This window comes from Acinetobacter sp. ANC 7912 (genome assembly GCF_039862785.1).
GTDB lineage: Bacteria > Pseudomonadota > Gammaproteobacteria > Pseudomonadales > Moraxellaceae > Acinetobacter > Acinetobacter thermotolerans.
The window spans coordinates 1-57671 of the sequence record NZ_CP156795.1 but is presented as its reverse complement, the minus strand read 5'-3'; the positions used below and the strand labels follow the sequence as shown (position 1 = coordinate 57671).

General features: G+C 45.2%; 45 protein-coding genes, 2 tRNA genes and 3 rRNA genes (1 of these 50 running past the window's edge). 19 read left to right on the top strand and 31 right to left on the bottom strand.

From position 1 onward, the window contains the following. From ppc to ABEF84_RS00235, 4 genes are all read left to right on the top strand, one after another. Positions 1-1204 carry the 3' end of a phosphoenolpyruvate carboxylase gene (gene ppc / locus ABEF84_RS00250; protein WP_347454596.1) on the top strand. 1481 nt of this gene lie to the left of the window's left edge, so 1204 of the gene's 2685 nt are visible here — the last part of the coding sequence; the start codon falls outside the window, past its left edge; it ends in the stop codon at positions 1202-1204. A 297-nt stretch (positions 1205-1501) separates the two neighbouring features. Further along, positions 1502-2797, top strand: a complete 1296-nt coding sequence (locus ABEF84_RS00245; RefSeq protein ID WP_034585708.1) for a solute carrier family 23 protein — start codon at positions 1502-1504, stop codon at positions 2795-2797. A 130-nt stretch (positions 2798-2927) separates the two neighbouring features. After that, on the top strand, positions 2928-4079 hold the full coding sequence (locus ABEF84_RS00240; RefSeq protein WP_347452744.1) for an IS4-like element ISAbe18 family transposase: 1152 nt from the start codon (positions 2928-2930) through the stop codon (positions 4077-4079). Positions 4080-4175: 96 nt separating this feature from the next. Beyond that, positions 4176-5081: a LysR family transcriptional regulator gene (locus ABEF84_RS00235; RefSeq protein ID WP_034585753.1), complete on the top strand. Its 906-nt coding sequence runs from the start codon at positions 4176-4178 to the stop codon at positions 5079-5081. Here the strand turns inward: ABEF84_RS00235 and ABEF84_RS00230 are convergent. The 6 genes from ABEF84_RS00230 to ilvD (ABEF84_RS00205) all read right to left on the bottom strand — a co-directional run bounded on the left by ABEF84_RS00230 (position 5078) and on the right by ilvD (ABEF84_RS00205) (position 11937). Then, complete coding sequence (locus ABEF84_RS00230) at positions 5078-5815, bottom strand: sulfite exporter TauE/SafE family protein (protein ID WP_034585711.1); 738 nt, start codon at positions 5813-5815, stop codon at positions 5078-5080. The two genes, ABEF84_RS00235 and ABEF84_RS00230, sit on opposite strands and share 4 nt — an antisense overlap. Before the next feature lie 156 nt (positions 5816-5971). Beyond that, the gene (locus ABEF84_RS00225; protein WP_034585714.1) at positions 5972-6259 is read right to left on the bottom strand and encodes a chorismate mutase; all 288 of its coding nucleotides are present in this window, start codon (positions 6257-6259) and stop codon (positions 5972-5974) included. Beyond that, on the bottom strand, positions 6240-7565 hold the full coding sequence (locus ABEF84_RS00220) for a hypothetical protein (RefSeq protein WP_347473705.1): 1326 nt from the start codon (positions 7563-7565) through the stop codon (positions 6240-6242). The genes ABEF84_RS00225 and ABEF84_RS00220 overlap by 20 nt, the downstream gene beginning before the upstream one ends. A 157-nt stretch (positions 7566-7722) precedes the next feature. Further along, entirely contained in the window at positions 7723-9408 is a 1686-nt protein-coding gene (gene ilvD / locus ABEF84_RS00215) for a dihydroxy-acid dehydratase (RefSeq protein ID WP_347456677.1), read from the bottom strand. Between the two features lie 294 nt (positions 9409-9702). Further along, complete coding sequence (locus tag ABEF84_RS00210) at positions 9703-9906, bottom strand: hypothetical protein (protein ID WP_347473704.1); 204 nt, start codon at positions 9904-9906, stop codon at positions 9703-9705. 201 nt (positions 9907-10107) lie between these two features. Then, positions 10108-11937 carry a dihydroxy-acid dehydratase gene (gene ilvD, locus ABEF84_RS00205; RefSeq protein WP_081403473.1) on the bottom strand — a complete coding sequence of 610 codons (1830 nt, stop codon included), beginning with the start codon at positions 11935-11937 and terminating at the stop codon, positions 10108-10110. Positions 11938-12337: 400 nt separating this feature from the next. On the opposite strand from ilvD (ABEF84_RS00205), the gene fmt reads away from it, so the two are divergent. Together fmt and rsmB are read left to right on the top strand one after the other, a co-directional pair. Then, entirely contained in the window at positions 12338-13300 is a 963-nt protein-coding gene (gene fmt, locus ABEF84_RS00200; protein ID WP_034585728.1) for a methionyl-tRNA formyltransferase, read from the top strand. After that, the gene (gene rsmB / locus ABEF84_RS00195) at positions 13297-14601 is read left to right on the top strand and encodes a 16S rRNA (cytosine(967)-C(5))-methyltransferase RsmB (RefSeq protein ID WP_347455406.1); all 1305 of its coding nucleotides are present in this window, start codon (positions 13297-13299) and stop codon (positions 14599-14601) included. The genes fmt and rsmB overlap by 4 nt, the downstream gene beginning before the upstream one ends. 64 nt (positions 14602-14665) lie before the next feature. Here rsmB and zupT read toward each other — a convergent pair whose 3' ends face one another. The 4 genes from zupT to ABEF84_RS00175 form a co-directional block, all read right to left on the bottom strand. Next, positions 14666-15481 (bottom strand): zinc transporter ZupT, encoded by an 816-nt coding sequence (gene zupT / locus ABEF84_RS00190; RefSeq protein ID WP_347455405.1) that lies wholly within the window; start codon positions 15479-15481, stop codon positions 14666-14668. An 83-nt stretch (positions 15482-15564) separates the two neighbouring features. Next, positions 15565-15675 carry a methionine/alanine import family NSS transporter small subunit gene (locus tag ABEF84_RS00185; RefSeq protein ID WP_081403474.1) on the bottom strand — a complete coding sequence of 37 codons (111 nt, stop codon included), beginning with the start codon at positions 15673-15675 and terminating at the stop codon, positions 15565-15567. A 10-nt stretch (positions 15676-15685) separates the two neighbouring features. Beyond that, the gene (locus ABEF84_RS00180) at positions 15686-17161 is read right to left on the bottom strand and encodes a sodium-dependent transporter (protein ID WP_034585737.1); all 1476 of its coding nucleotides are present in this window, start codon (positions 17159-17161) and stop codon (positions 15686-15688) included. 477 nt (positions 17162-17638) lie between these two features. Further along, complete coding sequence (locus tag ABEF84_RS00175; protein WP_347454604.1) at positions 17639-19084, bottom strand: aldehyde dehydrogenase family protein; 1446 nt, start codon at positions 19082-19084, stop codon at positions 17639-17641. Between the two features lie 303 nt (positions 19085-19387). Here ABEF84_RS00175 and ABEF84_RS00170 point away from each other — a divergent pair, with 303 nt between their 5' ends. Beyond that, positions 19388-20080 carry a TIGR04219 family outer membrane beta-barrel protein gene (locus ABEF84_RS00170; protein ID WP_347454605.1) on the top strand — a complete coding sequence of 231 codons (693 nt, stop codon included), beginning with the start codon at positions 19388-19390 and terminating at the stop codon, positions 20078-20080. A 372-nt stretch (positions 20081-20452) separates the two neighbouring features. Next, positions 20453-21013 (top strand): type 1 glutamine amidotransferase domain-containing protein, encoded by a 561-nt coding sequence (locus ABEF84_RS00165; protein WP_034585742.1) that lies wholly within the window; start codon positions 20453-20455, stop codon positions 21011-21013. A 48-nt stretch (positions 21014-21061) separates the two neighbouring features. Here the strand turns inward: ABEF84_RS00165 and ABEF84_RS00160 are convergent, their stop codons facing one another. Continuing rightward, positions 21062-21391, bottom strand: a complete 330-nt coding sequence (locus ABEF84_RS00160) for an ankyrin repeat domain-containing protein (protein ID WP_034585744.1) — start codon at positions 21389-21391, stop codon at positions 21062-21064. Positions 21392-21884: 493 nt separating this feature from the next. Between ABEF84_RS00160 and ABEF84_RS00155 the strand changes: the two genes are divergently transcribed. Further along, positions 21885-22707, top strand: a protein-coding gene (locus tag ABEF84_RS00155; RefSeq protein WP_141667073.1) for an IS5 family transposase whose coding sequence is annotated in 2 segments (ribosomal slippage) — positions 21885-22265 and positions 22267-22707 — 822 coding nt in all. Because the reading frame shifts where the segments join, the coding sequence is not laid out codon by codon here. Here the strand turns inward: ABEF84_RS00155 and ABEF84_RS00150 are convergent. Further along, positions 22669-23160, bottom strand: coding sequence for a hypothetical protein (locus tag ABEF84_RS00150; RefSeq protein WP_347473703.1), 492 nt, complete (start codon positions 23158-23160; stop codon positions 22669-22671). The two genes, ABEF84_RS00155 and ABEF84_RS00150, sit on opposite strands and share 39 nt — an antisense overlap. A gap of 96 nt (positions 23161-23256) precedes the next feature. Next, entirely contained in the window at positions 23257-24606 is a 1350-nt protein-coding gene (locus tag ABEF84_RS00145; protein ID WP_347454609.1) for an aromatic acid/H+ symport family MFS transporter, read from the bottom strand. Between the two features lie 279 nt (positions 24607-24885). Here ABEF84_RS00145 and ABEF84_RS00140 point away from each other — a divergent pair, with 279 nt between their 5' ends. Then, complete coding sequence (locus ABEF84_RS00140) at positions 24886-25848, top strand: IS30-like element IS18 family transposase (RefSeq protein WP_075174500.1); 963 nt, start codon at positions 24886-24888, stop codon at positions 25846-25848. A 192-nt stretch (positions 25849-26040) separates the two neighbouring features. On the opposite strand, the gene ABEF84_RS00135 is transcribed toward ABEF84_RS00140, so the two are convergent. The 7 genes from ABEF84_RS00135 to ABEF84_RS00105 all read right to left on the bottom strand — a co-directional run bounded on the left by ABEF84_RS00135 (position 26041) and on the right by ABEF84_RS00105 (position 34152). Next, a complete protein-coding gene (locus ABEF84_RS00135) occupies positions 26041-27399 on the bottom strand; it encodes an MFS transporter (RefSeq protein WP_034583927.1) in 1359 nt (452 codons plus the stop codon). Positions 27400-27733: 334 nt separating this feature from the next. Continuing rightward, positions 27734-27848, bottom strand: a 5S ribosomal RNA gene (gene rrf / locus ABEF84_RS00130). A 202-nt stretch (positions 27849-28050) separates the two neighbouring features. Continuing rightward, a 23S ribosomal RNA gene (locus tag ABEF84_RS00125) occupies positions 28051-30941 on the bottom strand. A 396-nt stretch (positions 30942-31337) separates the two neighbouring features. Then, positions 31338-31413 (bottom strand) — tRNA-Ala (locus tag ABEF84_RS00120). A 57-nt stretch (positions 31414-31470) separates the two neighbouring features. Beyond that, a tRNA-Ile gene (locus ABEF84_RS00115) sits at positions 31471-31547 on the bottom strand. Positions 31548-31608: 61 nt separating this feature from the next. Continuing rightward, positions 31609-33146: ribosomal RNA gene (locus ABEF84_RS00110) — 16S ribosomal RNA — on the bottom strand. Together the 16S, 23S and 5S rRNA genes with 2 tRNA genes alongside form the textbook arrangement of a ribosomal RNA operon. Positions 33147-33579: 433 nt before the next feature. Next, the gene (locus ABEF84_RS00105) at positions 33580-34152 is read right to left on the bottom strand and encodes a peptidylprolyl isomerase (protein WP_034584904.1); all 573 of its coding nucleotides are present in this window, start codon (positions 34150-34152) and stop codon (positions 33580-33582) included. Between the two features lie 110 nt (positions 34153-34262). On the opposite strand from ABEF84_RS00105, the gene ABEF84_RS00100 reads away from it, so the two are divergent. After that, on the top strand, positions 34263-34928 hold the full coding sequence (locus ABEF84_RS00100; RefSeq protein WP_171077634.1) for an acetoacetate decarboxylase family protein: 666 nt from the start codon (positions 34263-34265) through the stop codon (positions 34926-34928). 54 nt (positions 34929-34982) lie between these two features. Here the strand turns inward: ABEF84_RS00100 and ABEF84_RS00095 are convergent, their stop codons facing one another. Continuing rightward, positions 34983-36050, bottom strand: a complete 1068-nt coding sequence (locus ABEF84_RS00095; RefSeq protein ID WP_034581799.1) for an alpha/beta hydrolase — start codon at positions 36048-36050, stop codon at positions 34983-34985. Positions 36051-36257: 207 nt separating this feature from the next. Between ABEF84_RS00095 and ABEF84_RS00090 the strand changes: the two genes are divergently transcribed. From ABEF84_RS00090 to ABEF84_RS00065, 6 genes are all read left to right on the top strand, one after another. After that, positions 36258-36767 carry a hypothetical protein gene (locus ABEF84_RS00090; RefSeq protein WP_347453343.1) on the top strand — a complete coding sequence of 170 codons (510 nt, stop codon included), beginning with the start codon at positions 36258-36260 and terminating at the stop codon, positions 36765-36767. A 1077-nt stretch (positions 36768-37844) separates the two neighbouring features. Continuing rightward, positions 37845-38408, top strand: a complete 564-nt coding sequence (gene grpE / locus ABEF84_RS00085; protein WP_034581805.1) for a nucleotide exchange factor GrpE — start codon at positions 37845-37847, stop codon at positions 38406-38408. A gap of 119 nt (positions 38409-38527) precedes the next feature. Next, positions 38528-40474, top strand: coding sequence for a molecular chaperone DnaK (gene dnaK, locus ABEF84_RS00080; protein ID WP_034581808.1), 1947 nt, complete (start codon positions 38528-38530; stop codon positions 40472-40474). Between the two features lie 166 nt (positions 40475-40640). Beyond that, entirely contained in the window at positions 40641-41036 is a 396-nt protein-coding gene (locus ABEF84_RS00075; RefSeq protein WP_227504106.1) for a hypothetical protein, read from the top strand. A 118-nt stretch (positions 41037-41154) separates the two neighbouring features. After that, the gene (locus tag ABEF84_RS00070) at positions 41155-42066 is read left to right on the top strand and encodes a matrixin family metalloprotease (protein WP_034581811.1); all 912 of its coding nucleotides are present in this window, start codon (positions 41155-41157) and stop codon (positions 42064-42066) included. Positions 42067-42173: 107 nt separating this feature from the next. Next, a complete protein-coding gene (locus ABEF84_RS00065; protein WP_171077632.1) occupies positions 42174-42551 on the top strand; it encodes a hypothetical protein in 378 nt (125 codons plus the stop codon). A 77-nt stretch (positions 42552-42628) separates the two neighbouring features. Here the strand turns inward: ABEF84_RS00065 and erpA are convergent, their stop codons facing one another. The 4 genes from erpA to ABEF84_RS00045 form a co-directional block, all read right to left on the bottom strand. After that, positions 42629-42964, bottom strand: a complete 336-nt coding sequence (gene erpA / locus ABEF84_RS00060; RefSeq protein WP_034581818.1) for an iron-sulfur cluster insertion protein ErpA — start codon at positions 42962-42964, stop codon at positions 42629-42631. Positions 42965-43080: 116 nt separating this feature from the next. Next, on the bottom strand, positions 43081-44094 hold the full coding sequence (locus ABEF84_RS00055; RefSeq protein WP_034581820.1) for a putative solute-binding protein: 1014 nt from the start codon (positions 44092-44094) through the stop codon (positions 43081-43083). A 192-nt stretch (positions 44095-44286) separates the two neighbouring features. After that, complete coding sequence (locus tag ABEF84_RS00050) at positions 44287-45297, bottom strand: putative solute-binding protein (RefSeq protein ID WP_034581823.1); 1011 nt, start codon at positions 45295-45297, stop codon at positions 44287-44289. Between the two features lie 256 nt (positions 45298-45553). Continuing rightward, positions 45554-46558: a putative solute-binding protein gene (locus tag ABEF84_RS00045; RefSeq protein ID WP_034581825.1), complete on the bottom strand. Its 1005-nt coding sequence runs from the start codon at positions 46556-46558 to the stop codon at positions 45554-45556. A 227-nt stretch (positions 46559-46785) separates the two neighbouring features. Here ABEF84_RS00045 and abc-f point away from each other — a divergent pair, with 227 nt between their 5' ends. Then, on the top strand, positions 46786-48726 hold the full coding sequence (abc-f, locus tag ABEF84_RS00040; protein ID WP_034581828.1) for a ribosomal protection-like ABC-F family protein: 1941 nt from the start codon (positions 46786-46788) through the stop codon (positions 48724-48726). Positions 48727-49009: 283 nt separating this feature from the next. After that, the gene (locus ABEF84_RS00035) at positions 49010-50173 is read left to right on the top strand and encodes a zinc-dependent alcohol dehydrogenase (protein WP_347456051.1); all 1164 of its coding nucleotides are present in this window, start codon (positions 49010-49012) and stop codon (positions 50171-50173) included. Positions 50174-50444: 271 nt separating this feature from the next. Here the strand turns inward: ABEF84_RS00035 and ABEF84_RS00030 are convergent, their stop codons facing one another. The 6 genes from ABEF84_RS00030 to dnaA all read right to left on the bottom strand — a co-directional run bounded on the left by ABEF84_RS00030 (position 50445) and on the right by dnaA (position 57671). Beyond that, complete coding sequence (locus ABEF84_RS00030) at positions 50445-50624, bottom strand: hypothetical protein (protein WP_152598503.1); 180 nt, start codon at positions 50622-50624, stop codon at positions 50445-50447. Positions 50625-50878: 254 nt separating this feature from the next. Further along, positions 50879-51226, bottom strand: coding sequence for a hypothetical protein (locus tag ABEF84_RS00025; protein ID WP_034581834.1), 348 nt, complete (start codon positions 51224-51226; stop codon positions 50879-50881). A gap of 190 nt (positions 51227-51416) precedes the next feature. Next, positions 51417-53885 carry a DNA topoisomerase (ATP-hydrolyzing) subunit B gene (gene gyrB, locus ABEF84_RS00020; RefSeq protein ID WP_034581836.1) on the bottom strand — a complete coding sequence of 823 codons (2469 nt, stop codon included), beginning with the start codon at positions 53883-53885 and terminating at the stop codon, positions 51417-51419. A gap of 43 nt (positions 53886-53928) precedes the next feature. Further along, positions 53929-55011 (bottom strand): DNA replication/repair protein RecF, encoded by a 1083-nt coding sequence (gene recF / locus ABEF84_RS00015; RefSeq protein WP_347453339.1) that lies wholly within the window; start codon positions 55009-55011, stop codon positions 53929-53931. Between the two features lie 23 nt (positions 55012-55034). Further along, entirely contained in the window at positions 55035-56183 is a 1149-nt protein-coding gene (gene dnaN, locus ABEF84_RS00010) for a DNA polymerase III subunit beta (RefSeq protein ID WP_034581839.1), read from the bottom strand. Between the two features lie 111 nt (positions 56184-56294). Beyond that, positions 56295-57671: a chromosomal replication initiator protein DnaA gene (gene dnaA, locus ABEF84_RS00005; RefSeq protein WP_034581841.1), complete on the bottom strand. Its 1377-nt coding sequence runs from the start codon at positions 57669-57671 to the stop codon at positions 56295-56297.

Sequence of the window (57671 nt, the reverse complement as noted above, 5' to 3'; positions counted from 1 at the left end):
GGCTGTGCTCCTATTACAAAAAGAAGCTGGAATCAAACATCCACTCCGTGTGGTGCCTTTATTCGAAACGCTAAAAGACCTCGATGGTGCAGCGGACACCATGTCGACCCTGTTCAATATGCACTGGTACAAGCAGCATATTCAGGGTAAACATGAAGTCATGATTGGTTATTCAGACTCGGCTAAAGATGCCGGCTTTATGTCTGCCAACTGGGCACAGTACCGTGCGCAGGAAGAGCTGACTGCCGTTGCCAAACAGCATGACGTGAAACTGACCCTATTCCACGGCCGTGGCGGTTCCATCAGCCGTGGTGGTGCACCAACGCAACAGGCACTGTTCTCACAGCCACCTGGTTCGATTTCGGGTGCGATCCGCGTGACTGAACAGGGGGAAATGATCCGCTTCAAGTTCGGTCTGGAAACCATTGCGCTACAAAACCTGGAAATCTATACCGCGGCGACTCTGGAAGCGACTCTGCTGCCACCGCCAAATCCTAAACCGGAATGGCGTGAGCTGATGCACAAAATGACCGATCTGTCGGTGAATGTGTATCGCCAGACCGTGCGTGAAAATCCACATTTTGTGAAATATTTGCGTACCGTAACCCCGGAACTGGAACTGCAAATGCTGCCACTCGGTTCACGCCCGGCGAAACGTAAAGTCAGCGGCGGGATCGAGTCACTACGTGCCATTCCTTGGGTCTTTGCCTGGACCCAAATCCGTCTGATGCTGCCAGCCTGGCTGGGTACTGGTGCAGCGCTGAATGAAGTGCTGGAACAAGGTCAGCGCCCAACCCTGGATGAAATGCTGGCGCAGTGGCCATACTTCCAGACCCTGATCGACATGCTGGAAATGGTACTGTCGAAAGCAGATGCCGATGTGGCGCTGTACTATGAATCGCATCTGACTGATGATCCGGATCTGAAATTGCTCGGTGAAGAACTGCGTCAACGTTTGAAAGACGGCGTACAGACCCTGCTCACCCTGAAAGGTGAATCAAAACTGCTGACCAGCAATGATGTCTTGGATCAATCTATGCGTGTGCGTAAGCCTTACCTGTTACCGCTGCATCTGCTCCAAGCTGAACTGATGAAACGTCGTCGTCTGTATCTGGCACAGCAAAATGCCGAAAATACCCCGGTTGACCATGCCCTGATGGTGAGTATCGCGGGGATTGCTGCCGGTTTACGTAATACAGGCTAATAATTTACAAGTCACAAAAAAGCACATCCTTCGCGATGTGCTTTTTTATTGATCAGTCAACTATTCCAAAATGCTTTACTTATATAGCCCATCAGATTTATTTATAGGTTCACACATAGACTGTTTACAGAATTAATACACTGATTTGTTTTTACTTTTAATTCAAAAAACTTTTACCGTTCAGTAAATTTAAATAAAGTCATGAAATTAGTTTGAACAAAAAATTTGTATCAGCAATTAAATCTTCTAAAAAACAAGAGTATGATGTGCACAATTTATCTTTAGAGTGCTCATTTTATGTCCAATTGGTTCCCCAAATGGCGCCCTTATGAAGGCAGTATCGATGCACGACCAGTAGGCACCGCAGAATATTTACCACCTGCACAATCATTAATCCTGGGTGTACAACACGCGTTTGCCATGTTTGGTGCAACTGTACTGGCACCGTTCCTGATGGGTTTTGACCCGAACCTGGCGATTTTAATGTCAGGGGTATGTACCATCCTGTTCTTCCTGATGACCGGTGGTCGTGTCCCAAGTTACCTGGGTTCAAGCTTTGCCTTTATTGGTGTGGTGATTGCAGCAACAGGTTATGCCGGAACCAATGGTGTGAATCCAAATATCGCAGTAGCTGCAGGCGGGATCATGGCCTGTGGCGTGATCTATGCCATTTTTGGTCTGCTGGTCATGGCGACCGGAACCCGCTGGATTGAAAAGCTGATGCCCCCAGTAGTGACGGGTGCCGTGGTCATGATCATTGGTCTGAACCTGGCACCAGTAACCGTGAAAAATGTGATGGGCAATACCTTTAATATGTGGATGTCACTGGTGACCGTACTGTGTATGGGTTCGATTGCTGTGTTCACCCGTGGCCTGCTGCAACGCCTGTTACTGCTAGTCGGCCTGCTGCTGTCCTATATCGTGTATTACATACTCAGTAATGTACTGGGCCATGGAACACCCATCAACTTTGCTCCAGTTCAGGAAGCTGCCTGGTTTGGGGTACCGCATTTCCATGCACCGGTGTTTGAAGTGAATGCCATGCTGATCATTGCCCCGATTGCGCTGATCTTGCTGGCAGAAAACCTGGGCCATATCAAAGCCGTCGGTGCGATGACCGGTGAAAACCTAGATCCACAGATTGGTAAAGCCTTCTTCGCAGATGGTGTTGCAACAACCTTGGCAGGTGGTGTCGGTGCTCCGGGCATGACCACTTATGGTGAAAACATTGGGGTTATGGCCGTGACTCGTGTCTATTCCACCATTATCTTTGCCATTGCCGGTGTATTTGCAATTTTCTTAGGATTATCTCCAAAATTTGGTGCGATTATTCATACCATTCCAACCGCGATCCTGACCGGTGCTTCGATTGTAGTCTTTGGTCTAATTACCATTGCCGGCGCAAAAATCTGGATTGAAAACAAGGTCGACTTCTCGCAAAACAAAAACCTGATGGTCGCAGCAGTAACTATTATTCTCGGAACTGGTGACTTCGCCCTGACCTTTGGTGACTTTAACCTTGGCGGGATCGGAACTGCAACGTTTGCTGCCCTGTTTCTGAACTGGTTCTTTGGACTGGTCGATAAAAAATAATTTTTAAAAATCATGAGAAAGCAGCCACCAAGGCACTGCTGTCCCATAGTTTGCTTTAAATAAAAAAACCTGAGTCCTAACAGTTAAAATATGAGTGCAAACAAACACTTTAACGACCAGGATTCAGGTTTTGTCACATCAGAATACCGTATTTCATGAGCTAATTAAACCTGTTGTGCGACAGGATTTTGAACAACTTGCTAAAGTACACCATGTTGGACAGAAATTTAGAGCGGCTTCCCGGTGGGATCAGTTTATTGCCATATTGATGTCTCAATTCTCTTGTAGGCAAAGTCTGAGAGATATTCAGTCCAATTTGGAGTGCCAACAGGAAAAGCTAAGTCATCTCGGAGCAAAGTCTATTCCCCGAAGCACGCTGGCACGAATCAATGAGCAGCAGCCTGCTGCCTTGTATCAACAGCTATTTTACAAGTTGCTTAAATACTATGAACACTCAAAAGTAGCTCATAAATTTCGCTTTAAGAATCCCTTGTATTCCTTGGATGCCAGTCATATTAACCTGTCGCTTTCCTTATGTGAATGGGCCAAAGTTCACGACTCAAAAGCCAGCATGAAACTCAGCATAGGATTGAATCACAGCAATGATATTCCTGAGTTTGTTGCAGTTGAAAATGGCAAAGAAAATGACATGGTACAAGGCCGCAAATTCCAGTTTCCTGCTGGCAGCATTGTAGTTTTTGATAAAGGCTATGTCGATTACCAATGGTATGCAAATCTGACTGCTCAAAACATTGGATTTGTCACACGTTTTAGGCCTAAATCTGTGTATCAGGTAATCCAGCAACATCCAGTGCTTGAATCCAAAGGTATTCTAAAAGATGAAACCATTCAGCTGAATAGCGCACATGCTCTAAAAAGAAAAGCCCCAGTGTTAAGAAGAATTGAATATAGAGATCAGCAAAGTGGCAAGCACTTTAGCTTTCTCAGCAATAACTTTCATTTAGCCGCCTCCACCATTGCGGCGATTTATAAAGATCGTTGGAAAGTTGAGCTGTTCTTTAAGGCGATTAAGCAGAATCTCAAATTAAAAGCGTTTCTAGGCCGCAGCAGGAACGCAATTCAGACACAAATCTGGATTGCGATGATCGCCTATTTATTGGTGAGTTTCGCTCAACATTTAGGGAAAACAGGTTGGACAGTTCAACGTTTACTCAGAATAATTCAAGTGAATTTGTTTGAAAGAAGAACTTTAAAAGCTTTATTTTCACCCGATAAAATACCCATAAAACAAGAGGAAGCTCAAATGAGCTTCCTCTTGTGAAAAATTGTGGGACAGCAATGGCCACCAAGGCTGCTTTTTTATTTGGTTGAGGAATTGGTTAAGATAGACTAATTCTTTGTAATGGGCATCCTGCCGATGCGTCTGGATTTTTTTGATTTACGCCTGTTTTTAAATATTGTCGATAGCGGCAGTCTGACCAAAGGAGCCGAAAGCTCTGCCATTTCCCTGCAGGCGGCCAGTGAGCGGATTAAAAAACTGGAACAGCACTATCAGGTCAGCCTGTTTACCCGACATGCTGGCGGAGTCAAACTGACCTTTGCCGGACAGGTCTTTGCCGAGCATGCCCAAGCGATGCTACAACAGGGACAGCAACTGGCACAGGCCATGGCTGCGTTTAGTGAAGGATCACATTCCAATATCAGCTTATGGTGCAATTCCTCCGCACAAAGCGAGTACCTGCCCCTGCTGCTGCCACAATATCTGGTGAATAATCCGAATATTCAGATCGATCTCAAAGAAGCGGAAAGCAATGACATCATTCAGGCGATCACCAGTGGCACTGCCAAACTGGGACTGATCTCGAGTTTTTTCCCTGCACCCGAACTGCAGACTCTGGAATTTTCCGATGATCCCTTGGTACTGATTTGCCCACAGCAGCATGAATTAAACCAGGAGTCAAAATTAAAGCTGGCGGACTGTCTGAATTATCCCTTTGTCGGTTTGATGCAATATCACTCGCTACAACAGTCGATTGAAACCCAGGCCAGATTACTGAACTGCGAGATTCAGTACCGCCTACGCTTACCTAATTTTGCCGCAATTGCCCAGGTGGTGGCCAATGGTGTCGGTATCGCCATCATGCCGCAACGTGCTGCACAACGTCTGTCTCGACTGTATGCCTTCAAGCAAATTAAACTGACCGGAAACTGGGCCAACCGAAAATTATTACTCGCAGCAAAGAATTTTGATGAACTGAGTACGGCCTATCAGCATTTCAGTCAATTCTTGCTGTCCACAGATGCACAAAAGCTGCTGCATTAAATCCAGCCGAATTGATGCAGCATCATATAGCTGCCTAAAGCAATCAGACCGATAAAAAATACAGTCCGGAATTTCTGTTCAGGAATGCGATAACGGATTTTCTTGCCACACCACATGCCAATCAGCGCCGGAATCAGGGCAATCGTGGACATGGCATAATCAATCGGCATATTGTCCACTAGATTGCGGTGCAGGAAAATCGCCAGACATAAGGTAGAAGTCGTAAACGCCAACCCCAAAGCCTGAACCAGATCATCACGCTTTAAATGCAGGGTCTGTAAATACGGTACCACCGGAATCACCACCACACCAGTCGCTACCGTCAAGGCACCACCCAGATAACCCATAATCGGAGACAGCCAGTTTTCATGTCGGCTTAAATCCGGCATTTTTTTCGCACATAAACCATATAGGCCATAAAGCGCCAGCATGCCACCGAGCAAAGCTTCACTATGAAACTCCGAATGACCCAGTGTCGGGAAAATGCTCCACATTGAACCCACAGCAATGCCTAGTAATAATAGCCAGAAACGGCGCATTAATTTGAGAACATGACCTTCGGCAAACAGCTGCCAGAAATTGGTGAGGATCGAAGGTACAATCAGCAAAGTTGCGGCCTGAAAAGGACTCATAAAAATGGTCAGCAAACCCATAGATACTGCGGGCAAGCCTAAACCAATGGTGCCTTTAATCAGCCCGGCCAGGGCAAAGATGGCAATAACGAAAGCAATCATCTGATGGACCTACATCTGTTTCGCCCATGCTATAAAAATTGCGGATAAAGAAAAATCAGGGTTTTAAGGATATAGCCTCAAGCAAAGCTTGAGGCTGAAAATGCACATTGCTGGCAAGCAAACAATGCCCCAGCAAGAATAGAATGTTTAAATGAATTAAGGACGAAATTCTTTCAGTTCACGCTGAATGAAATGCTTGAACATTTCACGATATAGATGTTCCACAAAATCTGCATCAATCCCCTGCTTGGTCGCTTCAGCGCGGACATTCTCAACCACCTGTTCCATACGGTCTGGAGACTGTAGATCCGTTTCAGTTTTTTTAAATCGTGTGGTCTGATCTACATAAAACTGGCGCGCAGCAATCAGCTCTACCAAAGCTGTATCAATTGCATCAATCTGTTCACGGGCATGTTGTAATGATTCAGCTTTTACTTTGTTCATGTTTTTTCAGTTCACTTTCAGTTTGATTATCACTCTTATACTTTTCTTCTAACACATTACTGAAAATACTTTCAATCATCCAAACGCGATATAAGCTATTAAATACAAAACTTTGATTATCAATTCGAAGTTCTAGCACCGGTAGATTCGGTTGCGACTTCATTTCACAGTGCATGTCATTTTCATTCAGCTTGGCCTGAATGTCTTCTTCGGTGAGCTTGGTAATGCCCAGTTCATTGGCTAAAGCATTGAGATGCGGGGTATAACTCAGGTCACGGCCGCGCGTCCATACCGCCTGTAAAATCCCGTACATGGTATCCAGCCGTTGCTCTTCCGGGCAGCTATAGAACAAACGTGCCATCGGCAGGACACTTTGTGCCGTCGGTCGGCAAAATGGAATAAAGGCCACTTCCGTTCGTTTGGATAGCCGTGTTGCCAGTCCCCAGTCGAAGTCATCGCGACCCCGATAGGACAATGGATAAATATTTAAATGAATATTATAAAAATCTGCCAATTCTTCTTTTATGTAAGCCAGCAACAGCCAGGAAATTGGATCTTCTAGGGCAATATACAAATCTAGTTCCGGATCCAGTCCCTGAATTTCATTCAGCTCTTCGGCATCACTGATCAGATGCTCACGCCATTCAATATGATTGATCAGGAAGATCGGATTACCAGTCAGCAGTTTCTGCTGTTTCAGGCGGCGGGTTAAACGCAGCAGGTCATCGACCGCATGGTACTGACGACCGCCAAACTGAAAGAAGCTGGCTAGAACGGGTGTACTGTCATCAAAAACCCGTTCTGGAAAATTCTGTGGCTGATGATGGCGACTGGCCATGGTATGCAAGGTACGCAATTTTCCATACTGCTTCTGCCACAGCATATGAAAGATATCTTCCAGCAAATACAGGAAATCTTGTCCACGTAACGGCGTTCGGCGCAGGATGGTTTCCGCCTGCTGCAGGGCTTCTTCAGTCGGCAGTTCCGGGGTTTCATGAAAACTAAAACGATGCTGGCGGGAGAGAATTTTGGCATCGTTAATACAGTAATTTTGCCATTCCTCAAAGGTCATCTGGTTCGGCACTTCACCGCGCTGATGGGAAATAATGACTTTGAGTGGTTTGAGTTCTGGACTCAAAATTTCTTCTAATTGAGGTAATAGCTGTACAGCCAAATAGCTGTAAACGTCATCCAGACGCAGATAGATACTTAAGCCACCTTCAGCAGATAGCACCGCCTGGCGGGTTGGCTTTTGATAAAACCAACTCGATCGGATGGGATCGAACCAACGGCGTAACAGGGACATGGATTTAGCCTCGACAGGTATGACGACGCAGCAGATGACAGCGTCTAAACTGCTACAGGATACTATCTTTTTCACCAGAATAGCAGACCGTTCAGGTCTGCTCTCAGTGAAAAACTTATATCAACTCAAGACAAAATGATCAATGATTTCCGAGACTTTAGATTTTGAGATTTAGGTCAGTCACCGCCCCGGTATCTGCCCCAGATGCCAGCTTGGCAAACTTGGCCAGTGCGCCATGGGTATAATTTGGCTTTGGCTTGACCCAGGCTGCCCGACGAGCGGCAATTTCTTGTTCCGACACATGCCAGGTCATCTCACGGGTTTCAGCATTAATGGCAATTTCATCGCCATTTTGTACCAGACCAATCGGGCCACCTTCATAGGCTTCTGGCGTCACATGTCCAATCACAAAACCATGGCTACCACCGGAGAAACGGCCATCGGTAATCAGTGCTACGGAAGCCCCCAGGCCCTTGCCGATAATGGCTGAGGTGGGTTTCAGCATTTCCGGCATCCCCGGTCCGCCTTTCGGACCGACACCACGAATCACGACCACTTCACCCGGCTGTACTTCGCCATCCAGAATGCCGCGCATCGCACCCTGTTCACCTTCAAACACACGTGCCGGACCTTTAAAGTACAGACCTTCCTTACCAGTAATTTTGGCGACAGCACCATTTGGTGACAGGTTGCCTTTCAGAATCACCAAATGGGAATCTTTTTTCACAGGCTTGTCGAATGGCAGGATAATCTGCTGCCCTTCCGGATAGTCCTGCACATCGGCCAGGTTTTCTGCCAGGGTTTTACCCGTTACCGTCAGGCAGGAACCATCCAGCATACCGGCATCCAGCATGCGTTTCATCAGTGGCTGAATCCCGCCAATCGCGATCAGTTCCGACATCAGATATTTACCTGAAGGACGTACATCGGCTACTACTGGAATGTCCTTCCCGATCCGCACGAAATCATCCAGACTCAGATCAACACCGACTGTATGTGCCATCGCCAGCAGATGCAGCACACCATTGGTCGAACCGCCCAGCGCTATCAGCACCTTGATGGCGTTTTCAAATGCCGATTTAGTCATAATGTCACGCGGCTTGATGTCCAAACGCAGCAAATTCATGACTGCCTCACCGGCACGGGCGCAGTCCAGCTGCTTGTCTTTAGACACTGCTTCCTGCGCAGAAGAACCTGGCAGGCTCATGCCCAGTGCTTCAATCGCAGATGCCATGGAGTTCGCGGTATACATGCCACCACAAGAACCCGGTCCTGGCAGAGCGACCTCTTCAATGTGCTTGACCTGAATCGCGTTGATCTCACCCTTAGCATGCTGACCGACCGCTTCAAACACGGAAATCATGTCAGTATGGCCTTCACCCGGCTTGATGGTACCGCCATAAATAAACAGCCCGGGACGGTTCAGACGAGCCAGTCCCATAATGCAGCCAGGCATATTCTTGTCACAGCCACCAATCGCAATCACGCCATCATAGGCCTGACAACCAACCACGGCTTCAATCGAATCGGCAATGATTTCCCGCGACAGCAACGAATATTTCATGCCTTCAGTGCCGTTGGAGATCCCGTCAGAAATGGTGATGGTATTAAAGATAATGCCCTTGCCACCGGCCGCATTGACGCCCTGCTCCACAGTTTTTGCCAAGCCCTCAATATGCATATTGCAGGGCGTTACATTGGCCCATGTAGAGGCAATGCCAATAAAGGGACGAGTAAAGTCTTCATCCTTAAAACCGGTGGCACGCATCATGGAACGTGCCGGTGCATTTTCAATTCCGTCATAAACTGGCGCAGAATGTTCACGGATATTGTCTTTACTCATTGTTGTTGTCCCTGCTGTAATTGTTGTAAAACCAAAAGCTGGCTAGATGTTATTCGATTGTACTGAAAGCCAAGGGCACTGAATAGTAAAACTCTGTTTATCCGATTCAGTGATTTGTTTAATTTCTAAGATGGTATTCGAAGCGCGTCATCAAATGATTGTCATAAAAACGACTCGGTCTTTTTAAGCCGAGCCTTTTACTAAGATGATCAATCAAACCTTGGATGATTTGTTAGTAATACTCATCTTCATACTTATGGAAATCAATAATTTACACTTTTTGTGTCTTCTTGCTTAGTGCACCTGATGAAGATCAAGTTCTTCATTAGATGCTAAGATCACAGACGCCAAGATTGGTGTCCCCAAAATCACCGGCACAGCTAAAATCCAGAAGACAATGCTGTAATGTGGATCGAAGAAAAAATGAATGCTGAGCGCAGCTAAAACCATTACAGAGACTAAAATTGCCAGAAAACGGCCAATAAATTTCATGGACATGTACGTCATCACTTTTGCATCAATACTGTATTTTTACTATACACCTACTTTTATTAAGGCTCTATCGTTTTTAAACATGTATAGCGCTGCCATGATTGATTTTATTGAAAGTTCACATAATTAACTTAACCTTTAAAGCTTAAGAAATAAAAAAAGCACCCCCATTTGGAGTGCTTTTTCTAGTGCTATAAAAATTACAGCTTAGATTTCACGTACTGCACCTTTTGCTGCACTTGTGGTGTGCATTGCATACGCTTTCAGGGCTTTAGAAATCTTGCGGGCGCGCTGTTCAGCAGGCTGCCAGCCTTTTTCATCCTGCGCTGCACGACGAGCGGCCATCGTCGCTTCATCTACTGCCAGGTGAATAGTACGGTTTGGAATATCGATTTCGATACGGTCACCATCTTCAACCAGACCAATCGCACCACCTTCAGCAGCTTCTGGAGATACGTGACCGATTGACAGACCTGATGAACCGCCAGAGAAACGGCCGTCTGTTACCAGCGCACACGCTTTACCTAAACCTTTAGATTTCAGGTAGCTGGTTGGGTATAGCATTTCCTGCATACCAGGACCACCACGTGGGCCTTCGTAACGGATCACCACTACATCACCGGCTTTGATCTTGTCACCCAGAATCGCATCAACTGCAGAATCCTGGCTTTCAAATACACGTGCAGTACCAGTAAATTTCAGAATCGAATCATCAACACCTGCAGTTTTTACGATACAACCGTCCAGCGCGATGTTACCGTAAAGCACGGCCAGACCGCCATCTTTAGAGAAGGCATGTTCAGCGTCACGGATCACACCTTTTTCACGATCGCCATCCAGACGTGAATAATAACGGTCTTGTGAGAATGCAGTTTGAGTTGGTACGCCACCTGGTGCTGAACGGTAGAAGTTATACACTTCTTCATTTTCAGTACGCATGATGTCCCATTTATCCAAGGCATCTTTCAATGTTGCTTCGTGAACAGTCCCTACAGAGGTATCCAGCAGGCCTGCACGGTCTAATTCACCCAGAATCGACATGATACCGCCGGCACGGTGGACGTCTTCCATGTGCACGTCGTTTTTCGCAGGAGCCACTTTACATAGTACTGGTACTTTACGAGACAAACGGTCGATATCATCCATCGTAAAGTCTACACCTGCTTCATTTGCAGCAGCTAACAGGTGAAGTACTGTGTTAGTTGAACCACCCATCGCGATATCCAAAGTCATGGCATTTTCATACGATGCTTTGGTCACCATTGAACGTGGCAATACGCTGTAATCATCTTGTTCATAATGACGTTTCGCTAGTTCAACAATTAGAGAACCTGCACGTTCGAACAGTTTTTTACGGTTAGCATGCGTTGCCAAAGTTGAACCGTTACCTGGTAAAGATAGACCCAATGCTTCAGTCAGACAGTTCATTGAGTTCGCAGTGAACATCCCTGAACATGAACCACAGGTTGGACATGCAGAACGTTCATATTCTGCCACTTCTTCATCAGTATAGTTGTCATCAGCCGCCACGATCATGGCATCAATCAGGTCAATCGCTTTGTCGTTACCACGGATTTTGACTTTACCCGCTTCCATCGGGCCGCCAGACACGAACACCACTGGAATGTTCAGGCGCATTGCCGCCATCAGCATCCCCGGCGTGATCTTGTCACAGTTCGAGATACACACCATGGCATCGGCACAGTGTGCGCTGACCATATATTCTACCGAGTCAGCAATCAGGTCGCGTGAAGGTAGTGAATACAACATACCGTCATGACCCATCGCGATCCCGTCATCCACAGCAATGGTATTGAACTCTTTTGCTACACCGCCTGACGCTTCAATCTGACGAGCCACCAGCTGGCCAAGGTCTTTCAGGTGCACGTGACCTGGAACGAACTGGGTGAATGAGTTCACCACTGCGATAATTGGCTTGCCGAAGTCTTCATCCTTCATACCAGTTGCGCGCCATAAGCCACGCGCACCGGCCATGTTTCTTCCGTGTGTCGATGTTTTTGAACGATAGTCAGGCATTGTGTTATTCCAACAAAGTTTGTGCTGAGTGAATGTCATCATTCACTCTGGCGAAATCTGTCTGATCGAGAGTACGAAATCAGTTGAAAATTGAACATATTCTACACCAAGTTACCCATGAGTTAGGCAACTTCTTAAATCGCGGCAGGGAAATGTTCAGGAGTAAATTTCAATACATGCACGATGAAAAAATCTTTTACTAAAAACTACTATACCGCTATCGCCTCTTTTTAAATACAAAACTTTCATGAATATTTTTTAAATTTTGCATGAGTTTTTTTATATAAAAATTAAACAATTCCTGTAATGAATTTATAGCTTTATGCAGCAGGCTGCGCTGATTAGGTCACACCTTACTTATGCCTTATAATGACATCTAAGTTTATTTGGAATTTCATCCGTGAAAATCATTTTTGCAGGCACACCAGAATTTGCAGCCACTGCATTGGCTGCGCTGCTTAAAACCGACCACGAAATTGTGGCGGTCTATACCCAGCCAGACCGTAAAGCCGGTCGCGGACAAAAACTCACTGCATCAGCAGTTAAACAGCTGGCGCTAGAACACAATATTCCAGTCTATCAACCGTTACATTTCAAATCATCCACTGAAGAGGGTCTGGCAGCCCAGGCTGAACTGAAAGCTCTGAATGCCGATGTGATGGTGGTGGCAGCTTATGGTCTGATCCTGCCACAAGTGGTTTTAGATACGCCAAAATATGGCTGCCTGAACATTCATGGTTCGCTACTGCCACGCTGGCGTGGGGCTGCCCCAATCCAGCGTGCAATTGCAACAGGTGATCAAGAGACTGGTGTGACCATTATGAAAATGGCGGCGGGTCTGGATACCGGTGACATGATGTATAAGACCCTCTGCCCGATCGAACCACAGGATACTTCTGCCAGCCTGCATGACAAACTGGCGGCGCAAGGTGCCGAAGCCATCGTGGCAGTACTAGAATCCGAAGAAAAGCTGCAACATTATCTGGAAACCCGAGAAGTCCAGGATGAAGCACTTACGGTTTATGCACATAAACTCTCTAAAGCAGAAGCTAAAATTGATTGGACCCAGGATGCAGCGTCGATTGACCGTAACATCCGTGCCTTTAACCCTTGGCCAGTCGCCTTTACCCCGATTGATGAGAACAACAACCTGCGGGTCTGGGGTTCACTAATTTCCGATGAAAATGCTGCAGGCAAGGCACCAGGCACCATTCTGGCACTGGATAAACACGGTGTGCATGTGGCCTGTGGTGACCAGAAGGCCATCTGCCTGACTTCACTGCAATGGCCAGGCGGTAAGGCACTAAATCCGGTACAAATTAATCAAACCCAGAAATTACATGTAGGACAAATACTGGCATGAGTCATTCCCAAGCCGGCACTTCACACCTGAACCTGCGTGCCCAGGTGATTCGCACTTTGCTCGCAGTCCAGCAAGGGCAATCTCTGGCCAGTGTTCTGCCGCAGCATCTTGGCAAAGTGGCAGAACGCGACCGTGCCCTATTCCATGAACTGGTTCTCGGTACCCTGCGTCAGTGGTATGCGCTGAAAAGTGTGACCCTGCCATTGCTGGTCAAGCCGATAAACAATGACACGGTAGAAACCTGCCTATATGTCGGTCTGTACCAGCTGCTGGAAACCCGGATTGCCCCACATGCCGCGATTTCAGAAACCGTCACCGCGGTGAAACAGCTAGGTTATCAGGCTTTAAGTGGTGTGGTGAATGCGATTCTGCGCCGTGTTTCACGTGAAACACCTGAATTTCAAACTGCGTTAAAACAGGCACATGGCCTGCCAAGCTGGTTGTACAAGCGTCTAAAAAAAGACTGGCCGGAACAGCTGTCTGAACTGAGCCATGAGCTGAAACAGGTGGCACCACTCACTTTGCGTGTTAATACACGTCAGGTCAGCCGAGATGAATATCTGGAAATTCTGCAAGAGCATGACATTGCTGCACATGCCTGCAGTATTTCTAAAGTCGGGATTGTACTGGATGAAGGTGTGAATGTACCGCACCTGCCAGGCTTTGATGTCGGCGGTTTCTCGGTACAGGATGAACATGCCCAGCTTTGCGCGACCTTATTGCCAAATCTGAATGACAAGTATGTTGTGGATGCCTGTGCGGCACCGGGCGGAAAAACCGCACATATTCTGGAAAAATACAGTCCCAAAAAACTGATCGCACTGGATCAGGATGGCAAACGACTGCTCCGTGTTCAGGAGAATCTGGAACGCCTGTTACTGGAAGGCCAGCATGTCGAAATTGTCGCTGCCGATGCGATTAGCTGGAAAGCCCCGGAACAGCCGGACTGTATCGTACTGGATGCCCCATGTTCGGCCATTGGCGTGATTCGCCGTCACCCGGATATTCGCCTGCTGCGCCAATCTTCTGACATTGCCCAGACGGTCGAATTACAAAAACAGATTCTGGAAAATATGTGGTCACAGCTGAAAGTGGGTGGCACCCTGCTCTACATCACCTGTTCGATCCTGAAAGCAGAAAATGAACAGCAGATGGTGGAGTTCTTCACTCAGCATCCAGACGCCAAAGAGATCAAAATCGAAGCCGACTGGGGCATCGAGCAGATTCATGGGCGCCAGCTGTTACCGAAAGCGGGTCAAGGCGACGGTTTCTTCTATTGCCGGATTGAAAAAACTGCGTAAATTATTTTGATAAAAGAAAAGGCAGCTTTGGCTGCCTTTTTTCATGCTTTTCATTTGATATTACTTACTGCACAAATTTAAACAGCACCAGACTGCTGGCCAGTGCCGCCATGCCACTGATCAAGCCATACACGGTTTCATGGCCCTTGGAATAACGCTTGGCGGTAGGTAGCAACTCATCCAGTGCCAGATAGATCATCACCCCACCCATCAGGCCAAAGATCACACCATAGACAGTGGTGTTTAAAAACGGCGCCAGAATGAAATAGCCCAGCGCTGCGCCCAGTGGCTCAGCCAGCCCGGACACCAGACTGGCCAGCAAGGCATAAGACTTTCGGTGCGTCGCCATATAGACCGGTAGCGCAATCGCCACCCCTTCCGGAATATTATGAATCGCAATAGCAACGGCAAGTGGTGCCCCCAGCATCACACTTTCCAGGGTGGCAAAGAACGTCGCCATGCCTTCTGGCAGGTTATGCGCGCTGATCGCCAGTAAGGTCAGCATCCCGGTACGTAATAACTGTTCCTGTCCCATTTCTCCAATCTGCTTTTTCTCGATGGTTTCATGCGGGTTTGGAATCAGTTTGTCCAGCAGCAACACCGCCACCATGCCCAGCAGTAACGCCACAGTCCCCCAGGCATAACCAAGCTGTTCGCCAAAGGACAGGCTAAAAGAATCAATCGATTTATTCAGGATTTCGGTCAGGGAGACATAGATCATGGCACCGGCGGCGAAGGCCAGGCCAAAAGACATCATGCGAAGGTTCGGCTTGTTAAAAAACAGTACCAGTCCTCCACCCAGCAAAGTGGCCAGTCCAGCAAAGATCGTCAGTGCAAAGGCCGTATAGACTTGTGCATCGCTAACAGGCGCAATATCCATTACTCAGCCCATGAAAAAAGCCATTATTATCAAAGATAATAATGGCTTCCTTTTTGTGCAACAGTCAGTTTATTTGACGATTGTTAGTCTTCTGGTTCTTCCGGGTTTTTCGCCAGATGAACGACTGCCAGTACCAGACCACCCCATAGTAAAACGATGGAGAAAATCATCATGATCAATGCAGATGTATTCATATTGTTTCTCCTAGCTATGACGGTCTTTGACTAAACTGAACAGGATGGCGCCCAGCACAAAAAATGCGATGGTGCCCCCACCGATCATCCATAAGGTACTGGCCGGATAACCGCCATAACCTTCTGCCATGATTGATTTTAGGGTTAAACCTAATGCCGATAATAAAGATAATGGTGTGATCACAGTCAGCATAAACTTCCAGCTGCCACCCAGTTTCAGGCTGGCAAACTCGTTGACATGCATTTCCAGCTCTTTCATTAATGGACGGCGGAACCAGGACAGCAGAATAATCGATAACAGACCACCACCCACGATACCAATGTTATTGGCAAAGTAGTCAATGATATCGACAAAGGTAATCGCGCTATGAGTCGAGAACATCAGGATCGATACCACTGCCGAACCACCGGCAATAATGGTCACGGACTTGTTCTTTGACCAGCCCAGCTTGTCCTGGAATGCCGCAATTGGCACCTGCAGGATACTCACCATGGAAGTAATACCCGCCACAGTTAATGATGCAAAGAACAGGAAGCCAAACAGGTCGCCACCCGCACCTAAACTGGAAATGATTTTCGGGAAGGCAATAAAGGCCAGACCGATGCCACCAGATACTACATCTTCAACTTTGGCACCTGAACTGAATGCCATAAAACCCAACGCAGCAAAGACACCAATACCCGCCAGAATTTCAAAAGAAGAGTTAGCCAGTGCGACTACAACACCTGAACCGGTCAGGTTGGTTTTACGTTTCAGATAAGAAGCATAGGTCAACATAATCCCGAAGCCCACGGACAGGGAGAAGAAGATGTGACCAAAGGCTGCCAGCCAGACTTTATAATTGGTCATGGCTTCCCAGTTTGGAGTAAAGAAGGCATTTAAGCCATCCACTGCTCCAGGCAAGCGCACGGCTTGAATCACCAGAATGGTAAATAGAATCACCAGCAATGGCATGAAGATTTTATTCGCCAGTTCCACCCCACGGCGTACGCCACCGTAGAGAATCAGCATTACGGCTGCCCAGACAATCACCAGACCAAAGAACAGCACCGGCACAAAACCAAAGGTCAGGCCTTCACCATTTTGCAGGTAGGTATTAAAGAAGAAAGCTTGTGTATCTGAGCCCCACTGCTGGCCAAAGGAATACAGCATATAGCTGCCGGCCCAGGACAGGACACTGGCATAATAAATCCCGATGACCAGGGTCACCATCACCTGCCACCAACCCAGAGATTCTGCATTCATGAGTTTTTTATAGGCCATCGGTGGCGCTTTGCGAAACTTGTGACCAACTGCATAATCTAAAAATAATAAAGGTAAACCGGCTGCGAAAATCGCAATCAGATAAGGAATTAAGAACGCACCGCCGCCATTTTCATAAGCAACATAAGGGAAACGCCAAATATTACCCAAACCCACTGCAGAACCAATGGCTGCGATAATAAATCCTGATCGTGCCGACCAATTCTCTCGAGTATCTGTCATAGAACACCTAAACCTTAGGTCTCTTTAGATGCTGCTTATTGTGGTTATCGTGCGAGCAAAAAAAGTACCAATCTAAATAATTTCGGGTGCTTCAATCAGAGCGTTGCCTTGTGAGCATCTGTCTCTAAATCAGCCAACGGTCTAGCATGTCAAATCCTGGATAAGCATCTTGCACATACTGTTCCTGTATATGGATTCAACAATACTGAGTTTTAACAATAATTTCTGTAAATTCTGGCTCCTAATATTCAGTTTTTATAATCTATCGGGCTCAACCGTTCAATATTTCTCCAAATTTAGCTTGATTTGTAAAGTTATAACTGTATTAACTTTTTGGAATATATTGTTTTTTAAGTATTTCTTGATGATTTTAGAAAAACCCTCCCGTTCGGTTCAGATTGCATAGTTTGGCTTTAGAAACAGCCGGATCATGACCAGTAAAACTGCCTGATCCAGCTGTTCCTAATACACCCCAATTTAACCTTTAATCACCAGAATCCGTTCTTCCTGCATGTCACGAATCGCAGACTGGATGCCTTCACGGCCTAGACCAGAATCCTTGACCCCACCATACGGCATGTTATCCACGCGGAAAGATGGAATATCATTAATGATTACGCCACCGACATGCAGATGATCCCAGGCATACATCATCTTTTTCAGGCTCTGAGTATAAACCCCTGCCTGCAGACCAAAACGGCTGTTGTTGATGCAGTCAATTCCAGCCTCAAAATCGCTATATTTTTCCAGAATCGCCAGCGGGCCAAAGACTTCATCTTTATAGACTTCCAGACTGTGATCGACATCCTCCAGCAGGGTTGGGTCAAACAGCACACCTTTTAATTTGCCGCCACTCAGCACTTTGGCGCCTTTTTTCACCGCCTTATCTAGCCATTTTTTCAGGCGTTTCGCTTCAGTTTCCTTGATCATTGGACCAATCAGTGTGCTTTCCAGATCAGGATCAGCCGCCTTGATTTTCTTCAGCTTGTCTACCAGCTTTTTCTTCACATCGGCATAAATCGCTTCATGCACCAGAATACGCTGTACGCTGATACAGACCTGTCCGGCATGACCAAAAGCCCCGCCAATCAGACGGTCAATAAAAGCATCGCTAATTTCAGTATCCGGCTCGATCATCACCGCAGCATTGCCACCAAGTTCCAAAGTGACTTTCTTGCGCCCTGCCCGCGCTTTCATGTCCCAGCCCACGACATCGGAACCGGTAAAGCTCAGCATTTTAAAGCGGTCATCGGTCACCAGAACATCCGCCAGCTCACGTGGACATGGCAGCACCGAGAAGGCATTTGGCGGCAAATCGGTTTCTGCCAGAATTTCTGCCACTTTCAATGCCGAAGTCGGGGTCAGGCTAGCGGGTTTTAGTACAAATGGACAGCCTGCCGCAATCGCGGGGGCAATCTTATGTGCAGTCAGATTCAAAGGGAAATTAAATGGGCTGATCAAGGACACGGCACCAACCGGTACATGCTTCACAATACCCTGATAACCCGAAGCAGCAGCCGTCACTGCCAGTGGAATCATCCGGCCTGTATCCAGCTGAGTCACCGCATCTGCTGCCAGCTGGAAGGTATTGATCAGACGTTCCACTTCGGCCGCAGCTGCCTTGCGTGGCTTGCCGCCTTCCGCAATCAGGATCTCGGTCAGCTGGCCACGAATTTCATTAAAGCGTTTCACACAGTGCAGCAGGATTTTCTGTTTCTGATGTGGCTCCAACGCGGCCATTTCTGCTTCGGCTTTAACCGCCGCTTTGATGGCTTTTTCCATAATCTTGGCATCTGCCAGTGACACGCGTGCAAAGACCTTACCCGTATATTTATCATTCACCTCCAGCCAGTCAGAGGTTTCCACCGCCTTACCTGCCAGATATAGGGGATAGTCGATTACTGCGCGGGATTTCTGAGTCATGTCACGTCCTTTCAGGGTCATGCAATATGTAGATAATATTGATTATATGCCCAAAAACAGCCTGTTGCGTTTTTAAAATGTAGATCAGTTTTTAGGCCATAAAAATTGCTATAAAACCCGCGGCATCTGCCTCAACATTTTTCAAAATCATCATCTTGTGAAAAATCGGCTTTTTCTTTTCCGATATCCTGCCATATACATTCTGAAATTTATCTATATGATGCAGCGGGTGAGAAATACAAAAGCTATTTTTACAGAACAACAGCACACAAGCTCTGGGTAAGGTTTCAGGAAACACATTTTATGCGCGCAAAAATCGCAACCGCTTTCACGTTTGGTTTATTCATGACCACTGCCAGCCATGCTGATGTAATCGGCTTTAAAGCCGATGCCAGCTACTGGAATTTTGATGGTTCTAGCCAGTCTGCCAATGCCAGCAAGCATGACCTGGATCGCCAAGGTACAGCACAACTGTCTGTCGCATTTGAACATCCAGTACCATTATTGCCAAATGCCAAAATCAAATATGTCAATCTGGACAGCAACAGCGAACAGCGCACGCTAACCAACGCTGCCGATATCGAGCTGAACAACATCGACTACATTCTGTATTACGAACTGCTGGATACTGTAGTGCATGCAGATGTCGGTGTGGGTGTAACCAATCTGGATGGTACCGTGAAAAACCTGAATGCTGGTGCGCTTACCCAGTACGATCTGGATGAATACAGTCCCCTAGTCTATGCCACTGCTGGTGTAAAACTGCCATTTACCGGCATGAGTGCCAAAGCTGAAGCGGTGTATAGCCATGGCAGTGACACCAAAAAGACCGATGTCCAGGCTGAACTGCAATATGACTTTGTTGATAACCTGCTGGTGGATGTCGGTGCCAAAGTCGGCTATCGCATCATGAACATTGATGCTGAACAAAAAAACGTAGCCGATCTGGAACTGGAATTTAAAGGCCCTTATATCGGTCTAGATATCCACTTCTAATGAAAATAATGGCTTACAGAAATCAGCCTTGATACTGTAAGCCTGAGCGTACAGCAATCGCCGTCATCTGCGTCTTTTGATGAAAGGATGGCTGCAGTATCTTAGAGACATAGAGAGCAGGATGCTCCGAATCATAAAAACAAGAATAAGCACATGCACCAGGATGTGAGGTACGACAGGAGTTATACCTAAATCACGGAATACAAAAAGCCCGGACAGGATGTTCGGGCTTTTTTCTGTCTGCGGTTTTTTCAGTTACGTATTCGTTTCTTTCCTTGTATCCACGCTTACAGTCGAAGGCTAAAAAAGCAACATTTTCAAAAATGCCTGTTGCTAAGCTAAAAGACCCTGCAGATATTGAGATACTCCGTCATGGTCAAAAAAGTTCTGATTATTACGTCAAACACGGGCATTGAACACGATGAGCTGGCTGAACCACTGAACTTCTTGCAAGAAAAAGGTTTCGTGGTCATTCATGCTGCAGAAAAAAATGAAGACGTCCAAACCGTCGAAAATGATGAAAAGAAAAGTGCCACCTATACTCCGGACACGACTTTAAGTGAAGTCAGTGTAGAAGACTATGACTTGCTGGTGATTCCTGGCGGTACAGTGAATGCTGACAAGCTTAGAATTAATGAAGATGCCCAGCGCATCATTCAATACTTTACTGATAACAAGAAAACCATTGCCGCGATCTGTCATGGCCCTTGGGCATTGATCAATGCCGGCCGGGTCAAAGGTAAAACGCTGACCTCTTATAAAAGTATCAAGCTGGATCTGGAAAATGCCGGTGCCAAATGGGTCGATGAAGAAGTGCATCGCTGCAATACCCATGACTGGGTGCTGATTACTTCGCGTAATCCGGATGATTTACCCGCCTTTAATACGGCAATTGTTGAAGAGCTGGAAGAGGACATGGATATTATCCCCTAGTTCCCAACTATATTTAAAAAGAAACCCCAACTTGTGTGGGGTTTCTTTTTATTTCGGGATATTACCTTTCAGGCTTTTTAAATATTCGACCACATCTTTGTTGCCTGCCATTTCCGCCAGCTCCAAAGCGGTATAAGTACTGCGATGATCGACATCCGCGCCTTTACTCACCAGCAGTTTCACAACTTCGAGATGGTCATTTTCAGCCGCAGCCTGCAAAGCGCTATAGCCTTCTTCATCGGCAGAGTTAACGTCCAGACCTTCTTGCAGGCCGTTCTCAACCTGTTCAACATCACCAACTGAGGCCCAGTACACCAGTTCAGGAAGATGGAGTTCTTCATCATCTTCAGGGATTGGGGAGAGTGAGTTAATTTCCATAGATTACATAGCCCTAATATTTATTGGGATTATAAAATCAAATTCTTTATTCGACTGTATCACTATCTAAATTTTTTGATACTTGTAAACACGCATACATTCTTTGCTTATGTTTAGGAAGTTCGGCAAATTGTAAAAGCTGTGCAATAAAAAGCTCTCTTTTTCTTTTACTCACGTTATCTTTATTAAAAGAGTTATCAAAAACGAAGTCACAAAAGCTTACCACCATAAAGAATGTATGTTTTGCAATATAAAACAGTCCAAACAGAAAAAGACTAATAAAAAATATTATTACTAAAGATTTGAAAATATGAATTTATTGAAAAATTTCAAAAATATAATCTACATTCACACCAGCTGAAATCATTAAGGCTGTGAATAATGCAACTAATCCCATAAACATTGCTATCACACGATTTTTAGAATCAGTTGAGAAAATAAAGTTATAAATTAGACCTCTTGCGAAAGTAAAAACTACCTCAATATAGATTTCATGAAATATCAGAAATTAAACCGTTTTTCAGATTCTGAATTCAAGCGCTTGGTTGGTGTACCTCGACCAGTTTTTAGTGAAATGGTCGAAGTTTTAAAAGAAGCAGAATCACTTAAAAAGAAATCTGGGCGTCCTCATACTTTAGCTATAGAGGATCAATTATTATTAACACTCAATTACTTACGGAATTACAGCACTCAATTGGAATTGGCTGCAAATTACCATATCGCTGAAAGTAATGTGAATCGAACTATTAAAAAGGTTGAAGATGCATTAATGAAATCAAGACGTTTTACCCTGCCAAAACGAAGCATTACCACAGCAGACGAACAATTTAACTGGGTAATTATTGATGCGACAGAATGTTCAATAGAACGCCCGAAAAAAAAATCAGAGTAAGTTTTACAGTGGTAAAAAGAAGAAACATACGTTAAAAGCCCAAGTGATCTATCATCCGAAGAGCAAACAAATCATAGGAGTAGATATATCGTCTGGCAGTCAGCATGATATTAAATTGGCAAGAAAAACAGTTAAGAAATTCAAACATTGTGACTATGTTATGACCGATTTAGGGTACTATGGGTTAGAGCAAGATGGCTTTAAGTTATTGATGCCAATAAAGAAAAAGAAGAATTTCCCCTTATTTGATGCTGAGAAAAATTACAATAAAATGATTGGAAAAATACGAGTTGTAATCGAACATATTAATAGTCAATTGAAAAGATTTAGAATACTAAGTGAACGCTATCGAAATAGACGAAAAAGATTCGGTTTACGCATTAACTTAATCGCTGCACTGGTAAACCGGATGAACTTGCAATAACGACTTTCGCAAGAGGTCTATTTTTTCTCTATTAACTTTTCCTCCTTTATATTTAGATTGAATCAAATAATATTTTTCAATTTTCTCGATTAAATTTATATACTCGTGGTTAGGTATAGCTAAGGCTTCACGAAACCATCTTTTCTTAATCTGTAATAAAGTTAGTTGATCATTTTTATATAAGTGACGAAATTTCTGTTTCACAATTTCATTCCGCTGCTTTTCTACGGCATAAAATAAATATAAAGCGAAAACTTCTGCCAACAACATACAATAAGTCAGAATATCTTGCAGTGCTTTATTCTTAGCATTTGTAAAATAAAAAAAGCCAATAATACTTGAGAAAAATATTAGTACAGAAATAAATAAGCACACAAATAGTATATTTTTAAAAGTCCATACTGTGTGATATGACTCAAATTCTTGATAATATTTTTTAATTAGTCTATTCAATAAAACCACCATAAATCATTATAATTATCATACTTTTATCATAACTATAAGAATCAAAAAAGCCCCCTTTCGGAGGCTTCTTTTTCAAACAGAGTTTTAAGCTTTTGCAGGAATCGTATCTGCTGAACCAATCTTTTCAGATTCATCTTCATGCATGATCAACGCAACCGCAATCGCTGTAATCAATACCGGTAAACCCACTGCAATAAAGTTGAAGTGTGCAGGCAGGTTCATGCCCAGTAAGCCACCAATCAGGATCGGGCCAACAATCGCACCCATACGACCGATCGCAGAAGACCAGCCAATACCCGTAGAACGCACTGCCAGTGGGTAATATTGCGCAACATAGCTGTATAGCAACATTTGTGAACCAATCGAAGCCGCACCTGCCAGGAACACCAGGATGTAAAGCAGGAACTGGTTTGACTGGAAGCCCATCAGGCTCATCACGATCGCACCCATAATACCGAGGAACATCAATACCGGTTTCAGGTGGTAACGGTCAGCCAGAATACCACCGCCCACGATACCCACTACAGCACCCACGTTCATTGCCATCATAAACATCAGGCTGTTGTCCATCGAGAAGCCCGCAGCCATCATTAGCTTCGGCAACCAGCTGCTCAGCGCATACATAGTAAGCAAGCAGGTAAAGAAAGCCACCCAGAACAGTAACGTATTTACCGCACGTCCGCGACGGAACAGGCTTACCACGTTTGCCGCTTCAGGTACGTTTTCTTCAGGTAAAGTAAAGGTTGTGTTGTCGGTTACTTTTACGTTTGGCGCCAGATGACGAACGATACGACGTGCTTCAGCCTGCTTGTTCACTTTCACAATAAAAGATAGAGATTCAGGCAGGAACTTCCAGATCACCGGCAGTAAAAATAAAGGAATACCTGCGATAAAGAACATGATTTGCCAGCCAAAATCTGAGGTAAACCATGAGCCGAGTAAAGCAGCCATCACACCACCCACGGCATAACCACTGAACATGGTGGTTACCAAGGTACTGCGCATTTTTTGCGGTGCGTATTCAGAGGTCAGCGCCACCAGGTTTGGCATTACACCACCAATGCCCAGACCGGCAAGGAAACGCAAAATACCAAATTCAGTCGGGTTAGAAGCAAAGCCACCCGCAAAAGTCAGGCCACTGAATAGCACGATACAGATCATGATCACTTTTTTACGGCCAATTTTGTCTGCCAGTGAACCAAAAATCATTGCACCAAACATCATGCCAGCAAGTGCTGTACTGGCAAGCATTCCCGCTTGTACGGCTGATAAGCCCCAGTCCTGCATGAGTAATGGTAAAGTTACACCATTGATTGCTAAATCGTAGCCATCAAACAAGATAATGAGTAAACACCAAGCAACTACATTGAAGTGAAAAGGCGTAAATTTCGCATTATCGACTACAGAATTAACATCTACAGTATCCGTTGTCATCGTTCTCATCTCCCATGAGTACTTGTCCATAAATCCATTCCGACACCAAGAAAAAAGCGTCAGGACGAGCGAATATACGGAAGCTGTTTTTTCGCTACAATAAGACTATTTGTTATGCAACCATGGTCTATATAAAGCAGTATTATTATGTGATTTTTTCACGTTTTTAAAATTACGCAGATTCAAATCCCAAGTGCGACACATTTGTAGTTAGTTGAAAAAGTTAGGTGTATTCATAGAATCATTAGACTTTTTCAACTCGCAATTGGAAAGCACACAATGAAGAAATACACCCAACTTTCTCAAGATGAAAGATACGAAATTTATGCTACTTTGAAAAGTAAAAGCTCAATCGCTAACCTTGCTCGGGAGTTAGGGCGTTCACGCTCAACCATCTACCGTGAATTAAAAAGAAATACTGGGCAACGTGGATATAGGGCTCAACAGGCAGCTAAATTTGCAAGTCAAAGACGGTACCGTCCTTCCTCATCAATGACAGCATTTGCCTTCGCCTATATTGATTATTTAATTGGCTTGGACTGGTCACCAGAACAAATTTCAGGTGCTTTAACACAACGCGGTTGGCTGGATGTACCTTCACATGAGTGGATTTACCAGTACATTTATCAAGATAAATCAAAAGGCGGTAAACTCCATCTACACTTAAGGCATCAGAAGAAATATCGAAAACGAGGTTACAAAAACACGGATCGTAGGGGGCAAATCATTGATAAAACAAGTATTCACTGTCGAGACCAGGTCATTGATCAACGACAACGTTTAGGAGATTTCGAAGGTGACACGGTGATTGGTAAACATCATAAAGGTGCTTTATTAACCCTTGTTGATCGAAAGAGCCTGTATGTACATATTGTTCATTTAGGATCAACGAGAGCATCCTCTCAAACGATTACTTGTGCGTTAGATCGTTTACGAATGAGCCATGCTTATAGTGTGACATTTGATAATGGTAAAGAATTTTCCGAACACAAAAGAATTACTGATGCCGGGATAGAGACGTATTTTGCTGATCCTTACAAGTCTATTCAGCGAGCTAGAAATGAAAATACGAATGGTTTAATCCGTCAATATCTGCCAAAATCATCATCGTTTGATGACGTGTCAAACGAACAAATAGAGCAGATAGAATTTGCACTCAACCATCGTCCTAGAAAAACGCTAGGTTGGTATACACCGAGTGAAGTTATGGCTGGTTTTTATACTGTTGCACTTGCCGCTTGAATCCGCCTTATATAAAACATTGATGAATATATATTTATAGATTTTAATTACGTTTTTTTATGTGATTTTTACCATATTAAAAAATTCTTTGATTTCTTTTGGAAAGTATGAAATTCCATAGAAAAACCCCTGCATTTGCAGGGGTTTGCTCTATTTTAATGCAGTGGGATAAAAAACTGAACCTATGGGTCACTAGGCTTTAACCGCTTTGAGCTTCGCTTCAGCCACCGGATGGGCATCAACCACGCGGTCTTTACGCACAATTAGCGCTACCGCAATTGCTACGATCACGATTGGCAAGCCAACAGCCATGAAATTAATCTGGTGCGGTAATTCCATGCCTAGCAGCATACCAATCAGGATTGGACCAACAATCGCACCACTACGCCCTACTGCCGATGCCCAGCCAATACCGGTCGAACGTACAGTCAATGGATAGTATTGCGCAACATAGCTATACAGCAGAATCTGGCCACCAATCGCTGCTGCACCTGCAACTGCCACCAACAGGTAAATGACTGGCTGTGGAGAGTTAAAACCAAGTAAAGAAAGCGCGACCGCACCTGACAAACACAGGGTAATGATCACCGGTTTCAAGTGGAACTTGTCCGCCAATATGCCACCGCCCACTGTACCGATGACCGCACCGATATTCATTGCCAGCAGGAACATCAAGCTGTTACCGAGTGAATAGCCTGCAGCCATCATCAGTTTTGGCAACCAGCTACCCAATGCATACAGCGTTAATAGACACATAAAGAACGCTAGCCAGAACAGCAAGGTGCTGCCTGCACGCCCCTGCTTAAACAGGCTGCTGACAAATGCGGGTTCAGTCACTTTGACTTCACTAAGAATTAGTTGAGATTGTTCTGAAAGGTTCAACTGATCATTCAGACGCTGCATGATATGACGCGCATTTTCATGCTTTTGTGCTTTTACCAAAAAGGTCAGGGATTCAGGCAGGAATTTCCAGATCACAGGTAATAACAGTAACGGTACTCCTGCGATAAAGAACATGATTTCCCAACCAAAATTAGGCGTAAACCAGGCACCAAATAAAGCAGCCATCACACCACCTACGGCATAACCACTAAACATGGTGGTGACCAGTGTCGCACGTAAGCGTGCAGGCGCGTATTCAGAGGTTAAGGCCACCAGGTTTGGCATAACACCGCCTATGCCTAAACCAGCCAGGAAACGCAATACACCGAATTCAGTCGGGTTTGAAGCAAAGCCACCCGCAAAGGTAAAGCCACTAAACAGCAGCACACAAATCATGATAACTTTCTTACGGCCAATCTTGTCTGCCAACGTACCAAACAGCATGGCACCGAACATCATGCCAGCAAGTGCCGTACTGGCCAGCATACCAGCCTGAACCGCAGATAAAGACCATTCCTGCATTAACAGCGGTAAAGCTACACCATTAATTGCCAGGTCGTAGCCATCAAAAAGAATAATCAGTAGACACCAGAACACAATATTAAAGTGAAATGGCGTAAATTTTGCCTTGTCGATGACCTCATTTACATTGACTATATTCACTGTCACGTCTCACCTCCTGTGAGTTTTCAATTTCATTGTTTTGAACCGCGACACATGACTTTTTCTCTTTGGTCTTATTTTTATAGGTCTATGCTGCCATGTCTTCGCAACCACTATAGTTGAGCATGGCTGAATATGATCAAATACTATACAAAGGTCGCAAAATAGTGCAGAAAACTGGACCCTTGAGTCCATTTTTTAATCAATATTTTTCTTTCAAAATAAGTTATTTACCGAATGGTTTAAATTAAAAATAGGGAAATATTAAAAATAGGGAAATAAATAATATAGGCACAAAAAAACACCCCCAACTCTTTAGTTGGGGGTGTCTGGAATAATGAGCTGGCGATGACTTACTCTCACATGGCAAACGCCACACTACCATCAGCGCGAAGAGGTTTCACTTCTGAGTTCGGGAAGGGATCAGGTGGTTCACTCTTGCTATGGTCGCCAGCACAACTGGGATGGATACTCGCTTGGTCTTATCTGCGTTGCTTTTGCTTCGCTTGCCTTGCTTTCTACCAAATAGGTTTCATTAACAGGTCTATCTGAGTTGCTGTATTCTGTTCTTTAGCGTTCACTAAATCAAGGCTTCGTCTGATCTTTCGATCAGTTATGAATCAATTGTTGCTTTGTATACAACTGCTTGGGCGTTGTATAGTCAAGCCTCACGAGCAATTAGTATTGGTCAGCTTCATACATCACTGCACTTCCACACCCAACCTATCAACGTCCTAGTCTCGAACGGCTCTTTAGAGGACATAAAGTCCAAGGGAAATCTAATCTTGAGGTAGGCTTCCCGCTTAGATGCTTTCAGCGGTTATCCCTTCCGAACATAGCTACCCGGCGATGCGACTGGCGTCACAACCGGTACACCAGAGGTTCGTCCACTCTGGTCCTCTCGTACTAGGAGCAGATCCTCTCAAATTTCCAGCGCCCACGGTAGATAGGGACCGAACTGTCTCACGACGTTCTAAACCCAGCTCGCGTACCTCTTTAAATGGCGAACAGCCATACCCTTGGGACCTGCTTCAGCCCCAGGATGAGATGAGCCGACATCGAGGTGCCAAACACCGCCGTCGATATGAACTCTTGGGCGGTATCAGCCTGTTATCCCCAGAGTACCTTTTATCCGTTGAGCGATGGCCCTTCCATACAGAACCACCGGATCACTAAGACCTACTTTCGTACCTGCTCGACTTGTGGGTCTCGCAGTTAAGCGCGCTTTTGCCTTTATACTCTACGCGTGATTTCCGACCACGCTGAGCGCACCTTCGTACTCCTCCGTTACTCTTTAGGAGGAGACCGCCCCAGTCAAACTACCCACCAGACACGGTCCTCGTCCCGGATTACGGGACAGAGTTAGAACCTCAATATTACCAGGGTGGTATTTCAAGATTGGCTCCATAGCAACTAGCGTCGCTACTTCAAAGCCTCCCACCTATCCTACACAAGTAAGATCAAAGTTCAGTGTCAAGCTGCAGTAAAGGTTCACGGGGTCTTTCCGTCTAGCCGCGGGTACACCGCATCTTCACGGCGAATTCGATTTCACTGAGCCTCTGCTGGAGACAGCGCCGCCATCATTATGCCATTCGTGCAGGTCGGAACTTACCCGACAAGGAATTTCGCTACCTTAGGACCGTTATAGTTACGGCCGCCGTTTACTGGGGCTTCGATCAAGAGCTTCGCTTACGCTAACCCCATCAATTAACCTTCCAGCACCGGGCAGGCATCACACCCTATACGTCCACTTTCGTGTTTGCAGAGTGCTATGTTTTTAATAAACAGTTGCAGCGGCCTGGTTTCTGAGGCTGTCAACAGCTCAAGGAGCAAGTCCTATCACCATCGACAGCGTACCTTCTCCCGAAGTTACGGTACCATTTTGCCTAGTTCCTTCAGCAGAGTTCTCTCAAGCGCTTTGGTCTACTCGACCTGACCACCTGTGTCGGTTTCGGGTACGATTCCAGTGTAACTGAAGCTTAGAGACTTTTCCTGGAAGTATGGTATCAGCCACTTCACCAGTAAACTGGCTTGCTATCAGATCTCAGCATAGAGCACCCCGGATTTGCCTAAGATGCATGCCTACTTCCTTCCACCTGGACAACCAACGCCAGGCTGACTTAACCTTCTCCGTCCTCTCATCGCATTACACTGAAGTATTGGAATATTAACCAATTTCCCATCGACTACGCCTCTCGGCCTCGCCTTAGGGGTCGACTCACCCAGCCCCGATTAACGTTGGACTGGAACCCTTGGTCTTTCAGCGAACGGGTTTTTCACCCGTTTTGTCGTTACTCACGTCAGCATTCGCACTTCTGATACCTCCAGCATGCTTCTCAACACACCTTCATTGGCTTACAGAACGCTCCCCTACCACTTACGCATAAGCGTAAATCCGCAGCTTCGGTACATAGTTTTAGCCCCGTTACATCTTCCGCGCAGGCCGACTCGACTAGTGAGCTATTACGCTTTCTTTAAAGGGTGGCTGCTTCTAAGCCAACCTCCTAGCTGTCTATGCCTTCCCACATCGTTTCCCACTTAACTATGATTTTGGGACCTTAGCTGGCGGTCTGGATTGTTTTCCTCTTGACTACGGACGTTAGCACCCGCAGTCTGTCTCCCGGATAGTACTCATTGGTATTCGGAGTTTGCATCGGTTTGGTAAGTCGGGATGACCCCCTAGCCGAAACAGTGCTCTACCCCCAATGGTATTCGTCCGAGGCGCTACCTAAATAGCTTTCGGGGAGAACCAGCTATCACCGAGTTTGATTAGCCTTTCACCCCTATCCACAAGTCATCCCCTGGCTTTTCAACGACAGTGGGTTCGGTCCTCCAGTTAGTGTTACCCAACCTTCAACCTGCTCATGGATAGATCACCCGGTTTCGGGTCTACACCCAGCAACTATACGCCCTATTAAGACTCGATTTCTCTACGGCTCCCCTACACGGTTAACCTCGCTACTGAATGTAAGTCGCTGACCCATTATACAAAAGGTACGCAGTCACCACCGAAGTGGCTCCCACTGCTTGTATGCATGCGGTTTCAGGATCTATTTCACTCCCCTCACAGGGGTTCTTTTCGCCTTTCCCTCACGGTACTGGTTCACTATCGGTCAGTCAGGAGTATTTAGCCTTGGAGGATGGTCCCCCCATATTCAGACAAGGTTTCACGTGCCTCGCCCTACTCGACATCATCATATCAGCCCTTTCGTGTACAGGACTATCACCCACTATGGTTGCACTTCCCAGAGCATTCCACTAAAACTGATATGACTTAATGGGCTGTTCCCCGTTCGCTCGCCGCTACTGAGGGAATCTCAATTGATTTCTTTTCCTACGGGTACTGAGATGTTTCACTTCTCCGCGTTCGCCTCATAAACCTATGTATTCAGTTTATGATACCGACCTTATAGCCGGTGGGTTTCCCCATTCAGACATCTCCGGATCACAGGATATTTGCCGCCTCCCCGAAGCTTTTCGCAGGCTATCACGTCTTTCATCGCCTCTGACTGCCAAGGCATCCACCACATGCACTTAATTACTTGACTATACAACCCCAAACAGTCGTTACACCTACAAGTCAGTGTAGCAACAAGATCTACCAGTAAACTGGCTTCTCTTACAGTTTGTTGTTCTGTGCACTTAAGCACCGTACAGCTTCAATTAGATTCACGTACCAAAACGCTTGATTCAGTTAATTTCGCTAGTTCTCATTCAATCACTTCAACTTCACAACCAAAGTTGTGTCGTTTCCGCTCTCTTATGAGATTGAACAAATTATTTCAACTCAAATATATTCTGTTAATGATTTTTCTCGTCTTCGTCAGACCGAGAAACTGTGATAAATCACAGAGATTAGTAAGTGGTGCGTAGTATACGCTTCCATTTCACTAATCTCTATAAGCTATCAAACTGTTTGCTTATTACGTATTCGAACGAATACGTGGTGGAGACTAGGAGAGTCGAACTCCTGACCTCCTGCGTGCAAAGCAGGCGCTCTACCAACTAAGCTAAGTCCCCAGCTTATCAATAAGTCAATGTATCTTTCCGTTTCTGTATGAATCGCTTCGTCAGTAGTGGTGGGTCTGACAAGACTTGAACTTGTGACCCCACGCTTATCAAGCGTGTGCTCTAACCAACTGAGCTACAGACCCTCAGATACATCGTCATGAAGAACAACTTGTTGTGGATTCTTACCGATCGTCAATCTTTCGTTAAGGAGGTGATCCAGCCGCAGGTTCCCCTACGGCTACCTTGTTACGACTTCACCCCAGTCATCGGCCACACCGTGGTAAGCGTCCTCCTTACGGTTAGACTACCTACTTCTGGTGCAACAAACTCCCATGGTGTGACGGGCGGTGTGTACAAGGCCCGGGAACGTATTCACCGCGGCATTCTGATCCGCGATTACTAGCGATTCCGACTTCACGCAGTCGAGTTGCAGACTGCGATCCGGACTACGATCGGCTTTTTGAGATTAGCATCTGCTCGCGCAGTAGCAACCCTTTGTACCGACCATTGTAGCACGTGTGTAGCCCTGGCCGTAAGGGCCATGATGACTTGACGTCGTCCCCGCCTTCCTCCAGTTTGTCACTGGCAGTATCCTTAAAGTTCCCATCCGAAATGCTGGCAAGTAAGGAAAAGGGTTGCGCTCGTTGCGGGACTTAACCCAACATCTCACGACACGAGCTGACGACAGCCATGCAGCACCTGTATCTAAGTTCCCGAAGGCACCAATCCATCTCTGGAAAGTTCTTAGTATGTCAAGGCCAGGTAAGGTTCTTCGCGTTGCATCGAATTAAACCACATGCTCCACCGCTTGTGCGGGCCCCCGTCAATTCATTTGAGTTTTAGTCTTGCGACCGTACTCCCCAGGCGGTCTACTTATCGCGTTAGCTGCGCCACTAAAGCCTCAAAGGCCCCAACGGCTAGTAGACATCGTTTACGGCATGGACTACCAGGGTATCTAATCCTGTTTGCTCCCCATGCTTTCGCACCTCAGCGTCAGTATTAGGCCAGATGGCTGCCTTCGCCATCGGTATTCCTCCAGATCTCTACGCATTTCACCGCTACACCTGGAATTCTACCATCCTCTCCCATACTCTAGCTTCCCAGTATCGAATGCAATTCCCAAGTTAAGCTCGGGGATTTCACATCCGACTTAAAAAGCCGCCTACGCGCGCTTTACGCCCAGTAAATCCGATTAACGCTCGCACCCTCTGTATTACCGCGGCTGCTGGCACAGAGTTAGCCGGTGCTTATTCTGCGAGTAACGTCCACTCACCTTGGGTATTAACCAAGGGAGCCTCCTCCTCGCTTAAAGTGCTTTACAACCAAAAGGCCTTCTTCACACACGCGGCATGGCTGGATCAGAGTTGCCTCCATTGTCCAATATTCCCCACTGCTGCCTCCCGTAGGAGTCTGGGCCGTGTCTCAGTCCCAGTGTGGCGGATCATCCTCTCAGACCCGCTACAGATCGTCGCCTTGGTAGGCCTTTACCCCACCAACTAGCTAATCCGACTTAGGCTCATCTATTAGCGCAAGGTCCGAAGATCCCCTGCTTTCCCCCGTAGGGCGTATGCGGTATTAGCGTCCCTTTCGAAACGTTGTCCCCCACTAATAGGCAGATTCCTAAGCATTACTCACCCGTCCGCCGCTAAGAATCGGTAGCAAGCTACCTATCTCCGCTCGACTTGCATGTGTTAAGCCTGCCGCCAGCGTTCAATCTGAGCCATGATCAAACTCTTCAGTTAAAATCATTTTGTACTTTAGTTAAGACAAAGTACTTAATTCTGGCTCATCAATTACTGACAAAAATTCGCTCAAATAAACTTCGAGTAATTTCTACCATTAATCAATGAAAATATATTCAATCGATCAACCGGTAAAAATCCACACAAGTTGTTCTTCATAATCTCTTAATGATCTTTCTAACACCTCGTCAGTGTTAGAAGCTGGACTCAATACACTCAACAACTCAGCCATCGGCTTCGTTCGTTTCGCTGTATCGCGTCGGTATGTGTGCATTATAGGGCAATTTCTTACACAAGCAAGCGCTTTTAACGGACACAAATCACGAGTGTATCATTTTTACGCACCAATATAGATCATTTTTATTTCATATTTAACATAAATACATGATTATAAAATAAAAATAACATAAAATATTAATGCATTATTTTCGACTTATTTTGTTGGGTTTGTTGTTTTAATACTCACACTATGAATCATGACGGGTTTTACCGGTACATTCTGATGCATGGCATAGGTGCGGGTTGGCACTTTGGCGATTTTATCGACAACATCCATACCTTTGGTTACTTTACCAAAGACCGCATAACCGGCATTACGTGCAGAACGGTTCAGGAAGTCATTATTCACTAGGTTAATAAAGAACTGGGAACGTGCTGAATCTGGATCATTAGTACGTGCCATCGCCAGTGTACCGCGCTGGTTACTTAAGCCATTGTAAGATTCATTTTTGATGGGCGCCTTATTATTGGCTTTTTCTTCCATGTTGGCATCAAAGCCGCCACCTTGAATCATGAACTCAGGAATTACCCGGTGAAAGATGGTGCCTTTATAAAAGTTGGCTTTAACATAGTCTTCAAAATTTTTGGCAGAGATCGGTGCTTTGTCATTATAAAGCTCAATCTCAATGTTCCCCATGGAAGTACTCATTTCCACCACAGTATTGGCAGCCATTGCCGGTAATGCCATTGCCGTCAGGGTGAATGCATATAATGATTTTTTTAACATTTTTTAACTCATCTACTGAGAAGTAATGGTTGAGAATCAAGCTATATTAATCTTTGATACCCATAAATGCATTATCTGAACCGACCAAATACAAGAGAATAAGAATGAACATGCAGCATGTGCAGGAAAAAAGTGTCCATCAGTTTCCACCTTGGCAGCTTCAGGGTGAAGGATTTATTTTGAATTACTGGATCACGCCCCAGTTCATTCGTGAAAATTTTGCCTTTCATATTGCTCCTTCCCCATTGGGTCGTGTAGTTCAGGTCATGCTGGTACGTTATCAAGAATCTCCGGTCGGCCCATATGATGAACTGCTGATTATGGATCATCCCTTAATAAGTAAGCGGCGTCTTTCTAGTATTCCTAAAATCTATGTCTCTACCGAAGAATCGCTGATCCATGGACAACAGTTATGGGGGATTCCCAAAGAATATGCCCAATTTGAATGGCAACAGCAGGGTCAGGAAGTGATGTGTCATATCACCTATCAATCCCAAACCATGACCATCCGGCTGAAGAAATCCAAATCCACCCGTTTTTTCTATATTAATAGTCACCATATTCCTGCTTCGATGCTGAAGATTCAGCAGAGCTGGAATGCCCGACATTATCAGTTCAGTCCGCAGTTTCGCGGCTACTTGTCCAAGCTCGTGCATGTCGAATGGCAAAATACTCAGGGAATCTTCCCCGACTTCTCCCAAGCCAAAAACTTGCAAAGCTTTTATGTCTCTCAATTCAGCCTGATCCTGCCTGAAGCCAAAATCGATAAAAAATAAAAAGGTGTTTCACGTGAAACACCCTGAAGAATATTTGTCTTTATATAAGTCTGATTAACTGTGTTTGTCCCAAAACTTGCGAAACTTCTTACTCATCTCAATCACCTGCTTTTTCGCACGTTTGGAAATAACAGTCAGATTAATGAAGCCATGGGTCTGTTCCTCATAATTATCATAATGTAGCTTTACCCCATGCTGGCGCAGCTGATGGGCATAGATCTTCCCTTCATCATGCAGTACATCATGTTTGGCCGTAATCAGATAAGTTGACGGCAGATTTTTAAGATTTCCATAGATCGGTGAAATCAAAGGATCCTCTAAATCAACCTGATGGCGTTCAGCATAATGATAGGTCACACGCTGGATATCATCATCTGTCAACACCAGGCCATCCTTATAACTATAATAAGAAGGATGACGGCTCTTGAAGTCCAACGCTGGATAGATCAGTAACTGTGCCTGTGGCGCATAGACCTTATCTCGACTGCGCTGCGCCACAACGGTTGCCAGATTCCCTCCTGCACTATCCCCTGCCACCGCGATACGTTTCTTCAAAATACCCAACTGTTTGGCATGCTGATGTGACCAGGCCAAGGCATCTTCACACACCTGCACCATATGTGATGGATGATGTTCCGGCGCTAGTGGATAATCTACACTTAATACCTGCGCATGGGCATGCTTGGCCAGCAGACGACAATACTCATCATGCGTATCCAGACTTCCAATTAGAAAACCACCACCATGATAGAAAATAATTAGGGGTAACTTTTTCTTGGGTGCCGGATGGTAGTGACGCGCAGGTGTCATTCCACTTTGCAAGGGTAGATGGATGTCCTCCACCTGAGCGATCTTGGTGGGTTTAGCTTGTAACAGGCGCATGTTATGGTCAAATTCAATCCGAGATTGCGGAATATCATCCCCCACCAGTCCTGTTCTGCCTTGTTTCAGCTGAATCGCCATCAGACATTTTACAAATGAGTCCAGCTCAGGATAGTCATAAGGATAATTCAAACTTCTGACGATGCTCTCTTGAACCATTTTCGGTAATCGGTCCAGCAACCGTGCTGCAGAACCTTGGCTTTTCTCTGCCAGTTTTTTTAAATGCTGCTTTCCTGCCATCGCTTTACTCCCTTTTCGCTTAATTCTTCATACTTTCTACATGATCAGACGGTATTTTGACCATATTCACATATAAGTGCCTATGTCGGCATACAAAGTGAGTGAGATCAATAAGCTAATCTTATTTTAACCCTGCTGTCATTGACCATTTCCCCTGCGGTGCTGTCATGTTTTGCAGAGTAAGTCTGAATCAAGGAGTGCTGAGCTATGGCTGGAAAACTGATCTTCGTATCCATTGCGACAAGCTTACTAGCTGTAGGTTGTGTCGCATTCCCTGATGATGGCTATTATGACGGACGTTATGATCAGCGGGGCTATGATTACCGCTATGATCGTGACCCTCGTTATAACAACCGTTATGAACGACAGCGCTGGGAAGAACAGCAACGGCGTTTACAGTTAGAACGTCGTCGTACCGAACTGGAACGTCAGCGTCTGGAGCAACAGCGTCGCCAACTGAATAACCAGCGTCGCAAACAGGCAGAATTAGACCGGAAACGCCAGCTGGAACGTCAACGCCTGGAACAGCAACGCAAACAGCAGCTAAACAGACAGACACAGCTCAACCGGGCTGAAGCGGAGCGTAAAAAACGTGCCCAACAGCAGGCTGATGCCCGTCGTCGCGCGACTGCCGAACAACAGCGCCGCAAAGCAGATCAAAACCGGAAGCAGCCGAACAAACGCTGGGAGGAACAGCGCCGGAAAAATGATAAATAATGCAGTTCAGTTGAAATGAACTTGTCCCATACTTTCCCAAGCCCGTCCGCGGGCTTTTTTTTATGGGTGAAATTTCAGGAAATAGTTTTTAAAGCTATAAACGGAATAAAACCCTTGAAGTATTTATCCTCAAGGGTTTTATAGGGGGTTGTGTTTAAACGTACATCCTGACGTTTATGTGCTTCCCAGCAAGTTTTAAGAACATCCTGTTCTCGATAGGTTCATAGTAGAAAATTTTTAAGTTGTAACCAAGTCGCGATTGCCAGGTCTGTGTGTAGGATTTTGCTTACAGCAAGAGTGCTAAATGATTGAATATAAATATTCATATTAAATTTCAGTAAATTTTAGGCAAAAAAAAGGCTTATCTAGAGAGGATAAGCCGGAAAAACACATTTCAAAAAAAGAAGAAACTACAGCGATAGAATCTGAAGTGAATATTAAGCAGTTGGCGATTTTTTGTGAAATACTTTATTGCTCAGTCATTAATCGTTTTTATGTCTAAAAAATAAACAGCATAAAATTTTGGGCAAAAAAAAAGCTGAGCCTTGGGAACTCAGCAAGAAGGGTAAAGCAAAAAATCTGTAACAGTCACCTAATCCGACTCTCTCCACTGAATCAGGTCACTGTTGATGACGCTATGATGCGACTTTTATTTAAATATTTAAAACGGATAAATTTTATTGTTTTGATCTAAAAATACGATTTATTCATTATATGATTGAAATCATTCTATTTAATAAAAATATTGTTTTTAAAATTAGGGCTTTTAGAAGAAGAAAAAGCTCTTTCTGTTCAGTCTGTTAAACTCGTTATAGCTCTTCATTGTGAAAAACAGGCTTTTTATTCCTTATTACATTGCTGTTTTATCTATATAAATGAAAGTCTAAACAAAAATAGCCCTAACTTTTTCAGCAATTCTTAAAATTTATATGGAATTGCGCTTGAATTTTGCGACCCCGCCCCGACTTCTTTAAGTAATTTAGAATTTTACAACCATGGCAGTTCAGCAGTAACGCAGTGAACTCTGACGCCCAAGGACTGTACATGTTTAAGAACCCATTTAAACGGAGTAAATCAATGGCAACTGAGCAGAACGAAAAAGCTCAAGAACTTGAGCAAGAGCAAGCGAACCCAGAAACAGCGCAAACTCAAGCCGAAACTGAGCAAACTGAAACTGAACAAGCCGAAGTTACCGTTGAATCTTTACAGGCACAGATCGAAAAACTTGAAGCGGATCTAAAACTGGAAAAAGCCCGTACTGCCAATGCGGTGTACGAAGCACAAAAAAGTGTAGAACGCATTCAACGTGAAGCTGAAAAACACAAAGAAGCTGTTCTAGAAAAGTTTGCCAAAGAGCTGCTGGACACCGTGGATAACCTCGAGCGTGCGCTGGCAGCTGTAGGTGAAGAAAAAACTCCATTTTCTGAAGGTGTGGAACTGACCCTGAAAGGCCTGCTTACTACTTTAGAAAAGTTCGGTGTGGTAGCGGTGGATACAGCAAGTGGTTTCAATGCAGACCTGCATCAGGCCGTTGGTATTGATCCCAATGCCAAAGCCAATGAAATTGGCAATGTATTGCAAAAAGGTTACAGCTTAAATGGCCGTTTACTTCGCCCTGCAATGGTGATGGTTGGCGCTTAAGCCTAATAAATTCGGGAGTTTGTGAAATTTTTTCAAAAAATTTACTTGAAAAAAATTGAACGGCTCTCATATCGGATAACAAGTGTAAAGCACAACAAAATTTTTGAGGAAACGTCCAAATGGCTAAAATCATTGGTATTGACTTAGGTACTACAAACTCATGTGTTGCAGTACTTGAAGGCGACAAAGTAAAAGTAATCGAAAACGCTGAAGGCGCTCGTACAACTCCATCAATCATTGCATACAAAGATGGCGAGATTCTTGTTGGTCAATCAGCAAAACGCCAAGCGGTAACTAACCCTAAAAACACATTATTCGCGATCAAACGTCTGATCGGCCGTCGTTACGAAGACCAAGCGGTACAAAAAGATATCGGTATCGCACCATTCAAAATCATCAAAGCTGACAATGGTGATGCTTGGGTTGAAGTCAACGACAAAAAACTGGCTCCACAACAAATCTCTGCAGAAGTTCTGAAAAAAATGAAGAAAACTGCAGAAGACTACCTAGGCGAAACAGTCACTGAAGCTGTTGTAACCGTTCCTGCATACTTCAACGATGCGCAACGTCAAGCAACCAAAGACGCTGGTAAAATTGCCGGTCTGGACGTTAAACGTATCATCAACGAACCAACTGCTGCGGCACTTGCGTTCGGTATGGACAAGAAAGAAGGCGACCGTAAAGTTGCGGTATATGACCTGGGTGGTGGTACTTTCGACGTGTCTATCATCGAGATTGCTGACCTTGATGGTGACCAACAGATCGAAGTACTGTCTACTAACGGTGACACCTTCCTGGGTGGTGAAGATTTCGATAACGCACTGATCGATTACCTGGTTGAAGAGTTCAAAAAAGAACAGAACGTTAACCTGAAAAACGATCCACTAGCGTTACAACGTCTGAAAGAAGCAGCAGAAAAAGCGAAAATCGAGCTTTCTTCTTCTAACGCAACTGAAATCAACCTGCCATACATCACCGCAGATGCGACTGGTCCTAAACACCTAGTGATCAACGTGACTCGTGCAAAACTAGAAGGTCTAGTAGCTGACCTGGTTGCTCGTACCATAGAGCCATGTAAAGTTGCGCTGAAAGATGCTGGCCTGTCGACTTCTGATATTTCTGACGTAATCCTGGTGGGTGGTCAGACTCGTATGCCACTTGTACAACAAAAAGTACAAGAATTCTTCGGTAAAGAGCCACGTAAAGACGTGAACCCTGACGAAGCTGTGGCAATGGGTGCTGCGATCCAAGGTGCAGTACTGTCTGGTGACAAGAACGACGTTCTTCTGCTTGACGTAACTCCGCTGACTCTGGGTATTGAAACTATGGGCGGTGTGTTGACTCCAATCATCGAGAAAAACACTACCATCCCTGCGAAAAAATCTCAGGTGTTCTCTACAGCTGCGGATAACCAGCCTGCAGTAGACATTTCAGTGTACCAAGGTGAACGTAAGATCGCTCAACAAAACAAACTGTTGGGTAACTTCCAGTTAGGTGACATCCCACCTGCTCCACGTGGTGTGCCACAAATTGAAGTATCTTTCGACATCAACGCTGACGGTATCCTGAAAGTATCTGCAAAAGACAAGAGCACTGGTAAAGAGCAATCAATCCAGATCAAAGCAAACTCTGGTTTGAGCGATGCTGAAATCGAAGCCATGATCCGTGATGCTGAAGCAAATGCTGAAGAAGACCGTAAGTTCGAAGAACTGGCTAAAGCACGTAACGAAGCTGATGCGTTGATCGCTTCTGCAAACAAAGCAGTAAAAGATCTGGGCGAGCAAGTGACTGCTGACGAAAAAACTGCCGTAGAAACTGCGGTAAGCGAGCTTGAAGCTGCAACTAAAGAAAATGATGTTGAAGCAATCAAAGCGAAAACTGAAGCACTGCAAAACGTGATTATGCCGATCACTCAACGTGCTTACGAAGCAGCTCAAGGCCAAGGCGGTGCGCAAGGTTTTGATCCAAACGCATTCCAAGGGGGTGATGCTGCTGGTCAACAACAAAAAGCGGACGACGGCGTTGTAGATGCCGAGTTCACTGAAGTAAAAGATGACAAAAAATAATTTGTCACTTTGAGAAAAAGACCGCATTTGATGCGGTCTTTTTTTTGCTCACTTCATAGGCAATAGACGGATTTTTAATTAAACTATAATGAAATAAATCACTTAAAAATAAGAAATGATGCAGAATTTTATCAAGCTTTTTCTTTTAGCTTCCGGGCTTGCCATCATGCTGCTCTACCCGATGGGTAACTTGTTGCTGATCATCCCACCGAATGTGGTACTGGCGCCTTTTAATTACCTGCAGAGCTTGGGGATTGAAGCCCCTTTCTCTCTCGGCTTCCTGATTGCCATGATTATGCTACTGATTTTAGCCATACCACAGCGCTACCCTTACGGAAAAGGCTTTATCATTTTGGGGATCGGTTTACTGAGCTATATTGTTTTCCAGATCTTTAAGTCTGAAATCACCCTGTATGCCTTCAATCACCAAACCAAGCATTCCTACAATCTGAAATATCTCATTGAATTTATCATTTTCCTGCTGAATGGTGTGGGCCTAGCTTTTATCTACCATTCCAATATGCCAAAGCAAATTGAACAGTGGAAAGGTAAAAAATCCTAGCCGAAACGAATAATAGAACCGTGCAAACGCACGGTTTTTTATATCCAATTTTTGCAAGACTAGGATTTTGCCTGTTTTTTCGCTACATTGAACCTAACAATATTTAAAACAATACGCTATGCGACTTCTTTATCTGCTGATGGGACTCATACTGTTGGTGGCAGGTTTTCTGCATCTGCAGACCCAGTCTCATCCGCAGCTAAAATTTAATTCCCTGACCGATCGTCTTACCCACCCTTTCGATTCCCGCCTGCGCTTTCGGGTCGATCAGGTGGATCCTGGTTTTGATCTCAGTCGTGAAGAAGTGATCCAACTATCTAAAGAAGCAGTCGAGATCTGGCATCATGGCACCGGTCGTAAAGACCTGATGGTTTATGATGAAAATGCCAAACTGGCGATCAAGCTGATCTATGACCAGCGTCAGCAGGAATACAATGCGCTCAAGCAAACCACGCAAAAACTGCTACAGGACGAGGCACAATATCAACGTCAGGCAGAAAACCTAAGTAGCTCTAAACAGTATATTGATCAGCAACATCAGCGTTTAGCCCAGCAGCGCATCCAGCTAGAAGCAGAATTACAGCAGTTACTGCAACAGCGTAATCAGCCAGGATTATCGGCTTATGAACAGCAGCAGCTACACCAGCAGTTTGAAGCATTTCAACAACGCGCGGAGCAGTTCCAGCATGAGGCGAACTATTTGCAACAGCAGCAGCTGGCTTTCAACAATCAGGTCTCGAGCTATCAGAGCAATGTGAAACAGCATGAGAACAATATTACCCTGGCTCAACAGCGTTTCCCGCCACGTGAATTCCATAAAGGTGTGTTCAAGGGCGATGAAATCCATGTCTATCAGTTTGATGCCAAGGATGATTTGCGTCTGACCCTGGCACATGAGCTGGGGCACGCCCTAGGATTACTGCATCATAATGACCCGGAAGCGCTGATGTATCCGGTACTTGGCCAACAGAAACTGAAAAATTTTGAATTGCGCCCAGCAGATAAAACCTTGCTGTATACACGCAAGTAAAGATAGCTTTAAACCCCTATAATTTTTACGACTTTATTGTCTGTAAATCGTCCACACCAGCGTATTTCATGTTATTGTGATGGGCTCAACATCCACCTGAACCCCGTATGGAGATCGGCATGAGTTATTACCATATCCTGATTGAAGTAAACGACCATATCAGCACGATTGATGAAACTCGTGATATTGAAATCTTTGATATTGTGGAACTTCAGCCTTATCTACACTCCATCCTGATTCCGTATTTCAATGAGCAGCTGATTGAACTGGAAGATGAAAATATCGCCTTTGAGGATATTCTGCATCTGGAAGTGAAACAGACCCTGTTACCGATCAATGACCTAATTGACGAAGAACAGAAACTGCTGCCAAGCGATACCGATATCACCATCACTGCGTATGAGATCTTCAATAACCGGGAGCTCAGCCAGGATGTCACCACTGTGATTTTTGACCTGCTGGAAGCAATCAAGCTCGAAGCTTAAAGCAAAAAATACCTGCAAATAAAAAAGTCCTCAAATGAGGACTTTTTTCTGTTTATGGTCTTGTTACTCAGACCATCTTAGATCGAGAAGGAAGAACCACATCCACAAGTGGTGGTTGCATTCGGGTTTTGCACCACGAATCGAGAGCCTTCCAGACCTTCAACATAATCCACGGTAGAGCCAACCAGATACTGATAGCTCAGTGAATCCACCAGCATCTTCACGTCACCGTTGACGAATTCTGCATCATCTTCATTCTGGCTTTCTGCAAAATTAAAGCCATAAGAGAAACCTGAACAGCCGCCCCCAGTCACATAGACACGCAGCATAAGATCTTGATTGCCTTCACTTTCACGCAATTGGCGTACTTTATTGGCAGCATTGTCAGTCAGCACAAGTGCTTGAGCATTCATGATGGATTCCTCTGTTCGGTTCGGGCATCTTTAAAAAGAAAAGACCATATTTCAAGTATAGCATACTCAATATATGGTCAGTCTTTGTAAATTAAAGCTTAATCAGAGTAAATTTATCAGGATTGCTTATAATTTTCATCCTGCAGTGCGCACTCGAAGTTTTTCGGATCCTGTTTACAACGGAACTGCCACAGCAGCTTCATCATGCGTTTGTCATAAATGCCGCGCTTGGTCAGGTCGATACGAGCCTCACGCATCATCTTCTGATAGCCCGGTTTGTCTGCAGCAGGAATATCCATCCAGTATTTCTTCGGAATATCCGCTTTCATCTTGCCCAGAATACCAAAGGCACGTGGCAGTTCACCTTTCACCCATTCCCGTGATTTCTGGCCGAAACCTGCCGGGAACTTGTCTGGACGGATAATAATATTGCCCGTCACCTGCAGGATCGGATAGTTCACAATGGCACCTTTGGTACCCAAACCTTTATGCAGTTCCAGTGGCTTAAATACCGCTGCGGGTGCGCCAATGATATCCACCTGACCATTGTTAAACTTGGCACCAAAGTTAGTCACATCTGCACTGACTGCCTGAGCACCGACCTGCTGTACCATGATTTTCTGCGCTTCATCATAGTCTAGAACAGCAATTTTCTTACCGGCTGCTTTGGCTACCGTATTGATGCTACGGTCATTGACCAAAAGGAATGCATCACCGACTGGAATCACACCTACCACTTCATATTTGCCTTGCACCATGTGCTTGGCAAAAGTTGGACTTGCCAGGCCTTGCATGACTTTGACAGCCAGGTTCAGGTCAGGAATAGCCCCGATCGCATCCAGTGAACCGGTGAAGTTATTAAACTGGCGACCACGCATTCCGGTGACGCTGATCCCATCACATTTACCGGCTTTAAAATCTTCCGCAACCACTGCTTCGTTGGTATTGACACGTAATTCAATGTCGGCACCCCAGTTTTTTGCAGCCAGCTGGTAATCCTTCATGACGGCATAAACATCACCATTTTTACCGACCAGGTCAAACACACAAATGACCTGTTTGGCTTGTGCTGCCCCTGAAGCAGCTGTAATACCTGCACCGAGTGCCAGTGCCTTTAACCAAGTTTTCATACCCTTATTCCTTTCAAGCATTGTTTTTGTTCTTCCCATAATTGCTGCATATCATTGTTTTTATGAGAAAGACGATAGCAGAATTGAATTTTATTCTAAGCCTTTTCCAGATCCAGACAATGACTCAACTGCCTGCACATACAGAAAAAAAAGCCTAGAGTTTTTCCAGGCTTTTTTCTTTTAAAAATCAGGTTATTCACCAGATAGCGAACACTCAAAGTTTGCCTTGTCGACCGAACAGCGGGCACGTTTCAGGACGCTCATCATCGAAGCATCGTAGATCCCGCGCTTGGTCATATCCATACGACCGTCACGTAGCATCTTCTGATACTTCAGCTTGTCTTCAGCATCTAGATTCAGACGGTATTTACCCGGAATCCCTGCCTCCAGACGGTTAATCATACTGATGGCTTTTGGCAGGTTCTTCACAAACCAGTCACGCGATTTCTGGCCAAAACCAGCCGGGAAACTTTCAGGACGGATCACAAAGTCTGAAGTCACATACAGCACCGGGAAGTTAAACATGGCACCATTGCTACCCAAGCCTTTATAGATTTCCAGCGGCTTGTAAGCATAGGCTGGTGCACCAACCATATCGACCTGGCCATTGTTAAACTTCGCCACGAAGTTAGACACGTCCGAAATCACCGCTTGCGCACCTACGCGCTGCACCATGATTTTCTGGGCATCGTCATAACCCAATACTGCGAACTTCTTACCCGCTGCTTTTTCAATGGAATTGATGTTTTTGTCACGAACAAAAATATAGGCTGAACCGAGTGGTGAAATGCCTGCGACTTCATATTTCTTGCCACCGAGCGTAGATACCATTTTGTTCGCATTACGTTTGTCTAGGGCAAAAGTAATCGCACGCTGGGCAATCGCATTGCTTGGAGCACCACCGAGAGCATCAATTGAACCGGCAAACTTGTTGTACTGACGTGCACGCATCGCGGTCATAAACACGCCGTCACATTTACCGGCTTTGAAGTCATTATCCGCTACTGCTTCATCCTGGCGGGCAATCAGATTGACCTCTGCGCCCCAGGATTTTGCCGCCAGAGCCCATTCCTGCGCCATTTGATACGACTCACCGGATTTGCCCAGCAGGTCAAAAACACAGACATCGACCTTTTGTGCCTGTGCGGTGCTGGCAAAACCCAAAGCAGAAAATGCGGCCAAGCTGAGAAGTGTTTTTTTCATTGTAATAATCCTTGCAATCTCTTGTTTTTCGATGGAGTTTCCATACTTGTGTGACAAATATTAGCAAGTTTATTTAAAAAAAATAGAGCTTTTACTCAAATTGAATCAGATCAGTTGGCCCTTATTACCAAAATATGTCCCTTATTCACATCCACACCTTTAAAAAGTATTTATTTATCAATTTTTTAAGGATATATCTACTGAGTAAAAAACTTACATTTTTTTAAATGGAAATTACAAAGCAATACAACTCGGCTTATTCCCCACCTAAAGAACACTCGAAATTGGTTCGTTCTACGGTACAACGTGCGCGTTTTAATACCCGCATCATTTCAGGATCATAGATACCCTGATTGGTCAGATCAATGCGGCCATCACGCAAAATACTCTGATAATCCTTATAGTCATCCTTATTCAGATGCATCAGATATTTGGCTGGAATTTCAGCTTCCATGCGTTTTACATTAGCAATGGTTTTCGGCAATTGTTTCACAAACCAGCTACGTGACTGCTCGGCAAATTTAGCCGGGAATTTATTCGGCCGAATAATCAGGTCGGCAGTGACATTCACCACCGGAAACTTGATCATAGCCCCTTTACTTCCGAGTCCTTTATAGATTTCCAGCGGTTTAAAGGCATAGGCAGGCGATGCCACGATATCCACCTCACCCTGATTAAAACGGCGGATAAAATTGGAAATTTCAGACATCACCGGTACCGCTTCAATACGATCCACCATAATTTTCTGGGCAAGATCATAATGCAGAATGGCAAATTTCTTGTTTTTCGCATGTTCCAGCTTGTTCATGGCGCGGTCGCGTACAAAAATGTAAGCAGTACCAATTTGTACAATTCCAGCCACTTCATATTTATCTTTGCCGATTTCAGTCACCAGGCGTTTGGCATTACGTGGATGCAGCACATAACTAATCGCTTTCTGGGCAATATCATTATTCGGCACCCCGCCTATGGCATCCACTGAACCGGCAAATTTATTGTAGGCACGGGCGCGCATTGAAGTCATAAACAGCCCGTCACATTTACCCGCCTTAAAATCCTGATCGACCTTGGCTTCATCCTGATAGGCGATCAGTTGAACATCAGTGCCCCACTGCTTGCTGGCCAGCTGCCATTCTTCCAGCAACTTATAAGATTCCCCAGATTTTCCCAGCAGATCAAACACACAAATATCGACTTTGGCCTGACTCAAGCTGGACGCCAGCATGGTCAATGCAGCGCAGAATAAAGTTCCTTTTTTCATTTTGCTTTACCCAATTTATTTTTTTCATTCTTAATCTTGTGCTTATTTTTACAAATAAGCTTGGTAAGTCCTTGAAGTCATTTCTATTTAAACACAAATTACTGCAGATAAATCACATAACCTGATGAAGTGCAGATTCGCAGGAATTCTCGTGCAAGATTTTTCTATTTTTCGGCTGATTCCTTTAGAATAGCGCCATTCTCATTTGTCAGATCTCAGTAGTTTCCATGATTCAGTTAGACCAGTTAACCATACGTCGCGGTGGACGCATCCTTTTTCAGAAAGCCACCATGCAATTGCATCCGGGATGGAAGATTGGCCTGACCGGTGTCAATGGTGCCGGTAAATCTACATTATTCGCAGCGCTGTTGGGTGGCATAGAATCCGATAGCGGTACGCTGACCCGGCCAGCCGTCTGGACCGTGGCACATATGGCACAGGAAATCAAAGCGCTAAACATGAAAGCGATTGATTTTGTACTGTCTGGTGATGAGGAATACTGGGATATTCAGCATAAACTTGAGCATCCGGAACAACTCGAGGATACAGAACTGGCACGCCTGTATGGCCGTTTTGATGAAATTTCCGGTTATGCTGCTCCGTCTAAAGCTGCTCAACTGATGGCTGGCCTCGGCTTTATGGAACACCAGAATGAGTTGGATGTCGCGAGCTTTTCTGGTGGCTGGCGGATGCGCCTGAATCTGGCCCGTACCCTAATGAGTCGTTCTGATCTATTGCTGCTAGATGAACCGACCAACCACTTGGACTTGGATGCCATCCTGTGGCTGGAGGACTGGCTCAAAGCCTATGAAGGCACACTGGTGCTGATTTCACATGACCGTGATTTCCTTGATGCCATTACCGACCATATCCTGCATATCGAGAATCAGGAACTGACCCTATATACCGGCAACTATTCGACTTTTGAACGCACCCGCAGTGAACGTCTGGCGCAACAGCAACAGGCTTATGAAAAACAGCTAGAAGTCCGTGCCCATCTGCAAAAATTCATTGACCGCTTTAAAGCCAAAGCGACCAAGGCTAAACAGGCACAAAGCCGGATCAAGCAACTGGAACGCATGCAGGAACTCTCAGTCGCACATGTCGATACCCCATTTACCTTCAGCTTCCGTGAACCGACCAAAATGAGTTCACCACTGCTGCGACTTGAACATGCAGATGTTGGTTATGGGGACAAGGCCATTGTGAAGAATGTCACCCTGCAAATCACCCCAAACAGCCGTATTGGTCTGCTGGGGATGAATGGTGCGGGTAAATCCACGTTAATTAAATCTCTGGTCCGAGATTTGCCACTGCTGAATGGTGTGCGTAAAGAATCAGAACTGCTGAATATCGGTTATTTCGCCCAGCATCAGATGGATGCCTTGGATGGCAATGCCAGCCCGATGTTGCAACTGAGCCGGATTGCTGATCCGAAAATTAGTGAAGCCACTTTACGTTCATTCTTGGGCAGTTTCGGCTTTAGCGGCGAGCGCATGGATACACCAAGTGAAAGTTTCTCCGGTGGTGAACGTGCCCGACTGGCACTGGCACTGATTGTATGGCAGCGTCCAAATGTTCTGATTCTAGACGAACCAACCAACCACTTGGACTTGGATATGCGTCATGCCTTGACTATGGCACTGCAAGACTTTGAAGGTGCAGTGGTGCTGGTGTCGCACGAACGTCAGCTGATTTCCAGTGTTTGTGATGAACTTTTACTAGTTCATAACGGCAAATGTACTGAATTTGATGGTGATTTGGCTGCTTATGCTGACTGGCTGCGTCAGGCGCGTGCTGAGTTATTTAAAAGTATCCAGAAAACTGTAGAAACAGCCAAACCACAAGTGGAAACCAAACCTGCACCAGCGAAAGTGGATAAGGAAGCGCAACGTAAGGAAGCTGCGCGTCAGCGTGAGCAGACCCGTCCAATCCGCAAAAACATTGAAAAATGTGAAAGTCAGATTGAAAAGCTGCAACCACGGCTGGCAGAAATTGAAGAACTGCTCGCTGACAGTTCCCTATATGATGCTTCACGTAAGGATGAGTTATTGAAACTCATGAATGAGCAGACTGAACTAAAAGCCAAGCTGGAAGCCGCAGAAGAACAGATGCTAGAACTGATGATGCAATTGGAAGAAATGGAACAGTCTTTCCAGAACAGCTAATACTTCATATAAGTTTGAATCTATAGAGATCAGTGGTTTTCGCCACTGATCTTTTTTTTTACTTCTCCGTTTTTCTCTTTTTTTAAATAGCGGGTTCAACAGATACATCATCCTTAATTACGTAACGCTTATATAAGTTTATTTTTTAAACAGTTGGGTTCCTTATTTCATACATTAATTTACAGCGCTATGCAGCGGGCTGCGGCTCTAATAAAAGGGCATTTTTATTTTTCAGCAGCCTTTGACGAGTCTGTGTAAATGGTGAACTAGAGAGGAAATCCACATGCGTGCTCTAACCTATCATGGTGCCCGAGATGTACGAGTTGAAACTGTTCCCGATCCCGTAATTCAGGAAGCAGATGATGTTATTTTACGCGTGACCGCCACGGCCATCTGTGGCTCAGATCTACACCTATATCGTGGCAAAATTCCCGCTACTGAGGAAGGTGATATTTTTGGTCATGAATTCATGGGTATTGTTGAAGAAGTCGGGCCGGCCGTCACAGAAGTAAAAAAAGGCGACCGGGTAATTATTCCCTTTGTGATTGCCTGCGGTCACTGCTTCTTCTGCGAACATCAGCTCACCGCTGCTTGTGAAAATACCAACACCGGACGTGGCGCTATTATCAACAAAAAACAGATTCCGCCGGGTGCTGCCCTATTCGGCTATAGCCATCTTTATGGCGGCGTGCCAGGTGGCCAGGCTGAATATGTGCGTGTTCCCAAAGGCAATATCGGTCCATTTAAGGTGCCAGGTTCTCTACCCGATGAAAAAGTACTGTTCCTGACCGATATCCTGCCGACTGCCTGGCAAGCGGTAACCAATGCTCAGGTCACTCGTGGCTCAACTGTCGCCATTTATGGAGCCGGCCCAGTGGGTTTATTGTCAACTGCCTGTGCACGTATGCTTGGTGCTGAACAGATTTTTATGGTTGATCATCACCCTTACCGTCTGCGTTTTGCCTATCAGACCTATGGTGTGATTCCGGTGAATTTTGATGAAGTTGATGCCGCAGAATACATTATTGAACATACTCCTGGACATCGCGGTGTGGATGCGGTGATTGATGCGATTGGTTTCGAAGCCAAAGGCAGTATGCTGGAAACGGTGATGACCAACCTGAAAATTGAGGGTTCCAGCGGTTATGCCCTGCGTCAATGTATCGCAGCGGTACGCCGAGGTGGTGTCGTTAGCGTACCAGGTGTCTATGCCGGTCCGATCCATGGCTTCCTGTTTGGCGATGCCTTTGATAAAGGCCTGACTTTTAAAATGGGCCAAACCCATGTACACAAATTCCTGCCAGAATTGCTGGAACATGTGGAAAATGGCAACCTTTCTCCTGAAGTGATCATTACCCACCGTATGAACCTGTCTGATGCTGCCGAAGGCTACCGGATTTTTGATAAGCGTGAAGAAGATTGCCGCAAGGTGATTTTGACTCCCTAAATGATTTTTAAACAAAAAAGCGCCGTTAGGCGCTTTTTTTATTTAGATCATTTCATAAATCATTTTTACTGTTTATTAGAAGAAAAAAAATTAAATCCCCTGCTCTCTATCCCTCTCAACCCTCTAAATCTTCACATTGGGAATGAAATCAAGAAATGAATCAGTGAGTAAAAAATAGAAATCAAAAGTAAAAAAACACGAATTCCATGATTTTAGAATAAAAATGAAAGTTCACTTGATTATTAAATAAATTATGTAGTTTGGCTACATATTAATTTTTCAAGCTTAAATATGTTCCACGCAGATTATTTAATAAAACTACAATAGCAATATAAGTCACTGTTTTTATAAATATTTCTTTTGTTTCTTCTGTAAAACACCCAGTAAATGGTGAAAAACTGACTGTTGCTGGCAATTTCCTAATCGCAGCAGAAATAGAACTCCAGCGCATCTTTTAAATTCAAAATAGTATTTTAAATTTAAAAATACTTATCCACAATACAGAAAATTAAATTTGAATTTAGAAAGTACAAAAAACTTAGCTACCGAAGAGGTTGTGGATAAATATTATCTTATTCACATAAATAAATATGGATAACTTTGTAGTTATCCACACTATTGATCAGGATTCAAACGAATACACAAACCTTACTATTCACATATTATTTTAATTATTCAGCTTCCATTTATTAAGCCTTTGAATGATCAGGATTTGAGAAATCTCAGTTCGACAATCTTCCATTCATCACCCAAACGCCAGATTTCCTGAATACGCTGCTTGTTGCCTTCTATCTCAATCAGGATACGACATTCGGTCTGGTCTTCATTGTATTCAAATTCTTCGTATTCCACTTCAGGTTTATGCGGTTTCCACACCCCATTCTCAACTGCATGGGCAATCCGGTCATAACGCAAATAACTACTTTCCACACGGCCTTCCTGTTCAAACACCACCTTAAAGTCTTCATGCTCATAATGGCGCAGCACATCATAGTCGCCACGATAGAAGGCATTGGCCCAAATCTCACGTATTTCTTCAAGTTGGCTGTCCATGGATAAACCTCTTTTAGGTCGGTTTGGCCCTGCACTGCAGGCAGATTTCCTGAGTTTAAACTCAACTGATCAGACACCCAAAATCCTGTGCTGATTTAGAATTATGCTAAATAGTTCATATGACATTAGCATAAAATTTGTACAAAAAAAGCACCCCGAAAGGTGCTTTTTTAAATAGGTTATGTATCAGTTATGCATCAATATCCGCATTCAAGGCATTTTCTTCAATGAAGGCACGACGTGGTTCCACATCATCACCCATCAGGCAAGAGAACATACGATCCGCTTCGATTGCATCCTGTACAGTGACCTGCAACATGTTACGGTTTTCAGGGTCCATGGTGGTTTCCCACAACTGGTCGGCGTTCATCTCACCCAGACCTTTATAACGCTGGATCATCATGCCGCGACGTGAGTCTTGCAGGATGTTTTGCCATACGTCATGGAAGCTATTGACCAGGATTTTACGCTCGCCTTTTTGCAGATAAGCACCTTCTTCAAGCAGAGTAAACCAGCTCTTCGAGTTCTTCAGCAAACGTGCATATTCACTTGAACCCAGCAGGCCAGCATCAAGCAGATAAGCATGTGGTAGGTTATGCACGTAAATCGTGATACGCGGCATATATGTAGTGCTCTTAGTGCCGTCCGCTTCTTCTTTCTCGAAGGTTTCAATGCTCAGCTCAGGACGCAGGCTTGGTTGTTTGTCCTCAATATGCTGACGCAGCTGCATAGCCCAGTTTTCTACATAGTCCAGATCAGTCGCCTGATCCAGCTTGAAGGCTTCAATCGCTAACAAGCCATCCAGCAGGGTTGCAGGATAACGTAGTGTTAAACGGTGCAGGCTCTTTTGTGAAGTCTGGTAATCCGCAATCACATTGGCTAGTGCTTCACCACGAATCGCTGGCGCATCGGCACTGACATGCAGTTCCAACTCATCAATCGCATTGGAAATCAGGAAAGTTTCCAGTGCATCATTATCCTTGATGTACTGTTCCTGTTTGCCTTTTTTCAGCTTGTACAATGGCGGCTGAGCGATATAGATATGACCACGCTCCACCAGCTCCGGCATTTGACGGAAGAAGAAGGTCAGTAACAGCGTACGGATGTGCGAACCGTCCACGTCGGCATCGGTCATGATGATGATTTTGTGATAACGCAGCTTGTCCGGATTATATTCTTCACGACCAATACCACAGCCAAGTGCAGTAATTAACGTACCAACTTCGGCAGATGAAATCATCTTGTCGAAGCGTGCGCGTTCCACGTTTAGAATCTTACCTTTCAGTGGCAGAATCGCCTGCATCTTACGGTTACGGCCCTGTTTTGCAGAACCGCCCGCAGAGTCACCTTCGACCAGGTACAGTTCAGACAATGCTGGATCTTTTTCCTGACAGTCTGCCAGCTTGCCTGGAAGACCTGCGATATCCAGTGCACTCTTACGACGGGTCATTTCACGTGCTTTACGCGCCGCATCACGGGCACGTGCTGCATCAATGATTTTGCCAGCAATTGATTTTGCCGCTTGTGGATTTTCCAGCAAATATTCCGCGAAAGCCTTGTTCATGGCTTGCTCAACTGCAGGCTTCACTTCACTCGACACCAGTTTTTCTTTGGTCTGTGAAGAGAACTTCGGATCCGGTACTTTTACAGATACGATCGCGGTCAGACCTTCACGGGCATCATCACCAGAAACGCTCACCTTCTCTTTCTTGAGCAGGTTTTCGCTTTCCATGTAATTGTTCAAACCACGGGTCAATGCAGCACGGAAACCAGCTAAATGCGTACCACCATCTTTTTGCGGAATGTTATTGGTAAAGCAGCGTACATTTTCCTGATAAGAATCATTCCACTGCAATGCCACTTCGACACCAATACCATTTTCAGCCTGTGTAGTGAAATGGAAAATGTCATTCAAATGGGTCTTGCCTTGATTGATATATTTTACAAACTCAGACAGACCACCTTCGTAGTCATACACATATTCAGCATTGATACGCTCATCACGCAATACAATACGAACACCAGCATTCAGGAAAGACAGTTCACGTAAACGACGCGCCAGAATATCGACATTGAAAATCGTCTGGCTAAAAGTTTCCGCACTTGGCCAAAAACGTACACGGGTACCAGTACGGTCGGTATCACCGATCACTTTTAACGGATACTGTGGATCGCCATGACGGTATTCCTGCTGGTGAATATGACCAGCACGGTGAATGGTCAGTTCAAGTTTTTCTGATAGCGCGTTTACAACAGAAACACCTACGCCATGCAGACCACCTGAAACCTTATAACTGTTGTCATCAAATTTACCACCGGCATGCAGAATGGTCAGGATCACTTCTGCCGCAGATACCCCTTCCTCAGGATGGATATCGGTTGGAATACCACGGCCATTATCTGAAACAGAAACAGATTCATCTTCATGGATAGTCACGATAATTTCATCACAGTGACCTGCCAGCGCCTCGTCAATCGAGTTATCGACCACTTCGAAAACCATGTGGTGTAAGCCGGTACCGTCATCTGTATCACCAATGTACATGCCCGGACGCTTACGCACTGCGTCTAAACCACGTAATACCTTGATGCTAGAGGAATCATAAGCCTTTTCAATGGTTTGTTCTGGTTGAGAAGCAGCTTGATCTTCTGAACTCATGGTTTCTCCCTAGTGAAAAATAGGTCTATCCAAAGATGGAAAATTATTGCACGACAACTTGAACAGTACCGTTTTCAACATTGAATAACTGATATGAGATAGACAAATCATGTAAGTGCTTTTGTACTGATTCGTGGTCTAAAGTGGTAATAAAAACTTGACTACCAAGTTGGCTCAATCGCTCAATTAAACGTTGTTGTGCGGTTAAATCTAATTCTGCTGTCAGATCATCTAATAATACCACAGTTTCCTTATTACAAGAATGTAGCATTGCAATTTGCGACAGTTTTAATGCGGTCAGCAACAGCTTTTTCTGACCGCGTGACAGGATTACATCAGCATCCCCTAAAAGGGTTTTCAGGCGCAGATCGGCACGGTGTGGACCATACTCGGTATAACGCCGCTCACAGTCTCGCTCATGATGATTGGTCAGGTCATTTAAGAGGCCTGTGTCACTATGAAACCCCGGACTGTATTCCAAGCTAATGTCCAAATCTGGCAGTAAATACTTTAAATCTTCAGCAAAAAATGGTTGCCACTGTTCCACGATACCCATGCGCTGTGAATGTAGAATTTCGCCATATTGGCTCAACATCTGGTTCCACGGTTCCAGCTCGGACAGAGTCAAATAACGTTTGGATTTAAGCAGACTGTTCCGCTGTTTCAGCGCACGCGAATAATATTGCCAGGCATGATAAAATTCTGGTTCCACGTGGAACATCAACCAGTCCAGTAACTGTCGGCGTGGTTTGGCTCCATGATCGATAATATCGGTACTTTGTGGGTCAATCAGTTGCAGAGGGAGTAGCTTGGCTAATTGCCCCTGCGTCGCGACCAGATCACCATTGACCTTAATGACCTGCTCACCACTAGCAAGCTTCTGCATACCAACTTTTTCAGTCTCGGATTGAGCAAATACGATGGCGTCCGATGCACCATTTTGGATGTAATTTTTTGGAATATGAGTACGGAAGGAACGGCCGGTTGCCAGCAAATGAATTGCCTCCAAGACTGAAGTCTTGCCTGAACCATTCTGTCCATAGAAAACATTAAACGGTTGCAATCCATGGAGTGCAACCGTTTTCAAGTTTCGTACACGTTCAATATGTAAACGCGTGATATGCATAGAAAGCGCCTGTATGCCGCTGCTTAGACACGCATTGGCATCACAACATAAACCTGTTCAGGATGTGCAGGATCCTGTACCAATACTGACTGGTTCGCTTCAGTCATGCTCATCGATACATCTTCACCGTCCAGTACAGACAGTACATCCAGCAAATACTGCGCATTGAATGACATTTCCATTGGCGCATCAGAATACTGGATCGCTAAATCTTCAATCGCTTCATCCTGCTCTGGGTTATTCGCACGAAGTTGCAAAGAATCCGCATTAAAGTTCAGGAATACGCCACGCAGCTTTTCATTACTCAGGATCGCTACACGTTGCAGCGATTGCTTGAACACATCATGCGCGATGCGTACATGCTTGTCTCCACCACGCGGAATTACACGGCGATAATCAGGGAATTTACCGTCAATCAGCTTAGTGGTGAAACGAACCGTAGTATCGCCCTGCTCTTTGTCACGGCTTGGTACGGTAATTGTCACATTCAGGAATTCACGGCCAATAAGCAGAGATAACTGGTCATCTTCAACACTGAGCAGACGCTGTAATTCACCCACGGCTTTACGTGGAACAATCGCCTGAATCGGCTGAGTTGCAGTCGATTGTGCAGCTGTTTCACAAAGCGCCAGACGGTGACCGTCAGTGGTCACGGCACGCAATTGGTTCGCATCAATTTCTAATAAAGTCCCTGTCAGGTAGAAACGTACATCCTGCACTGCCATCGCGAAAGCTGTCTTTTCAAACAGGCGTTTCAGTTCACGCTGAGTGACTGTTACTTGTGTGCCCTGGCTGTTTTCAGTCGACAATAATGGATAATCTTCAGCTGGCAAAGTCCCTAGCACAAAACGGCTGTTACCTGACTTTAGAATACAGCGCTGGTCTTCAGTGATTTGCAGGTCAATCAATGCTGCAGAAGGCAGAGATTTACAAATATCAATCAGCTTACGCGCTGGTACAGTGGTTTCACCCGCTTGCAGGCACGCACCTTCATTCAAAGGTGTACTGGCTACCAGCTCAACTTCCAAATCGGAACCGGTGACCGTTAATGCTTGAGTTGTCACTTGAATTTTCAGGTTAGATAGAATGTTTAAGGTATGGCGACGTTCAACCGCTCCTACGACATGTGATAGAACATTCAGTAAGCTCTCTTTCGCGATTTTTAAACGCACGGTACATTCCTCTGAAAACTGAAGATTAATATAGGGAAAAGTTAATTTTTTAGCATTGTACTATGCGGCAAAATATGCCGCATAGCAAGAGCAGAATTTGAGCGTTTTGGGTCAGCTTTGCAGCAGTCGTTGCAAGTTTTTGTAGTCTTCGTTGAAGATTGGGTCTTCCTCACGCAGACTCTGCACTTTTTCACAGGCATGCATCACGGTACTGTGGTCACGACCACCAAATGCCATGCCAATTTCAGGGAAACTGTCGCCGGTCAGTTCACGTGCCAGACCCATTGCAAGCTGACGCGGACGTGCATAGATACGAGTACGTTTTGGACCCACCAGTTCTTTTAGTGGAATACGGAAATATTCACTCACCACACGTTGGATATTTTCGGTACTGATGGTACGGGCACGAATTGCCAGCACATCTTTCAAAGACTCACGCACAACATCGAGATCAATTGGTGTGCCTTTAAAGCGGGAAATTGCTACCACTTTATTCAGTGCACCTTCAAGCTCACGCACATTGGCCACCACCTGCTGGGCAATAAATAGCGCACAGTTACGTGGCAGATCGACGCCATTGCTTTCGGCTTTTTTAAGTAAAATTTCAATACGGGTTTCAATATCGGGCGGTTCCACACCAACCGATAAGCCCCAAGAGAAACGTGAAACCAGACGTGGATCCAGTTCGGTCAGTTCTTTCGGATAACGATCTGAAGTCAGGATAATCTGCTTCGATTCATCCAGCAGCGCATTAAAGGTATAGAAGAACTCGACCAGACTGGCCTCTTTACCCGCCAACAAGTGAATATCATCGACCAGCAACAGATCCAGAGAACGGCAATTTTTCTTGAACTCCTCTACTTTGCCCTGCTGCAGCGAACTGACAAAGTCCTGTACAAAGCTTTCTGCGGTCATATACATCACACGGGCATTTGGCTTGGCCTGCAATAATGCATTACCAACGGCCTGCATCAAGTGGGTTTTACCCAGACCAGTCGGGCCATACAGGAACAGCGGGTTATGTTGTGACGCACCGAGCTGAGTCAGTACCTTACGGCAGGTTTCTGCCGCCATCTGGTTGGAACGGCCTTCAACAAACAATGCAAAGGTAAACAAGGGATTCAGTTGACGCTTGCGACTATTGCGCGTGGTTTCTTCTTTCTCTTTTTTCGGACGTGGTGCTGGTGCAGGCGTGCTTTCCAATGCAGCAGTCGTGGTTGCTGGCTGCTCACTCGCAGATAGAATTGCACCTGGACGTGAATCGACCAGAATTTCCACTTTACGGATACGACCTTCAGAAAGTTGCTCAGCTAGAATGGTAATGAGCTCTAGATGATGTTCCTGAATGTAACGCGTCCAATAAGGGTTGGGTGCATACAGACGCAGGGTATCGTCCAGCTCTTCTGCAACCAGTGGGCGTATCCACATTGTAAAGACATTTCCAGAGAGCTCTTGTCGCAAGCGATTTAAGCAGTCTGTCCAAAGCAT

What these genes read in the sequence shown, in the direction of transcription:
- ABEF84_RS00245 (WP_034585708.1), top strand. Translation starts at nt 1,502, where the DNA reads ATGTCCAATTGGTTCCCCAAATGGCGCCCTTATGAAGGCAGTATCGAT.
- ABEF84_RS00235 (WP_034585753.1), top strand. Translation starts at nt 4,176, where the DNA reads ATGCGTCTGGATTTTTTTGATTTACGCCTGTTTTTAAATATTGTCGAT.
- ABEF84_RS00230 (WP_034585711.1), bottom strand. Translation starts at nt 5,815, where the DNA reads ATGATTGCTTTCGTTATTGCCATCTTTGCCCTGGCCGGGCTGATTAAA.
- ABEF84_RS00225 (WP_034585714.1), bottom strand. Translation starts at nt 6,259, where the DNA reads ATGAACAAAGTAAAAGCTGAATCATTACAACATGCCCGTGAACAGATT.
- ABEF84_RS00220 (WP_347473705.1), bottom strand. Translation starts at nt 7,565, where the DNA reads ATGTCCCTGTTACGCCGTTGGTTCGATCCCATCCGATCGAGTTGGTTT.
- ilvD (WP_347456677.1), bottom strand. Translation starts at nt 9,408, where the DNA reads ATGAGTAAAGACAATATCCGTGAACATTCTGCGCCAGTTTATGACGGA.
- ABEF84_RS00210 (WP_347473704.1), bottom strand. Translation starts at nt 9,906, where the DNA reads ATGTCCATGAAATTTATTGGCCGTTTTCTGGCAATTTTAGTCTCTGTA.
- ilvD (WP_081403473.1), bottom strand. Translation starts at nt 11,937, where the DNA reads ATGCCTGACTATCGTTCAAAAACATCGACACACGGAAGAAACATGGCC.
- rsmB (WP_347455406.1), top strand. Translation starts at nt 13,297, where the DNA reads ATGAGTCATTCCCAAGCCGGCACTTCACACCTGAACCTGCGTGCCCAG.
- zupT (WP_347455405.1), bottom strand. Translation starts at nt 15,481, where the DNA reads ATGGATATTGCGCCTGTTAGCGATGCACAAGTCTATACGGCCTTTGCA.
- ABEF84_RS00185 (WP_081403474.1), bottom strand. Translation starts at nt 15,675, where the DNA reads ATGAATACATCTGCATTGATCATGATGATTTTCTCCATCGTTTTACTA.
- ABEF84_RS00180 (WP_034585737.1), bottom strand. Translation starts at nt 17,161, where the DNA reads ATGACAGATACTCGAGAGAATTGGTCGGCACGATCAGGATTTATTATC.
- ABEF84_RS00175 (WP_347454604.1), bottom strand. Translation starts at nt 19,084, where the DNA reads ATGACTCAGAAATCCCGCGCAGTAATCGACTATCCCCTATATCTGGCA.
- ABEF84_RS00170 (WP_347454605.1), top strand. Translation starts at nt 19,388, where the DNA reads ATGCGCGCAAAAATCGCAACCGCTTTCACGTTTGGTTTATTCATGACC.
- ABEF84_RS00165 (WP_034585742.1), top strand. Translation starts at nt 20,453, where the DNA reads ATGGTCAAAAAAGTTCTGATTATTACGTCAAACACGGGCATTGAACAC.
- ABEF84_RS00160 (WP_034585744.1), bottom strand. Translation starts at nt 21,391, where the DNA reads ATGGAAATTAACTCACTCTCCCCAATCCCTGAAGATGATGAAGAACTC.
- ABEF84_RS00145 (WP_347454609.1), bottom strand. Translation starts at nt 24,606, where the DNA reads ATGACAACGGATACTGTAGATGTTAATTCTGTAGTCGATAATGCGAAA.
- ABEF84_RS00140 (WP_075174500.1), top strand. Translation starts at nt 24,886, where the DNA reads ATGAAGAAATACACCCAACTTTCTCAAGATGAAAGATACGAAATTTAT.
- ABEF84_RS00105 (WP_034584904.1), bottom strand. Translation starts at nt 34,152, where the DNA reads ATGTTAAAAAAATCATTATATGCATTCACCCTGACGGCAATGGCATTA.
- ABEF84_RS00100 (WP_171077634.1), top strand. Translation starts at nt 34,263, where the DNA reads ATGCAGCATGTGCAGGAAAAAAGTGTCCATCAGTTTCCACCTTGGCAG.
- ABEF84_RS00095 (WP_034581799.1), bottom strand. Translation starts at nt 36,050, where the DNA reads ATGGCAGGAAAGCAGCATTTAAAAAAACTGGCAGAGAAAAGCCAAGGT.
- ABEF84_RS00090 (WP_347453343.1), top strand. Translation starts at nt 36,258, where the DNA reads ATGGCTGGAAAACTGATCTTCGTATCCATTGCGACAAGCTTACTAGCT.
- grpE (WP_034581805.1), top strand. Translation starts at nt 37,845, where the DNA reads ATGGCAACTGAGCAGAACGAAAAAGCTCAAGAACTTGAGCAAGAGCAA.
- dnaK (WP_034581808.1), top strand. Translation starts at nt 38,528, where the DNA reads ATGGCTAAAATCATTGGTATTGACTTAGGTACTACAAACTCATGTGTT.
- ABEF84_RS00075 (WP_227504106.1), top strand. Translation starts at nt 40,641, where the DNA reads ATGCTGCTCTACCCGATGGGTAACTTGTTGCTGATCATCCCACCGAAT.
- ABEF84_RS00070 (WP_034581811.1), top strand. Translation starts at nt 41,155, where the DNA reads ATGCGACTTCTTTATCTGCTGATGGGACTCATACTGTTGGTGGCAGGT.
- ABEF84_RS00065 (WP_171077632.1), top strand. Translation starts at nt 42,174, where the DNA reads ATGGAGATCGGCATGAGTTATTACCATATCCTGATTGAAGTAAACGAC.
- erpA (WP_034581818.1), bottom strand. Translation starts at nt 42,964, where the DNA reads ATGAATGCTCAAGCACTTGTGCTGACTGACAATGCTGCCAATAAAGTA.
- ABEF84_RS00055 (WP_034581820.1), bottom strand. Translation starts at nt 44,094, where the DNA reads ATGAAAACTTGGTTAAAGGCACTGGCACTCGGTGCAGGTATTACAGCT.
- ABEF84_RS00050 (WP_034581823.1), bottom strand. Translation starts at nt 45,297, where the DNA reads ATGAAAAAAACACTTCTCAGCTTGGCCGCATTTTCTGCTTTGGGTTTT.
- ABEF84_RS00045 (WP_034581825.1), bottom strand. Translation starts at nt 46,558, where the DNA reads ATGAAAAAAGGAACTTTATTCTGCGCTGCATTGACCATGCTGGCGTCC.
- abc-f (WP_034581828.1), top strand. Translation starts at nt 46,786, where the DNA reads ATGATTCAGTTAGACCAGTTAACCATACGTCGCGGTGGACGCATCCTT.
- ABEF84_RS00035 (WP_347456051.1), top strand. Translation starts at nt 49,010, where the DNA reads ATGCGTGCTCTAACCTATCATGGTGCCCGAGATGTACGAGTTGAAACT.
- ABEF84_RS00030 (WP_152598503.1), bottom strand. Translation starts at nt 50,624, where the DNA reads ATGCGCTGGAGTTCTATTTCTGCTGCGATTAGGAAATTGCCAGCAACA.
- ABEF84_RS00025 (WP_034581834.1), bottom strand. Translation starts at nt 51,226, where the DNA reads ATGGACAGCCAACTTGAAGAAATACGTGAGATTTGGGCCAATGCCTTC.
- gyrB (WP_034581836.1), bottom strand. Translation starts at nt 53,885, where the DNA reads ATGAGTTCAGAAGATCAAGCTGCTTCTCAACCAGAACAAACCATTGAA.
- recF (WP_347453339.1), bottom strand. Translation starts at nt 55,011, where the DNA reads ATGCATATCACGCGTTTACATATTGAACGTGTACGAAACTTGAAAACG.
- dnaA (WP_034581841.1), bottom strand. Translation starts at nt 57,671, where the DNA reads ATGCTTTGGACAGACTGCTTAAATCGCTTGCGACAAGAGCTCTCTGGA.